The 57,671-nt window shown below is 34.6% G+C and carries 52 protein-coding genes and 1 other RNA gene (1 of these 53 only partly in view); 28 read left to right on the top strand and 25 right to left on the bottom strand.

Going from position 1 to position 57,671, the window contains the following annotated elements; translation table 11 throughout:
* The first annotated feature begins 119 nt into the window (after nt 1-119).
* An RNA gene (gene rnpB, locus MR054_RS14485) (RNase P RNA component class A) lies at nt 120-439 on the top strand.
* Between the two features lie 52 nt (nt 440-491).
* Here rnpB and MR054_RS14480 read toward each other — a convergent pair.
* The 5 genes from MR054_RS14480 to MR054_RS14460 all read right to left on the bottom strand — a co-directional run bounded on the left by MR054_RS14480 (nt 492) and on the right by MR054_RS14460 (nt 4,409).
* Complete coding sequence (locus MR054_RS14480) at nt 492-1,238, bottom strand: hypothetical protein (RefSeq protein ID WP_242158516.1); 747 nt, start codon at nt 1,236-1,238, stop codon at nt 492-494.
* A 7-nt stretch (nt 1,239-1,245) separates the two neighbouring features.
* On the bottom strand, nt 1,246-2,163 hold the full coding sequence (locus MR054_RS14475) for a nuclear transport factor 2 family protein (RefSeq protein WP_242158515.1): 918 nt from the start codon (nt 2,161-2,163) through the stop codon (nt 1,246-1,248).
* A gap of 170 nt (nt 2,164-2,333) precedes the next feature.
* Nucleotides 2,334-2,879, bottom strand: coding sequence for a 16S rRNA (guanine(966)-N(2))-methyltransferase RsmD (gene rsmD / locus MR054_RS14470; protein ID WP_242158514.1), 546 nt, complete (start codon nt 2,877-2,879; stop codon nt 2,334-2,336).
* Nucleotides 2,879-3,694 (bottom strand): DUF3822 family protein, encoded by an 816-nt coding sequence (locus MR054_RS14465; RefSeq protein ID WP_242158513.1) that lies wholly within the window; start codon nt 3,692-3,694, stop codon nt 2,879-2,881. Before MR054_RS14465 ends, rsmD begins: the two co-directional genes overlap by 1 nt.
* A complete protein-coding gene (locus MR054_RS14460; RefSeq protein ID WP_242087310.1) occupies nt 3,681-4,409 on the bottom strand; it encodes a hypothetical protein in 729 nt (242 codons plus the stop codon). The genes MR054_RS14465 and MR054_RS14460 overlap by 14 nt, the downstream gene beginning before the upstream one ends.
* A gap of 125 nt (nt 4,410-4,534) precedes the next feature.
* Here MR054_RS14460 and MR054_RS14455 point away from each other — a divergent pair, with 125 nt between their 5' ends.
* From MR054_RS14455 to MR054_RS14430, 6 genes are all read left to right on the top strand, one after another.
* A complete protein-coding gene (locus MR054_RS14455; protein ID WP_242087308.1) occupies nt 4,535-5,959 on the top strand; it encodes an ATP-dependent DNA helicase in 1,425 nt (474 codons plus the stop codon).
* 161 nt (nt 5,960-6,120) lie between these two features.
* Nucleotides 6,121-6,849, top strand: a complete 729-nt coding sequence (gene kdsB / locus MR054_RS14450) for a 3-deoxy-manno-octulosonate cytidylyltransferase (RefSeq protein WP_242158512.1) — start codon at nt 6,121-6,123, stop codon at nt 6,847-6,849.
* A gap of 33 nt (nt 6,850-6,882) precedes the next feature.
* Nucleotides 6,883-7,587, top strand: coding sequence for an HAD family hydrolase (locus MR054_RS14445; RefSeq protein WP_242158511.1), 705 nt, complete (start codon nt 6,883-6,885; stop codon nt 7,585-7,587).
* A 108-nt stretch (nt 7,588-7,695) separates the two neighbouring features.
* Complete coding sequence (locus MR054_RS14440; protein WP_242158510.1) at nt 7,696-8,781, top strand: iron-containing alcohol dehydrogenase family protein; 1,086 nt, start codon at nt 7,696-7,698, stop codon at nt 8,779-8,781.
* A gap of 1 nt (nt 8,782) precedes the next feature.
* Nucleotides 8,783-9,331, top strand: coding sequence for a 1-acyl-sn-glycerol-3-phosphate acyltransferase (locus MR054_RS14435; protein ID WP_242087301.1), 549 nt, complete (start codon nt 8,783-8,785; stop codon nt 9,329-9,331).
* A 410-nt stretch (nt 9,332-9,741) separates the two neighbouring features.
* On the top strand, nt 9,742-10,827 hold the full coding sequence (locus MR054_RS14430; RefSeq protein ID WP_242158509.1) for an amidohydrolase family protein: 1,086 nt from the start codon (nt 9,742-9,744) through the stop codon (nt 10,825-10,827).
* 47 nt (nt 10,828-10,874) lie between these two features.
* Here MR054_RS14430 and MR054_RS14425 read toward each other — a convergent pair whose 3' ends face one another.
* The 7 genes from MR054_RS14425 to MR054_RS14395 form a co-directional block, all read right to left on the bottom strand.
* A complete protein-coding gene (locus MR054_RS14425) occupies nt 10,875-11,285 on the bottom strand; it encodes a hypothetical protein (protein WP_242158508.1) in 411 nt (136 codons plus the stop codon).
* A gap of 16 nt (nt 11,286-11,301) precedes the next feature.
* On the bottom strand, nt 11,302-12,573 hold the full coding sequence (locus tag MR054_RS14420) for an NRAMP family divalent metal transporter (RefSeq protein WP_242158506.1): 1,272 nt from the start codon (nt 12,571-12,573) through the stop codon (nt 11,302-11,304).
* A gap of 64 nt (nt 12,574-12,637) precedes the next feature.
* Nucleotides 12,638-14,188 (bottom strand): acyl-CoA carboxylase subunit beta, encoded by a 1,551-nt coding sequence (locus MR054_RS14415; protein ID WP_242158505.1) that lies wholly within the window; start codon nt 14,186-14,188, stop codon nt 12,638-12,640.
* A 2-nt stretch (nt 14,189-14,190) separates the two neighbouring features.
* The gene (accC, locus tag MR054_RS14410) at nt 14,191-15,633 is read right to left on the bottom strand and encodes an acetyl-CoA carboxylase biotin carboxylase subunit (RefSeq protein WP_242087291.1); all 1,443 of its coding nucleotides are present in this window, start codon (nt 15,631-15,633) and stop codon (nt 14,191-14,193) included.
* Between the two features lie 47 nt (nt 15,634-15,680).
* On the bottom strand, nt 15,681-16,160 hold the full coding sequence (locus tag MR054_RS14405) for an acyl-CoA carboxylase biotin carboxyl carrier protein subunit (protein ID WP_242087289.1): 480 nt from the start codon (nt 16,158-16,160) through the stop codon (nt 15,681-15,683).
* Nucleotides 16,161-16,443: 283 nt separating this feature from the next.
* Nucleotides 16,444-16,995, bottom strand: coding sequence for an NUDIX hydrolase (locus tag MR054_RS14400; protein WP_242158504.1), 552 nt, complete (start codon nt 16,993-16,995; stop codon nt 16,444-16,446).
* A gap of 37 nt (nt 16,996-17,032) precedes the next feature.
* Nucleotides 17,033-18,121, bottom strand: coding sequence for a M42 family metallopeptidase (locus MR054_RS14395; RefSeq protein ID WP_242158503.1), 1,089 nt, complete (start codon nt 18,119-18,121; stop codon nt 17,033-17,035).
* 252 nt (nt 18,122-18,373) lie between these two features.
* Here MR054_RS14395 and MR054_RS14390 point away from each other — a divergent pair, with 252 nt between their 5' ends.
* Both MR054_RS14390 and MR054_RS14385 read left to right on the top strand, forming a co-directional pair.
* Nucleotides 18,374-19,060 (top strand): DUF4294 domain-containing protein, encoded by a 687-nt coding sequence (locus MR054_RS14390; protein ID WP_242087351.1) that lies wholly within the window; start codon nt 18,374-18,376, stop codon nt 19,058-19,060.
* 7 nt (nt 19,061-19,067) lie between these two features.
* Entirely contained in the window at nt 19,068-19,559 is a 492-nt protein-coding gene (locus MR054_RS14385) for a GNAT family N-acetyltransferase (RefSeq protein WP_242158502.1), read from the top strand.
* Here the strand turns inward: MR054_RS14385 and MR054_RS14380 are convergent.
* The 4 genes from MR054_RS14380 to tsaD form a co-directional block, all read right to left on the bottom strand.
* On the bottom strand, nt 19,546-20,052 hold the full coding sequence (locus MR054_RS14380) for a TrmH family RNA methyltransferase (protein ID WP_242158501.1): 507 nt from the start codon (nt 20,050-20,052) through the stop codon (nt 19,546-19,548). The genes MR054_RS14385 and MR054_RS14380 overlap by 14 nt on opposite strands.
* A gap of 65 nt (nt 20,053-20,117) precedes the next feature.
* The gene (locus MR054_RS14375; RefSeq protein WP_242158500.1) at nt 20,118-20,762 is read right to left on the bottom strand and encodes a DUF4159 domain-containing protein; all 645 of its coding nucleotides are present in this window, start codon (nt 20,760-20,762) and stop codon (nt 20,118-20,120) included.
* On the bottom strand, nt 20,763-21,467 hold the full coding sequence (locus tag MR054_RS14370) for a 16S rRNA (uracil(1498)-N(3))-methyltransferase (protein ID WP_242087277.1): 705 nt from the start codon (nt 21,465-21,467) through the stop codon (nt 20,763-20,765).
* 14 nt (nt 21,468-21,481) lie between these two features.
* A complete protein-coding gene (tsaD, locus tag MR054_RS14365; protein ID WP_242158499.1) occupies nt 21,482-22,504 on the bottom strand; it encodes a tRNA (adenosine(37)-N6)-threonylcarbamoyltransferase complex transferase subunit TsaD in 1,023 nt (340 codons plus the stop codon).
* 343 nt (nt 22,505-22,847) lie between these two features.
* Between tsaD and MR054_RS14360 the strand changes: the two genes are divergently transcribed.
* The 6 genes from MR054_RS14360 (at nt 22,848) to MR054_RS14335 (ending at nt 32,806) form a co-directional block, all read left to right on the top strand.
* Nucleotides 22,848-27,137 carry a translocation/assembly module TamB domain-containing protein gene (locus tag MR054_RS14360; RefSeq protein ID WP_242158498.1) on the top strand — a complete coding sequence of 1,430 codons (4,290 nt, stop codon included), beginning with the start codon at nt 22,848-22,850 and terminating at the stop codon, nt 27,135-27,137.
* A 156-nt stretch (nt 27,138-27,293) separates the two neighbouring features.
* The gene (gene pfkA, locus MR054_RS14355) at nt 27,294-28,280 is read left to right on the top strand and encodes a 6-phosphofructokinase (RefSeq protein WP_242158496.1); all 987 of its coding nucleotides are present in this window, start codon (nt 27,294-27,296) and stop codon (nt 28,278-28,280) included.
* A 19-nt stretch (nt 28,281-28,299) separates the two neighbouring features.
* Nucleotides 28,300-29,301, top strand: coding sequence for a type I glyceraldehyde-3-phosphate dehydrogenase (gap, locus tag MR054_RS14350; RefSeq protein ID WP_242087269.1), 1,002 nt, complete (start codon nt 28,300-28,302; stop codon nt 29,299-29,301).
* 84 nt (nt 29,302-29,385) lie between these two features.
* A complete protein-coding gene (locus tag MR054_RS14345; RefSeq protein ID WP_242087267.1) occupies nt 29,386-30,246 on the top strand; it encodes an N-acetylglucosamine kinase in 861 nt (286 codons plus the stop codon).
* A gap of 253 nt (nt 30,247-30,499) precedes the next feature.
* Complete coding sequence (locus MR054_RS14340) at nt 30,500-31,489, top strand: ATP-binding cassette domain-containing protein (RefSeq protein ID WP_242158494.1); 990 nt, start codon at nt 30,500-30,502, stop codon at nt 31,487-31,489.
* A 225-nt stretch (nt 31,490-31,714) separates the two neighbouring features.
* Nucleotides 31,715-32,806: a DUF2911 domain-containing protein gene (locus tag MR054_RS14335; protein ID WP_242158492.1), complete on the top strand. Its 1,092-nt coding sequence runs from the start codon at nt 31,715-31,717 to the stop codon at nt 32,804-32,806.
* Nucleotides 32,807-32,871: 65 nt separating this feature from the next.
* Here MR054_RS14335 and recG read toward each other — a convergent pair whose 3' ends face one another.
* Nucleotides 32,872-35,004, bottom strand: coding sequence for an ATP-dependent DNA helicase RecG (gene recG / locus MR054_RS14330; protein ID WP_242158491.1), 2,133 nt, complete (start codon nt 35,002-35,004; stop codon nt 32,872-32,874).
* A 34-nt stretch (nt 35,005-35,038) separates the two neighbouring features.
* On the opposite strand from recG, the gene MR054_RS14325 reads away from it, so the two are divergent.
* Both MR054_RS14325 and MR054_RS14320 read left to right on the top strand, forming a co-directional pair.
* Nucleotides 35,039-37,096: a M1 family metallopeptidase gene (locus MR054_RS14325; protein WP_242158490.1), complete on the top strand. Its 2,058-nt coding sequence runs from the start codon at nt 35,039-35,041 to the stop codon at nt 37,094-37,096.
* Nucleotides 37,097-38,005, top strand: coding sequence for a patatin-like phospholipase family protein (locus MR054_RS14320; protein WP_242158489.1), 909 nt, complete (start codon nt 37,097-37,099; stop codon nt 38,003-38,005). It begins immediately after the preceding gene.
* Here MR054_RS14320 and MR054_RS14315 read toward each other — a convergent pair whose 3' ends face one another.
* From MR054_RS14315 to MR054_RS14305, 3 genes are all read right to left on the bottom strand, one after another.
* A complete protein-coding gene (locus MR054_RS14315; protein ID WP_242087254.1) occupies nt 38,006-38,527 on the bottom strand; it encodes a DUF7935 family protein in 522 nt (173 codons plus the stop codon).
* 106 nt (nt 38,528-38,633) lie between these two features.
* Nucleotides 38,634-40,178 (bottom strand): FMN-binding glutamate synthase family protein, encoded by a 1,545-nt coding sequence (locus tag MR054_RS14310; protein WP_242158488.1) that lies wholly within the window; start codon nt 40,176-40,178, stop codon nt 38,634-38,636.
* A gap of 12 nt (nt 40,179-40,190) precedes the next feature.
* Entirely contained in the window at nt 40,191-41,462 is a 1,272-nt protein-coding gene (locus tag MR054_RS14305) for an amidohydrolase (protein ID WP_242158487.1), read from the bottom strand.
* A gap of 147 nt (nt 41,463-41,609) precedes the next feature.
* Here MR054_RS14305 and MR054_RS14300 point away from each other — a divergent pair, with 147 nt between their 5' ends.
* On the top strand, nt 41,610-43,940 hold the full coding sequence (locus MR054_RS14300; protein ID WP_242158486.1) for an ATP-dependent helicase: 2,331 nt from the start codon (nt 41,610-41,612) through the stop codon (nt 43,938-43,940).
* On the opposite strand, the gene MR054_RS14295 is transcribed toward MR054_RS14300, so the two are convergent.
* Nucleotides 43,937-44,905, bottom strand: coding sequence for an early set domain-containing protein (locus MR054_RS14295; protein WP_242158484.1), 969 nt, complete (start codon nt 44,903-44,905; stop codon nt 43,937-43,939). The genes MR054_RS14300 and MR054_RS14295 overlap by 4 nt on opposite strands.
* Nucleotides 44,902-45,867 (bottom strand): retropepsin-like domain-containing protein, encoded by a 966-nt coding sequence (locus tag MR054_RS14290; RefSeq protein ID WP_242158482.1) that lies wholly within the window; start codon nt 45,865-45,867, stop codon nt 44,902-44,904. The genes MR054_RS14295 and MR054_RS14290 overlap by 4 nt, the downstream gene beginning before the upstream one ends.
* A 123-nt stretch (nt 45,868-45,990) precedes the next feature.
* Between MR054_RS14290 and MR054_RS14285 the strand changes: the two genes are divergently transcribed.
* Entirely contained in the window at nt 45,991-46,611 is a 621-nt protein-coding gene (locus tag MR054_RS14285; RefSeq protein ID WP_242087242.1) for an L-threonylcarbamoyladenylate synthase, read from the top strand.
* A gap of 56 nt (nt 46,612-46,667) precedes the next feature.
* Here MR054_RS14285 and MR054_RS14280 read toward each other — a convergent pair whose 3' ends face one another.
* The 3 genes from MR054_RS14280 to MR054_RS14270 all read right to left on the bottom strand — a co-directional run bounded on the left by MR054_RS14280 (nt 46,668) and on the right by MR054_RS14270 (nt 49,036).
* Nucleotides 46,668-47,507 carry an OmpA/MotB family protein gene (locus tag MR054_RS14280; RefSeq protein WP_242087241.1) on the bottom strand — a complete coding sequence of 280 codons (840 nt, stop codon included), beginning with the start codon at nt 47,505-47,507 and terminating at the stop codon, nt 46,668-46,670.
* Nucleotides 47,508-47,603: 96 nt separating this feature from the next.
* A complete protein-coding gene (locus MR054_RS14275) occupies nt 47,604-48,593 on the bottom strand; it encodes a glycosyltransferase family 2 protein (RefSeq protein WP_242158481.1) in 990 nt (329 codons plus the stop codon).
* Entirely contained in the window at nt 48,593-49,036 is a 444-nt protein-coding gene (locus MR054_RS14270; RefSeq protein ID WP_242158531.1) for a type I restriction enzyme HsdR N-terminal domain-containing protein, read from the bottom strand. Before MR054_RS14270 ends, MR054_RS14275 begins: the two co-directional genes overlap by 1 nt.
* 141 nt (nt 49,037-49,177) lie before the next feature.
* On the opposite strand from MR054_RS14270, the gene holA reads away from it, so the two are divergent.
* The 9 genes from holA to MR054_RS14225 all read left to right on the top strand — a co-directional run.
* Complete coding sequence (gene holA, locus MR054_RS14265) at nt 49,178-50,179, top strand: DNA polymerase III subunit delta (RefSeq protein ID WP_242158480.1); 1,002 nt, start codon at nt 49,178-49,180, stop codon at nt 50,177-50,179.
* Nucleotides 50,180-50,199: 20 nt separating this feature from the next.
* Nucleotides 50,200-50,868: a uracil-DNA glycosylase gene (gene ung / locus MR054_RS14260; RefSeq protein WP_242087235.1), complete on the top strand. Its 669-nt coding sequence runs from the start codon at nt 50,200-50,202 to the stop codon at nt 50,866-50,868.
* A 680-nt stretch (nt 50,869-51,548) separates the two neighbouring features.
* The gene (locus MR054_RS14255; protein WP_242087233.1) at nt 51,549-52,388 is read left to right on the top strand and encodes a 1,4-dihydroxy-2-naphthoyl-CoA synthase; all 840 of its coding nucleotides are present in this window, start codon (nt 51,549-51,551) and stop codon (nt 52,386-52,388) included.
* A 2-nt stretch (nt 52,389-52,390) separates the two neighbouring features.
* Complete coding sequence (gene menA, locus MR054_RS14250) at nt 52,391-53,293, top strand: 1,4-dihydroxy-2-naphthoate octaprenyltransferase (RefSeq protein ID WP_242158479.1); 903 nt, start codon at nt 52,391-52,393, stop codon at nt 53,291-53,293.
* A 98-nt stretch (nt 53,294-53,391) separates the two neighbouring features.
* Nucleotides 53,392-54,069, top strand: coding sequence for a metal-dependent hydrolase (locus MR054_RS14245; protein ID WP_242087228.1), 678 nt, complete (start codon nt 53,392-53,394; stop codon nt 54,067-54,069).
* 299 nt (nt 54,070-54,368) lie between these two features.
* A complete protein-coding gene (locus tag MR054_RS14240; RefSeq protein ID WP_242158478.1) occupies nt 54,369-55,403 on the top strand; it encodes an o-succinylbenzoate synthase in 1,035 nt (344 codons plus the stop codon).
* A gap of 5 nt (nt 55,404-55,408) precedes the next feature.
* Nucleotides 55,409-56,353, top strand: coding sequence for a CPBP family intramembrane glutamic endopeptidase (locus MR054_RS14235; RefSeq protein WP_242158477.1), 945 nt, complete (start codon nt 55,409-55,411; stop codon nt 56,351-56,353).
* A 187-nt stretch (nt 56,354-56,540) separates the two neighbouring features.
* Nucleotides 56,541-57,377: an endonuclease/exonuclease/phosphatase family protein gene (locus MR054_RS14230; RefSeq protein WP_242158476.1), complete on the top strand. Its 837-nt coding sequence runs from the start codon at nt 56,541-56,543 to the stop codon at nt 57,375-57,377.
* Between the two features lie 222 nt (nt 57,378-57,599).
* Nucleotides 57,600-57,671, top strand: the start of a protein-coding gene (locus tag MR054_RS14225) for a hypothetical protein (protein WP_242158475.1). The gene runs 90 nt beyond the window's last position; 72 of the gene's 162 nt are visible here — the first part of the coding sequence; the start codon lies at nt 57,600-57,602; the stop codon falls past the right edge of the window.

Genomic DNA, 57,671 nt, shown 5'->3' with positions numbered 1-57,671 from the left:
CCTAAATTTTATTTGCCATTATTTGCATGGAATAACAAAGTTAAAAATTCAATTCAGAATTCAGAATTCTGAATTCAGAATTTCATTGGAGTTATTAACAATTTATTTACTTTTGTTGTGAGGTAAATCGCCTTGTCGCTTCTATGTTTGAAACATTTCAGCATAGGGGAGGAAAGTCCGAACACCATAGTGCACCATAGTGGTTAATAACCACCAACCGTAAGGTTAGGAATAGTGCAACAGAAAGAATGTACAGGTCATGCTGTAGTGAAATCGGGTAAACTCTATGGGGTGAAATGCCATGTAAACCAGTGCTCGAGGGTTGCACGCTCAATGCTGGAGGGTAGGCAGCTAAAGTGTTTTGGTAACAACACACTCAGATAAATGACAAGGGCTCTGCTGAAGAGAACAGAATTCGGCTTACAGATTTACCTTAAAAAACAATAGTGCGGTTTTTTACCGCACTTTGTTTTTAGTTTTCAATACCGGATCTATTTAGGAGCGTAACTTAAATCACGTCTTATTTCACCCGTAACTTCATACATTTTTGAAGCATTGTTTAACACCTTGTTAAACACTTCAAAGCGTTCAGGGCCAAGAAGTTCTTGATTTGCTTTAGATTTTTGAGCTGAATCTATATCATCTTTACTCGACATGGCTACCAAATAATAGTTATCCATAGCACCAAAGGCTGTTCGGTAAATTCTATAATAGTTTTTAGAACCTTTAGACGCGAACATGTCCTTCACTCCTTTCATGGCCTCTTTCAGGTTTTTGCTGTTCTCCGGAGTATAATGGATAAAATAATAGTTTCTGTAATCCTGTCCTTCCTGGGTCTGACTAATTCCTTCGGGCATATAGGTTAACTCTTCATCCAGAACAATGATGTAGTCTCCATGAGAGTCATAACATTTATCAAACCTATCAAAGAGTTTACCGAAATCATCGCCCATGGCTTTTGCCATATCCGCAAAGGGACGCTCATCCATTTGGGCAAAATTTTCCAAAGGAGATACATAAAGGTATTTAAAACCGTCCATGGTTGTTGTTAGCCATTGTGTTTGTACATTGTGCATTTTACACGCTTCATTAAATTCTTTGGCTACCTTTTCATATTCCAACATCATGGATGGTCTTACATTGTCCTGATGTACGCGATAAAATTTTTGTGCTATGGCTATATAACCTGTAAAGCAAATGGCAAATACCAAAATACATGTGTTTCTTAATGTTTTCATAATAAATTTAGTTTATTGTTTTTCCTAATTGCTGCATCATATTAAGTTGATCGAAATACACGTTCTCTTCGTCTATTTTGCCCTCTCCGTTAAAATGTAAACGAGATAGTCCAGATATCTTTACCTTATTTCCCGTGGCTGGACTTCCATTAAATTCTCCAGTGTTGGTTCCCGTCATTTCCCAATGTACAAAAATGGTGTTTCCGGCTAAACTGGACCTTTGTGGGTTGCTTATTTTAAAATCGGGGAATCCCGTGAAAAAAACGTTCATACTGGATACTAAATCTTCGGGACTCGCTGAATCCTTTACATCATTCATATACCGTACATAGTCCTTAGCCAATATATCAGCCAACACAGAAGAATTCTTGTTATTTAAAAATTCATTCACGAAAACATCAAGCTTAGCATTGGCCTCTTTTTCTTCAATGGGCATATAATTAACTTTCTCAATTTCTTCAAATGCATTTTGAATAGGAGCCGTGTCATAATAGGCATATTCTTGAACAATTTTACCATCAATAAACTGCAATGTGAGGTGTACGGGGATATTTATTTCCTTGTTGGTCACTTTTGTAATTCCTTTCCAATGGTTCCAATAGTTTACCCAAGTTCTACCTTTAGGATCTATGATCATTTCGATTTCGTTTATGTTGTCATTAAAACCATAGGATTCAATATTAGCAAGCATGCTTTTGAAATTTTCCATAGTTTCATCAGGAGATAACCCTTTAGTGGAGTTATGAAATATTTTGGCCGTATCAGAAAAATTAGCTTTCCAGGTTTCCCAATCTTGAGATTCATAGGCCTTTATTCCCGCTTTTACGGTTTCAATTTCAGGAGAATTTTCGAAGTAGCGTTGTGGAGCATTCTGGCAGGCAACGAATGCCAATACTGCCAGCATTAAAAAAAAGAATTTTTTCATGAGTTGTTGGTTTAGTTAATAATTGATTGCCACAGATAATTAGGAATAAAAATTAACCTACTTGAATATAACGTTCAAATAGAAATTAATTTTAGTAAGTGATAGACCTTGGGTGTGCTATCTAAAGGAGAATTCTAATGTACTGAAAAAAACGGAATTAAAAAAATAAGTTAGTCGGTAGTTTTGGTAAAAAAACTGAAAACACTACCACCATAGCTTTTAGAATATTTAAAATTTAAAGCCTTGGATAAATCGGTATGTTTAGAATGTTCTATAACTAACAATCCATGGTTGGTCAGGAGGTTATTATGGAAAACTAATTGGGGGATTTTGTTAAATTGTTGCTCATCGAACCCATATGGAGGGTCTGAAAATATAATATCATATTGAATGGAAATCGTTTCTAAAAATTTAAAAACATCACTTTTAATCGTTTCAATAGGCATATCAAATTCTTTTGCGGTTTGGGTTATAAATTTTATACATCCAAAATCTTGGTCAACACAAGTAATGGCTTGTGTGCCTCTGGAGGCAAATTCATAACTTATATTACCGGTCCCTGCAAAAAGATCTAATACTGAAATGTCGTCGAAATAATAATAGTTATTAATGATATTAAATAGAGATTCCTTTGCCATGTCTGTGGTTGGGCGCACAGGCAAGGTTTTAGGTGCTTTTATTTTCCTACTTTTATATTGTCCTGAAATAATACGCATTAAAAGCTATTTAAGATGACAAAATCCGAGTGATTTTGTGAAGGTTCTTCCGTAAACTTGTAATTATTTGGAGGTGCACCAAAATCAACATGTCTCACATATTTATAACAAATGTGATATAAGTCGCTATCTCTAGAAAGGTCTCCCAACAATAATAATTGATGCTGTTCTGGGTTTAACTCCAGTTGTTCATAAGTGAATAAAATATAGTAAATAAAATCTTCCTTGTTATGGTATTCAAAGGTGTTATAAAGTATCAGTTTTCCTTGATCAACAACGACAATTTCAAAATGGTTGAGACCGACATGCACATACACCATTGTTGATTTCCCCTTTTTTTCCATAAAGAGAATATTTTCTAAAAGGACAGTGGAAAAATGTTTGTAAGTAAAGGCACCGAAGGTATCGTAAACAAAGTTATTAATATTCACATAAGGGACATAAACATTAACCATGTCATTAATGGTGTCGTAAGCAATGAAATCTGTTTTTAATATTTTGGAATTAAATTTTAAATAATCAGCTAAAGCATTTTCATCGAATAAGTCTTTTGAAACTAATGTAGAAAGTTCATTGGTATGTAATACACAAACCGAGCCAAAGGATTGATTTAATGCCTGGTCAACCCTGAAAGTCTCTTTTAGATAATCTAAAACTTCTAAAGGATTTAGTTTTTTATCAAATTCAATTTGCTTTAATGAGGTTATGACCTTTTTATCACTATCCAGAATACAAAAAGAAAGTCCACTCAAACTTATTTGAATGGACAATTTATGATTTGTATTTTTGTGTAGCTTTTTGTTAATCGGCACCATAGGTTTTAGGCCAGTTTCCATTTGTGTTCACTTCCTCCATTGAACCCACTTTAATCGCATCTCCATTAACAGCTTCTACAGAAACTACTTGATTTTCTTGATTTACAAGATCTTTATCTTGGTCATTTAAAATTACTGCCTTTTTAACAGAAGCTTCAAAAACAGGGATTTTAATATCGTTTTGATCTAAAAATCCAGCTTTTAATTCAAATTTGGCACCATCTTGTCCAACAGGAACATTCATCATAGTTTTATAACGGTTATCACTGCCAAATAATGAGTCTTTTACAGATACAAAGCCTAAGGTGTCAATTATTACTTCATCTTTAAATGTTTCAACTCCACCAAATCGCTTTGTCATTTCAACATCCAAAACACTAGTGTCACGTCTTTGGGTAATGGTAAATTGAGCGGTATCAATAAAACTAACCAAATTGTCAAAATTATTGGCAAATCTACCGGTAACTTGCTTATGGGCTAATTGCGCATCCCTGATATCAATAAGACTTTTAATAACCTGGGCATAACGCTTATTCTTTATCTGATTGAACTGAATGGGTTTGTAAACGGACATAAATGTATTATAAGCTAAAAATCCTATAACAACCCATAAAACAATCATTACAACTGGCCTAAGTTTTGAGGGGATAAACTTATCAATTAACCATACTAACCCAATAGTAACAAGAATCGCAAGAACAATGTATAAAATCATCTCTGGAGTATTAAATTTAAATTTACGGTTTTAGCAAATCTACAATTTTTTTTTAATCGTAAAAGCCATTGCGACTAAAAATCATTTCTATCTTTGGGATATTTATTATTTGTAGCCCATTTTAAATGACCTCAACTGAGTTTTATTCACTTTTAAAAAATCAATTCCCGTTCTTACCAACTTTAAAACAGGACCTTGTATTGCAACAATTATCGGAATTTATTTTCAGTAAAGATCCAAATGGACTATATGTACTTAAGGGATATGCTGGAACTGGTAAGACAACTATAATAAGTACTGTGGTTACTCATTTATGGAAAGCCAAAAGAAGTGCAGTTTTAATGGCTCCTACAGGAAGAGCCGCCAAAGTAATTTCTAATTATTCCGGTAAGGAGGCCTTTACCATTCATAAAAAAATCTATTTTCCCAGAAAAGAAAAGGGGGGTGGTATTAAATTCGTTTTGCAACCCAACAAGTATAAAAGCACCATTTTTATAGTTGATGAAGCTTCAATGATTTCAGATACTCCAGGAGAATCCAAACTTTTTGAAAATGGATCTTTGTTGGACGATTTGATGCAGTTTGTTTATTCTGGACACCAATGCAAACTATTGCTTATCGGTGATACGGCCCAATTACCACCAGTTAAATTAGACCTTAGTCCGGCATTAAATGATAATATGCTGAGTATAAACTACAATAAAACCATTGTAAAAATGGAACTTGATGAAGTGGTTCGTCAAGAAGAAACATCAGGAATACTTGAAAACGCTACCCGCTTACGAGAAGTTTTAGAATCTTCGTTTTATGAATCTTTTAAATTTAAGTTAGGTACCCATACCGATATTGTCAGACTATTGGATGGACATGAAATAATGGATGCCATTAACGAGGCCTATAGTATTCTTGGAAATGAAGAAACCACCATCATTGTAAGAAGTAATAAACGAGCCAATTTATACAATCAACAAATAAGGAGCCGAATTCTTTTTAATGACCATGAACTCTCAACAGGGGACTATTTAATGGTCGTAAAGAATAATTATTTTTGGATAAAGCCAACATCAGAAGCTGGATTTATTGCAAATGGCGATATCATTGAAGTATTGGAAATTTTTAAAATTGAAGAACTCTATGGTTTTCGGTTTGCTGAAGTTAAAATTCGTATGGTCGATTATCCAAGAATGCGCCCTTTTGAGACCGTATTACTATTAAATACCATTGAGGCTGAAACACCTTCACTATCCTATGAGGATTCGAACAGACTCTATCAAGAAGTCATGAAGGATTTCGAAAATGAAACAAGCAATTATAAAAAGTTTTTAAAGATAAAAGGAAACAAACATTTTAATGCCTTACAAGTTAAGTTTTCATACGCCATTACTTGTCATAAATCACAGGGGGGCCAATGGAATACTGTATTTGTGGAACAACCGTATTTAATTAATGGCATAGATAAGGAATATTTGCGCTGGTTGTATACAGCAGTTACCAGAGCCCAAAATAAATTGTATCTTATTGGTTTTAATGATGATTTTTTTGAGGAATAAATAGAAGTAATTATACTATTTTTGAAGCAAAGATTAATTGTTAAAACATCAAGGGATGAAACGAAAATCATTGAAAGTTCTTTAAACCAGTCGAAATAAATAAATCATATTCTGGAATGATATAGGCAGTTAATGCCCTCAAAGTCAAAATAGTTAAACACATGAAAATAATATCAATGATACCTGCACGTTATGCTGCATCGCGTTTCCCGGGTAAACTCATGCAGGACCTAGGTGGAAAATCGGTAATACTGCGAACCTATGAGGCGACTCTTGCGACAAAATTATTCGATGATGTCTATGTCGTTACCGATAGCACCATTATTTTTAATGAAATTGTAACGCATGGAGGTAAAGCCTTAATGAGCAAAAGAGAGCACGAGTGTGGCAGTGATAGAATTGCAGAAGCAGTTGAAGATATGGATATTGATATTGTTATTAATGTTCAGGGTGATGAACCTTTTACCGAAAAGGAATCTCTGGGAAAATTAATTGATGTGTTTAAAAATGATGTGGATAGGGAGGTTGATTTAGCCTCACTTATGGTAAGGATTATTGATGTAGAGGAGATCAAAGACCCTAATACAGTTAAAGTTATTGTGGACCAAAATAATTTTGCCCTTTACTTTTCTAGAAGTGTAATACCTTATTCCAGAGATGCCAGTGCAGAAGTAAAATATTACAAACACAAAGGCGTTTATGCATTTAGAAAGGAGGCTATACTTGATTTTTATCGTCTTCCAATGTTGACCCTTGAGGCTTCAGAAAAAATTGAATGTATCCGGTATCTGGAATATGGTAAACGAATAAAAATGGTTGAAACATCTGTTCAAGGTGTGGAAATAGATACTCCGGAAGATTTAGAGCGTGCAAAAAAACTTTGGAAATAAACAAATTATTTTTTTAATGTTAAAATTTGAAGTGTGAATAAGAATTATGAGAATATAAAAGTTATTGGTTTTGATGCGGATGACACGCTTTGGGTAAATGAAACTTATTTTAGGGAAGCCGAAGCTGAATTTGCTTTATTGCTATCTGATTATGAAACTCTCAATAAAATAGACCAAGAGTTATTTAAGGTAGAAATTAAAAATCTAGAATTGTACGGTTATGGAATTAAGGCTTTTGTACTGTCCATGGTTGAAACTGCCTTAGAATTATCTAATTACAATGTTGACACAGCCACCATTCAAGCCATTTTAAGCATTGGAAAGAAAATGCTTAGCAAACCAGTGGAACTGTTGGATGGCGTCGAAGAAGTACTAAAAGTATTATCAAAAAAATACAGATTAATATTAGCAACTAAAGGGGATCTATTGGATCAAGAGCGAAAACTCATAAAATCCGGTTTAACCAATTATTTCCATCACATTGAAGTTTTAAGTGATAAAAGGGAAGCAAATTATTCAAAGCTTTTAAGCCATTTGGATATAGAACCCTCAGAATTTTTAATGATTGGGAATTCATTAAAGTCAGATATCTTACCATTGGTGAACATAAAAGCTCATGCCATACATATTCCCTTTCATACAACCTGGGCACACGAAATGGTTTCCGTTTCGGAAACCAATGGCAAAGCCTATAGGACTTTAAAAAGTTTAAAAGATGTTTTAAAGTTATTGAATTAGTACCAAGAAACAACCTAAACACAGGGGTGTTAAAAAAGTATTGACATTATTCTGATAAAAATTATATAAAAACTATTTTTACATTTTTGTAGAAAGAAACCGAATTAAATGAATTATAAAAACTTTCCAATGGTGCCAAGAGTCATTTTTGGCAGAGGTAGTTTCAATCAATTAAGTGAAATCATTTCCCCAAAACGATTAAGTAGTGCCGCACCGTTTATCTATTTGGTAGATGATGTCTTTAAAAGTAATTCATGGCTCACATCTCGCATATCGTTGTCTTATGACGACAGAATAATCTATATTTCTACAAAAGAAGAACCGAAGACATCACAGGTAGATACATTGGTCGAAGAAATTATTTTGAGTACAAAGGCGCGACCTTCGGGAATTATAGGTATAGGAGGGGGTAGTGTTTTGGATTTGGCAAAGGCTGTTTCCATTATGTTAACAAATGAAGGGGAGACTAGGTTATATCAAGGTTGGGATCTGGTTAAGAATCCGGGTTTATACCATGTGGGAATACCAACACTATCGGGTACTGGTGCCGAAGTGTCCAGAACAACAGTTCTAACAGGTCCTGATAAGAAATTAGGTATTAATTCAGATTTTACGCCTTTTGATCAGGTTGTTTTGGACCCGGAACTTACCAAAGACGTTCCCTGCGATCAATGGTTTTACACAGGAATGGACTGTTTCATTCACTCTATTGAGTCTCTTAAAGGCACGTATTTAAATGCCTTTAGTAAAACATATGGGGATATGGCCTTTAATTTGTGTCAGGAAGTATTTTTAAATAATTCGGCATTAAGTAAAGAGGAAACAGAAGACAAATTAATGATGGCTTCTTGGCATGGTGGGATGAGCATCGTATATTCACAAGTTGGTATTGCCCATGCTATGAGTTATGGATTGTCTTATGTATTGGGAACAAAGCATGGGATAGGTAATTGTGTTGTTTTTGATCATCTGGAAGAGTTTTATCCCGAAGGTGTTCAACTCTTTAAGAAAATGAAAATGAAACATAACATTGAACTACCTCAGGGAATTTGTGCTCAATTAAGTGAAGAGGAAATGAATGCTATGATAAATATTGCTTTGGGTTTAGAACCACTTTGGGAAAATGCACTTGGTAAAAATTGGAAAAAAAGAATAAGTTCGAAACAACTTAAATCATTGTATTTAAAAATGTAACATGAAATGGCTTGCCAAACTTATTTATTTTAAAATATTGGGATGGAAAGTTGTCGGTAACACAAATTTTTCAAAACATAGTGTTAAAAAAGCGGTTCTCATTGGGGCTCCTCATACCAGTTGGCACGACTTTTATATTGGAATTCTTTTAAGAGCCGTCTTAGATATTAAAGTGAATTTTATAGGTAAAAAGGAACTTTTTGTATTTCCCTTGGGATGGTTTCTAAGACGACTTGGAGGTGCGCCAATAGATAGGCAAGCCAAAGAGAATAAAGTAAAGGCCATTGCAAAGTTATTTCAGGAAACCAACGAATTTAGAATGGCTTTGGCCCCTGAAGGAACTCGAAAAAAGGTGTCAAAATGGCGTACCGGTTTTTATTACATTGCAAAAGAGGCGAAGGTTCCCATAATAATGTTTACGCTTGATTTTGAAAATAAGCAAAACCATATATCAGCACCATTTTATCCCTCAGATGATGTTGAGGCTGATTTTGAATTTATTCATAATTTTTTTAAAGGGGTTAAAGGGAAAATTCCTGAATATTCATGAAAAACTTTGTGAGGTTGGTATGGATATTGCAATATATTTATCTATAGTACATGAAACATAAAGTAAACAATATTTGTCCCTAAAAAGAAACATATACTATAAAAAAGTAAAGCTGCTTCCAAATGAAGTAGCTTTTTTTTTTGTAATTCAGGTATCTCAGTCAAAGGATAATCATTTTTTGAAATGGATGAATTCTCAAGGAGGGCAGAATTCCAGAAAATTGCGTTCGATTTCAAGAAAAGATTATAACGCCCATAACCACAATAATCTCTTTTGCAGGTTAATCAAAAACCATCACATATTTTGGCGGATATTTACTAATTTTTGAGTCACTTGTTAAACCCTTCTTAAATTGCTCTGCTTATAAATAGAGATGTTTATTTTTATGAGCAATTAAAATCACAATTGAAATGAAAATATCAAAATTATTTGTAGTTATAACCATTTTTATAACGTCATCCTTATTGGCACAGGATCTTACTTTTGTAGAATATAATCCAAAATCCACATTGGTGATCCCCGGAAAAGTTATTAATAAAGCTAAATTTCCTTTTATAGATGTACATGGGCATCAATACCAAATGGCTAACCAGGATTTAGCCCCTGTTATCGCTGCCATGGATACTTTGAATATGGCGATTATGGTAAATCTAAGTGGTCGTTCCGGTGCGGTGTTACAACAAGCGGTAAATAATATTAATAGGAATTACCCCGACAGGTTTGTTGTGTTTGCAAACATCGACTTTAATGGGGCCGGAGCACCTGGCTGGATTGAAAAAACCATTGCTCAACTAAGGGAAGATGTTAATCACGGAGCCAAAGGACTTAAGGTTTATAAAAGTTTGGGCATGTATAATAAGGATGTAGATGGGAACCGCCTGGCCATAGATGATGAACGTCTGGCTCCTATATGGGATACTTGTGGTGAGCTTGGAATTCCTGTATTAATACATGCCGCAGACCCAAAGCCATTTTGGGATGACTTCGATGCTAATAATGAGAGATGGTTAGAATTGAAAACACATCCCAGACGCAAGCGCAGTGATGATAATCCAGCACCCTGGGAACAAATTATTGCAGAGCAGCACCATTTATTCAAAAAACATCCTAAAACTACTTTTATCAATGCACATATGGGGTGGTTAGCCAACAACTTAGGAAGATTGGGTGAGTTGCTGGATGAAATTCCCAACATGAATGTTGGCATTGCTGCTATCATTGCAGAATTGGGAAGACAACCACGGTTTGCAAGAGCTTTTTTTATAAAATATCAGGATAGAATATTATTTGGTAAGGACAGTTGGAAACCTGAAGAATTTCCAACGTATTTTAGAATCTTGGAAAGTGATGATGAATATTTTCCATATCATAAAAAATATCATGCCTTCTGGGCCATGTATGGGATGAATTTACCCGATGAAGTTCTAAAAAAAGTGTACTATAAAAATGCGCTTCGTATTGTACCGGGTTTGGATAAAAGTTTATTTCCGAAGTAATTCAAAAATAAATAGTTAAGTTGCACAATGGACTAAAGAATTTACTATTAAAAGGGTTTTAAATCCGGTGTAAGGTAGTGCTCTTTAGCAATCTGGGAATTAAAAATATCGAATCCGTAATGGGATGCCACAAGTTCCTTAAAATTGGAGTTCAATCTTGGAAATTCCATGATAAAGTTCTTAAAATTATCTGAATTTGACTTGCACATAAAATGATATACCATTTTAATAGCTGCGATCGTTAAGGTGGTATTATATTTGTCTTTTTCATTTAGGGACTCAACGAAAGCTTTCAGTTGATTTATGATGTTTTGTTCGGCTTGTATTAGCCCGTAATTGCTAATATGTAGCCAAGCCAGCCGTAAATGGGCCTCATGGTTAAATAAAGAAGGATCTAAATTACACAAAGCAAATTGTTTTTCAAATTCTTGATCTGTAAGTTCAAAGTGTGATTTCATATTGCACTAATTTAACTTAGTTTTTGATAAACATAACATAAATGTAAAAAAGGGCAAAACCTGTTAGGAATATAATACCCAAATAACTTAGTAACCGCATTAATCTTCCTGGTAAAAAGGATTGGGATATATACTTTTTACCGACTAGTTTAAAGTTGGCAATGGCTACTAAGGGCGCTATTAAAAAAGAAATCGTCGTAGCTAGGTCAATAAGGATTTTAAACTGTCCAGAAAAAAAGGCATTGACCATAAAGGAGCCAATAGCCAAAATAATTAATGAAATAATATAAATTTTGCGCGAACCGTTTTCTTGGTTTTCTATGCCTCTAAATAAAATGGCGGTGGTACGATGTAAGGTTCTGGCATAGCCATCAAAAGCCCCTATACAGGTACCAAACATGATAGAAAACGATGCCGTTGCTATAATAAGATAACTCCAGTTTCCCATGGTCGAAGTGTAAAGTTGTATGACACTATCTGCAAACCCTACACTACCGGTTGGTAAGGACTTGCCTGTACCATAAATTAAATATGCGCCTAAAGTTACAAAACAAATGGACAGAAATGCCGATATCCAGTAACCTAAATTAAAATCGAGTAAAGATTCCTTGAGGCTAGGGTGATAGTTGGTCGATTTAATTTTTTCTACGGTCCATAAACTTACCCATGTTGACATATCCACCGCAATAGGCATCCATCCCATTAGTGCAATGATAAAAAGTAAACTTGAATCTTCAAAAATACCAGGTGGCTTAAAATTTGCTATAGGTTCTGTCGGCCCTTTCATTAATGTCATTACAAATACAACAAGAGTAGAAATCAACAGTGTCATACCTATGATTTTAATAAGACTATCCAATAAGTTAAATTTACCCGAGATCAAAATTCCAACGGAAACAAGAAAAACTAAGGCTACAGGAAATAACGAAAAATTATTCCAGAGACCGGATAATCCAAAAAGGTTATCCATAAAGCCAGCTGTTACCATAACCACAGCCGCACTTACAAAAAACATAGAACAAAGTGTAATAATAAAATAGAGCCAAATGGCATAATTACCTAGTTTTTTATAACCATCAATCAAGGATTGACCGGTTGCATTGGCATAACGAGCGCTAAATTCAAAAAAAGGATACTTTAAGACATTTGCGGCAATAATAAATATTAATAGACCAAATCCAAAATTAGCACCGGCTCGGGTACTTTGGATCAAATGAGAAACGCCAATTGCTGTACTGGCAAATAAGATTCCCGGACCGAGTGTTTTTTTAACTTTTTCCCAACTCATAAAAGTATATTCGTGTTTAGGTGATTATTTAGATATCTTCACTGATTAAGAAACAGGATTATTATTATAAGGGTATGTTACCATGTTTGCGATTAGGTAAATTCTCTTTTTTTGTTTTAAGTACGGCAAAAGCTTTCAATAATTTTCGTCTGGTATTTTTAGGAAGTATAACCTCATCAATAAAACCACGTTTGGCCGCCTCATAGGGGTTTGCAAATTTTTCTGCATATTCTTTTTCTTTTTCAATTATTTTGTCCTGTGGATTTTCGGCTTGGGCAATTTCATTTTTAAAAATGATTTCACTAGCACCTTTAGCACCCATAACTGCTATTTCAGCTCCTGGCCATGCAAAATTGAAATCAGCTCCAATATGTTTAGAGTTCATTACATCGTATGCACCACCATAGGCCTTTCTTGTAATGACCGTTACTCGAGGTACTGTTGCCTCACTTAGTGCATAGAGTAGTTTAGCTCCATTTACAATAATACCATTCCACTCTTGATCCGTACCTGGTAAAAACCCTGGCACATCAACTAATACTAAAAGAGGGATATTAAAGCAGTCACAAAACCGCGTGAATCGTGCAGCTTTTTTGGAACTTTTAACACCTAAAACACCAGCAAAGGAAATGGGTTGGTTTGCAATTATACCTATACTTTGTCCTCCCAGTCGGGCAAATCCAACAATAATACTCTCCCCATAGTGCTTATGGATTTCAAAGAAGGAATCTGTATCTATGATACCAGATATTACTTCATGCATATCATAAGGTTTATTCGGGTTGTCCGGAACAACATCGGATAACTCATTTCTTATTTCATCCTGTAATGTGACTTCTATGGGTAGTGCTGTTTCCGTATTGTTCTGGGGGATATAGCTTAATAATCTCTTAATGTCTTCAAGACATTCAACATCATTTGAAGATGTTAGGTGCGCCACACCAGATTTTATAGCATGGGTTTGTGCACCACCTAAGGCTTCACTGGTTACTTCTTCATTGGTAACCGTCTTAACCACATTGGGACCTGTTACAAACATGTAACTGGTGTTTTCTACCATTATTATGAAATCTGTAATTGCAGGAGAGTAAACAGCTCCACCGGCACAAGGTCCCATGATAGCCGATATTTGTGGAATGACCCCTGAAGCTTGAACATTTCTGTAAAATATATCCGCATAGCCACCAAGCGATCGAACACCTTCCTGGATACGTGCCCCTCCGGAATCGTTAAGTCCAATGATAGGAGCACCTACTTTTACTGCCATATCCATAATTTTACAAATCTTTTCAGCGTGGGTTTCCGAAAGCGATCCACCAAAAACGGTAAAATCTTGGGCATATATATAAACCAAACGCCCATGTATTGTTCCATATCCTGTAATAACGCCATCACCATAATAGATTTGATCTTGCATTCCAAAATCGGTGGTTCTGTGGGTAACCAGCAGGCCAATTTCCTCAAATGAATTTTCATCCATTAAATAATCAATGCGTTCCCTTGCTGTTAATTTTTTTTTCTCGTGCTGCTTATCAATACGACTTTGTCCACCTCCCAGCTTTGCTTGTGTAACTAATGTATTTAGTCTAGATATTTTTTTGTCCTTGGAATCCATATTTAGATATTAGGTAAACGTAAAATCTTTTGATCTTCTTTGTATAATCTGACTGCTATTAAAGCTGCTAATTTAGCTTCATTCCGAGCATTTTGCTGAAGTTGCTCCGGCAAGAAAAACTGTTGTACGAAATGAGTATCGAAATGACCTGTTTTAAAGGCCTCATGCTCACAAACAAATTTACCAAAAGGCAAAGTGGTTTCTACCCCTTCAATATGATAATTCTCTATTGCCATTAACATGATTTGAATAGCCTCTTCCCTTGTTTGTCCAAAAGTAATTAATTTTGAAAGTAAGGGATCGTAATATATTGGTATGTCCATGCCTTGTTCAAATCCATTATCCACACGAATCCCTTTACCAGTCGGTAAACTATAGGACTTCAAATGGCCAACGCTAGGTAAAAAATCATTTAGCGGATCTTCAGCATAAACGCGCAATTCGAGAGCATGGCCATTAATTTTTAAATCGTCTTGTCGTATTGGTAGTCTTTCACCCCTGGCCACTCTTATTTGGAGTTCAACCAAATCCACGCCTGAAATAAGTTCGGTAACAGGGTGTTCCACCTGTAAGCGCGTATTCATTTCTAAAAAATAAAAATTATGATCGGCATCCAAAAGAAACTCAACGGTACCTGCTCCCAAATAATTACAGGATTGAGCTACTTTAATGGCTGCTTCACCCATATTTTTTCTGAGTACGGGATTCAAAACAGAAGAGGGAGCCTCTTCAATTACTTTTTGATGTCGGCGTTGAATACTGCATTCGCGTTCAAAAAAGTGTAAAATATTCCCATGACTATCTGCCATAATTTGAATCTCAATATGGCGTGGTGAACGTACATATTTTTCTATAAAAACCGAACCATCGCCAAAAGCTGAAGTAGCCTCGCTTATGGCTCGATTCATTTGTGACTCTAAATCACTTTCCGTTTCTACAATACGCATGCCTTTACCACCCCCTCCGGCAGAGGCTTTAATTAGAACAGGATACCCAATATTATTCGCTATGTCTTTTGCCTTAGCAACATCTGTCAAGGCTTCATCTATTCCTGGAACCATTGGGATGTTATATTGTTTTACGGCTTCTTTCGCTGCAAGTTTATTACCCATAGTTTTAATGGCCTCGGATTTTGGACCTATAAAAATTATGGCATTGGCTTCACAAAGCCTGGCAAAAGAGGCATTTTCACTTAAGAATCCATAGCCGGGATGAATGGCATCCACATTTAAATTTTTAGCCACTTCAATAATCTTTTTGGCATTTAAATAGGATGATATGGATGGTGCCTCACCGACACAAACGGCTTCATCTGCAAATTTTACATGGGGCGAATTCCTATCAATAGCAGAATATATGGCAACCGTTTTAATATTCATTTTTTTGGCGGTTTGCATAATCCTAATAGCGATTTCACCTCTATTTGCTACTAATATCTTATCCATGTTGATGACTTTATTTAAGCTTTTATAACAGATTAATGAAGCATTGATTATTCGAATTCAATTAGTAATTGGTTCTTTTCAACGGAATCCCCTTTAATGGCGTTTATTGACTTTATAATGCCTTCAAATGGAGCGGTAATACTATTTTCCATTTTCATTGCCTCCAGTATCAATAGCGTGTCACCCTCTTTTACAAGTTGTCCACTTTGAGCAACTATTTCTAAAATTAAACCGGGCATAGGTGCATAGATTTTACCAACGTGAAGTTTTGAACCAATGTTGAAGCCCATTTGACTTATTAAGGCATCCAATTCATGTTTGATCTCCACCGTATACGTCGTATTATGAATAAGAATAGTATAAGTTTTAGAGAAGAAATCGGTTTTAAGGATGTGTGCACGATAAGATTTATGGTCATGGATAATATGGAGTTTATTTGGAGAAATGTATGCAACATTGAGGTTTATTGCAGCTTCCTCAGTCAATTCAAATTCCATAGAATCATTTACTTTAGTTTTGAATTCCATATGGCGCTAGTTCAATATGCTATAAATATAAGATTTAAAATGTAACCCGTACGTATCACATCTGAATTTCCCTCGTTAAATGTATATTGAAAAAAGGACCTGCTTTTTTAATAAAACACCAAACGTGGTCAATGCTTAAAAGTGTTACGTGTGAAAAGAATATTGAATATTGCACCAAAACCAAAGTGATCTAAAATGAGTGTTTTTTATCCCCTTCTTTACCAGGGACAAAACACATAATGCCTTGTTCAAAGACTATAAAAACATATGGTAAACACTGCAGTTAGTTCAGGTTTTGTTTGATTTCTTTTAACACGATTCTGTAATACTTCTTGTTTGAGGGTATAAAATGATTATTGAATGTACTGTTATCAAGAAGGGATTCAAATTCCGAAAAACTTACTAATTTAAGTTTTTCAACCTCATCCGGTTGAGGAATGAGTGCGGAGAGAGGCACCTGTAATTCGCAAATAAATGTATGATGTAATTCGTAATCTTTAATCCCATTGGGATACTCTTGAAAACATTCAAAAACACCAATTTTTTTAAGTTGTTCTTTAGTAATATGCAGACTTAATTCTTCTTGAGTTTCTCGTACAGCAGCTCTTATAACTGTTTCACCCGAATCAACATGCCCGGCAACAGAAACGTCCCATAGTAAAGGGCAAATGGTTTTTTTTGCTGAACGCTGTGATAATAATATACCATCAGGTTTCGTGTAAAACCATATATGCGCTGTATTATGGTAATATCCTTTCTGGTGGACAATAGATTTTAATTCCGATTTACCAGTTGGTATACCCTCCTTACTTACAATATCTATATATTCGTCCATTATAAATAATTTAGGTCAAATCTGGACTTGGGAATGATTATTTAAAGTAGCTGAAGGTTTCACCTTCTTTAATACTAAGCAAAGTTTCATAAATTAAACGGATGACATTTTCAACGTCATCACGGTGTACCATTTCTACTGTAGTATGCATATAGCGCAGAGGCAAAGAGATTAAGGCTGAAGCAACACCACCGTTACTGTAGGCAAAAGCATCGGTGTCTGTGCCGGTTGCGCGAGATAGAGCAGAACGTTGAAAAGGGATGTTCTTGGCTTCCGCAGTTTCAGTGATTAAATCCCGAAGTTTTTGTTGGACTGCCGGTGCATAAGCAATAACTGGGCCCTTACCAAGCTCCAAAAGACCTTCTTTTTTCTTTTCTATCATGGGCGTTGTGGTGTCGTGAGTTACATCCGTAACCAGCGCAACATTAGGTTTTATAGTTTGTGTTATCATTTCGGCTCCTCGTAAACCAATTTCCTCCTGAACGGAATTGGTAACATAAAGACCAAAGGGTAATGTTTTATTATTTTCCTTCAATAGTCTGGCGACTTCAGCAATCATGAATCCGCCCATCCGATTATCTAATGCCCGACAAACAAATTTATCCTTATTGAGAATATGGAATTCATCCGGATAGGTAATCACACAACCAACATGAACACCTAATTTTTCCACGTCTTCTTTAGTAGAACAACCGCAATCAATAAAAATATTATCCAATTTTGGAGTTTCTTCTTTAGCTTTGTCTCTTGTATGAATGGCAGGCCAGCCAAATACACCTTTAACTATACCATTTTTGGTATGAATATTTACTACTTTACTTGGTGCTATTTGATGATCGCTACCCCCATTTCTTATGACATAAATTAAACCGTTTTCAGAAATATAATTAACGTACCAGGAAATTTCATCAGCGTGACCCTCTATAACAACTTTATAGTTGGCCTTAGGGTTTATAACCCCAACAGCAGTACCATAGGTGTCAGTTATAAAATCATCTACATAAGGCTTTAAATAATCCATCCAAATTTTCTGACCGGTCCATTCATACCCTGTTGGTGCCGCGTTATTTAAATAATTTTCTAAAAATTCCAGTGATTTTTTATTAAGGACAGGCTTCTTTGTCATATTGAAAAATTTTGCACTAAAATACTAATATTAACTAGAATTAAGAGATTAGATTATAGAATTTACTCTTGTAATTTGAAAAAATTTTAAGGCTATAACTAAAGGTTTATATTTGGGGCGATAATACTTGAGAGGATATTATCATTGCCATAATTTTGAATGGCCCTTAGCAAAAGCAATAAACCTTTAAAATTGCTGTTTTGCATTTTGGAAATTGTTAATTTTGATATTGTAACAGCTCCAGATTATTTTATGAAGAATTTAATTATTATCACACTTCTTTTTCTCCCAATATTTGCTGTGGGACAGATTAGTGATGAAATTCAGGATACAACTGAGTATGAATATATTTTCATTAAAGGCGATTCCTTACCAAGAACCACTATTGATTTGGAAGAAGTTCTTCTTTTAAATAAACTAAAATTCAATAGTAGGAAAGATCGGATACGATATTTAATTCTGCGTAAAAAGACCTTAAAAGTGTATCCTTATGCTAAAATGGCTGCTGAAAGATTGGATTCCTTAAACAAGCGTTTAGAATTATTAACAAAACGAAGGGATAGAAAAAGGTACACTAAGATAATCCAAAGGTATATTGAAGGTGAATTTTCGGATGAACTGAAAAAATTGACTCGTACTGAGGGTCAGATATTGGTAAAATTGATACATCGGCAGACCGGAATGACAACTTTCGATTTGGTTAAGGAGTTGCGAAATGGTTGGCGTGCCTTCTGGTATAATACAACGGCGAGTATGTTTAATATTTCACTTAAAAAGGAATTTGACCCTTATAATGATAAGGAAGATTATCTTATTGAAGATATTTTACAGCGTAACTTTCGAAGCGGTGCCCTAGAGCCCCAGAAATCTGCTTTGAAATATGATTTTTATGAATTAACCGATAAATGGTTGTATACTGAAGCGCCGATCAACAAATAGAAGATTTATGATAAGCATTAATGAGGCGATTTCGATAGAAGATTATAATGTTATTGAACGTTTGGGAAACATTATTTGGCGTGAACATTATATTCCAATTGTAGGTGAAGCACAGATCGATTATATGCTTAAGAAATTTCAATCTGCCAATGCCATTGCTAATCAAGTTGCCAGTGGGTATTCCTATTTTTTGTTATACTATGATATGATTCCTGTGGGATATATCGCTATTCAAAAACATGTAGACACTCTATTTTTAAGTAAAATATATGTCTTAAGCAGGTATCGAGGTAAAAAAATCGGAAAAACAGCTCTAGAATTTATTGAAGTAAAAGCAAAAAATCAAAGGCTAAAAACAATTACTTTAACCGTCAACAAAAATAACTGCAACGCCATTAATGCTTATAAAAAATTGGGGTTTGACAATTTGGGATCCATAGTAACTGATATTGGTGAAGGTTTTGTCATGGATGATTATAAAATGGTCAAAACCCTCTAAGTTGTTTAGTTATTTCATAAAGTGCAATATTGGTGGCTTGAACGACATTCATACTGCTATTACTACCAAACATATCGATATGTATATTGACATCAGACCCTTTTATAATAGGTTCAGAAACTCCTAATGTTTCATCACCGACGATTAAAGCAATGGGGTTGTCATTTGAAAATTCAAATGCGTGCAATGGACGGCTCGTTGAAGTTATTTCTAATGTAATTATTAGGGCACCTTCCTTTTTTAAACGCTCTACCACAGGTAAAGTATATGGTTCCATTTTATAGTTCACTTTTTTTTCTGTGGCTCTGGATGTTTTAGTCATTTTTCTTCCCATGGAAATATTCTGGCCACAAAGAATTAAGGTTTGGACACCAAAAGCATCGGCAATTCGAAATAGGCTTCCAATATTGGGCCCATTGGAAACATTATCGCAAACTAAAGTGATTGGGAAAGTAAACGGCTTAAATTTAGTGTTGTAATGGGTAAGTTGCATATCAAATTTATTGAAAGCATCATAAATTATTAATCATTCAAAAGTAAAACATCATATCCAATATCTCAATTTTCAAAAGCATACTTTATAATATTAGCTCCCATTTTAAGGGCTTTTTCCCTTACATCTTCTGGGTCATTATGTACTGTAGGATCCTCCCATCCATCACCTAAATCACTTTCATAAGTAAACAGCAACACTAATCTTCCTTCGTGATAAATACCAAAAGCTTGTGGACGTTTTCCATCATGTTCATGAATTTTGGGAAGGCCATTTTTAAAGGGAAAAGCGATGTTAAAAATAATGTGATTAGCCGGGAGCTCCACAAGATCCTTATTGGGGAACACCTTTTTTAATTCTCTCGTGATAAACGGTTCCATACCGTAATTATCGTCAATATGTAAAAAGCCACCAGAAATTAAATAGTTACGCAAGTTTTCCGCATCTTCAACACTAAAATATACGTTACCATGGCCCGTCATATGAACCAAGGGATATTGGAAAATATCACTACTCCCAACTTCTACAGTTTCAGGTTTTACATTTAATTTTGTATTTATACGTTCATTGCAAAAGGAAATTAAATTAGGCAATGACGTAGGATTACTATACCAATCACCACCACCACTATATTTTAATACAGCCACCTCCTGTGCATTGAAATTTAAAAGTATGAAATTAAATAAAAGAATTAAGGCAATGCGTCTCATTTATTGATTTATAAAAGCGATTGAATGACAAGCTACAATGGCAGCCGTTTCCGTACGTAATCTGGATGATCCCAAAGTTACGGGAATAAAATTATTTTCGATGGCCATTTGAATTTCTTTTGCACTAAAGTCACCTTCGGGACCAATTAAAATAGTTGTTTTGTTTTTTGGGGTTATTTCCTGCTTTAAACGCTTACGTTCAGTTGCTTCACAGTGGGCTATCAACAATGTACCTTCAAAGCTTTGTGCCATAAAATCTCTGAATGAAATAGGATCATTTAGTTCAGGTAAATAGCTGTGGAGTGACTGTTTCATGGCCGACTGCAATATCTTTTCATAACGTTCAGTTTTAATGACTTTACGTTCGCTATGGTCACAAATTATTGGAGTTATGATATCTACGCCTATTTCCGTTGCTTTTTCTAAAAACCATTCGTATCGCTCATTTATTTTGGTAGGTGCAACGGCCATATGTAGCGTGTATGGCCTCTTATTTTGTAAAGTTTTATCTATAACTTGAGCTTTACATTTTTTTACATCTGATAATAAAATTTGGGCCGTAAATAACCAACCATTTCCATTAGTGATTTGTAAATGGTCTCCAGTATTTTTTCGCAAGACTTTTGTAATATGCCTGCTTTCAACTTTATCGAAATAAAACTCATTTGTGTCTTCGACTATGTCAGGATGATAGAAAAGTTGCATATGATTCAACAAGTTTATATTTTCAATCTGGCCGAAGCCGTAGTGTCTTGTGCGGAAAAATCTCCTTCCAGAAATTTCAAATAGCCTACAATGGCTATCATGGCAGCATTATCTGTGGTGAACTCAAATTTAGGCACATACGTTGTCCAACCAAATTTTTGCTCCCCATCTTTCAAAGCTTGTCGTATGCCTGAGTTTGCCGATACGCCCCCACCAATGGCAATATGTTTAATTCCAGTTTGCTTGGAGGCCAATTTCAGCTTATCAATCAGAATTCTGATAATGGTATATTGAATGGAAGCACATATATCATTAATGTTTTCTTTGATAAAATCAGGATTAATCTTAGTTTCTTTTTGTACAAAATATAGAATCGCTGTTTTTAATCCTGAAAAACTAAAATTTAAACCGTCAACCTTGGGTTTAGTGAACTTAAAGGCTTTCGGGTTCCCTAGTTTTGCCAGTTTGTCGATTTCAGGCCCTGCGGGATAGCCCAGACCTAAAATTTTCCCACTTTTATCAAACGCTTCTCCCACTGCATCATCAATAGTCTCACCAATTACCGTCATTTCAAAATAATGGTCAACTTCCACTATTTGAGTATGTCCACCAGATATGGTCATGGCCAAAAATGGAAAAGGAGGTTTACTATAATTTTCTTCCTCAATGTAATGTGCTAAAATATGGGCTTGCATATGGTTGACTTCTATCAATGGAATATCTAACCCATACGCTAAAGACTTTGCAAAGGACGTACCTACCAGTAAGGATCCCATTAAACCTGGACCACGTGTAAATGCTATTGCATTAAGATCATTTTTGGAAATTTTAGCCCGATTAAGGGCCTGGTCAACTACCGGAACTATGTTTTGTTGATGTGCCCTTGAGGCCAGCTCGGGAACGACACCACCATAGGCTTCATGAATTTTTTGATTGGCAATGACATTGCTCAACATTTTTCCATTATGAATCACAGCAGCCGCAGTATCATCGCATGAAGACTCTATTCCTAAGATGTAAATATTTTGTTCAGCCATTACTAAATTTTAGGCACAATAATTGTTAATTTTGAAAAAACAAATTCTGGTTTATTTAAATTTTTTACAAAACTAGTCTTTTTTTATTTTTTATACATTGAATAATGAGATCCTCTAAAATCTGGATCAGACATAACTTCTAGTGTACTTGTAAATAAATAATTTAACTTTGTAGAACATCAAAAAAATACTTAAAATAGCAACAAAATTAGCAGTAGTCATACTGTTACTCTTCATTATTTTGGTGTTGATTTTATCCATTCCTTCAGTTCAAACTAATTTAGGGAAGTATGTTACTAATAGATTGAACCAAGATTTCAAAACAAATATTAATGTTGGACGGGTGAGTCTACAATTTAATGGAGACGTCGAACTCAAAGACATCTATATTGAAGATTACAAGGAGGATACCTTGATTAGTATTCTAGAATTAAATACCTCAGTGCTAAGTTTAACCAATCTATATAATGGTAAATTGGTATTTGGCGATATCGATATTGAGGGTCTGGTTTTTAATATTACAAAATATAAAGGTGAAGCAGATACCAATTTAGATATTTTTGTTAAAAAGCTTGAAAGTGATAATCCTAGGAAAGAAAGAAGTCGTTTTTTGCTTTCCTCAAGTGATGTGTCCATTTATGATGGTATTTTCAAGCTGTACAATGAAAATAAAACGAACAAGCAAATACTTGACTTTAGTCACTTATATATAAATGCAACCAATTTTTTAATTAGTGGCAGCGACGTTAGTGCTCGTATTAATACTTTGGCTCTGGATGAAAGTAGGGGAGTAACCATAAAAAATATGATGACCAATTTTAAATATACCCTTACTGATATGACATTTGATGCTTTAGAGATAAAAACAGAAAAGTCTGTATTAAAAGGAGATTTAAAGTTTATGTACCAGCGTGAAGACTTACAGTTTTTTACCGATAAAGTAACTGTTAATGCCTCTTTCAGTGATTCCGATGTCCTGCTGGATGAATTAAATACATTTTATAATGAGTTTGGCACCAATCAACGCGCAAGATTTAATGTCGATATTTCAGGCACGCTTAATAATTTATATGTAAAAAATTTGGAGTTGAATACCAATAGAAGTACAAGAGTTTATGGAGACATTAACTTTAAAAATTTGTTCAATAAAGCGCCTAATAATTTTTACATGGCGGGAAAATTTAAAAATTTATCGTCAACCTATATTGATTTAAATGGAATGCTTCCCAATGTTTTAGGTGCGGCCATACCTTCGTCGTTTGAAAGATTGGGATACTTCACGATCGTTGGAACTTCAGAAGTTACATCTTCCAACGTCAAGGCAGATATAAAAATTGATACAGAACTGGGAATGATTAGGACCAATTTAGATGTATCTAAGGTAAATAGTATTGATAATGCAAAGTATATCGGAAAAATGAGCCTTGAAGAATTTGATTTAGGAAGTTTTGTTGAAGCACTGAAAATTGGAACAGTTTCTTTAAATTTTGATGTTAATGGTAAGGGATTTCTAACTGAAACTATAAATACAGAAGTTAAAGGCGATATTTTTAGTGCGATTTATAATGGATACGCTTATAAGAATACCAAAGTGGCAGGGACCATAAGAAATAAAATTTTCGATGGTAACTTAGTTACAAATGATAGAAATCTGGTATTTAATTTTAATGGTTTAGTCGATTTTTCTGAAGACATACGTAAATATGATTTTCAAGCAAAAGTTGATTATGCTAATTTAAAAGCTTTGAATTTTGTTAAGAATGATAGTATTTCACTTTTTGAAAGCGCAGTTAAAATGAATGTGAACGGCAGTAGTTTTGATGATGCCTATGGGAATATAGTGTTTACTAATACGACTTATAAAAATGAATATAACACCTATTTTTTTGATCGGTTTGAAACAAGTTCGAGATTTGTTGAAGGGGTTAGATATATTGATATCCACTCTCCTGATATCATTAGTGGCAGTATGATTGGTAAATTCCAGTTTAATGATCTTAAAAAACTTTTCGAAAATTCATTAGGAAATATATATACCAATTACATCCCCAATATGGTTAAAGACAATCAGCATATAGATTTTAACTTCACCATTTACAATAAAATTCTTGAAGTTTTTTTACCGGATATTCAGGTCGGAAAAAATACATTTATCAAAGGAACAGTAGAAAGTGATGCCAGGGAATTTAAATTATTGTTTAAATCCCCAGAAATTAAATTAGCTGAAAATTTGGTGCGCAATATAGAACTTCAGGTAGACAATGAAAACCCACTTTTTAACACCTACATCGAATTGGACAGTTTAAGTACAAAATATTATAATGTGTCGGATTTTCGTTTAATAAATGCTACACTGAATGATACCCTTTTCATGAGATCAGAATTTAATGGAGGTAAACGAAACAGCGATATTTACAACCTGAATTTTTATCATACTATAAACGAAGAAAATGAATCCGTAATTGGGTTTAAAAAGTCAGATGTAACCATTAAAAACAACAAATGGTTTATAAACGAAGAGAAAGATAGATTTAATAAAATATCCTTCAACAAAGCACTAACAACGTTTAATATTGATCAGTTAAAGGTTAACCACAATGATGAAGCCATAACATTATCCGGATTTGTACAAGATTCAACCCAAAAAGATATTAAGCTAAATTTTAAGAATGTAGACTTAGCTAAAATTACTCCGGATATAGATAGTCTATCACTGGCAGGCAATGTTAATGGCAAGCTGGATATTTTACAAAAGAACGGCAGTTATTTACCGAATTCAACAATAGTTATTGACGATCTAAAAATTAATAATTTTTTATTGGGTTCCTTCGATGCTTTAATTAAAGGGAACGAAACATTAACTAATTACAACATAAATGCGACAATAAAAAATGATGCATTTCAATCATTTAATGCTAATGGTGACATAAATGTAATAGGTAAGCAATCTTATATTGATCTTCATCTTGATTTTAATACATTCAATTTGATACCGCTAAATCCTCTTTTGCAAGGTGTTTTATCGGATATAAGGGGGGAGATTTCAGGAAGGGCAAATATAAAAGGGAACCTTAAAAGACCAGATGTAGAGGGTAAATTAGCGCTTAACAATGGAGGTTTAGGAATTCCTTATCTCAATGTAGACTATAAATTTAATAACAATGTTCAGGTCGCGTTAAAAGACCAAAGTTTTAATTTTCAAAAAATAAAACTTACCGATACGAAATACAATTCCAAAGGCGAGTTAAGTGGTTCATTAAGTCATGTTAATTTATCCGATTGGCGCTTGGATTTAAATATTGAGACACCACGCTTGTTGGTTCTGGATACTCAAGAGTCTGATGAATCTTTATATTTCGGAACAGGATTTGTTGGAGGGTCTGCCAATATTTATGGACCAACAGACCAGTTGACTATCAATGTTATTGGAGAAACTAAATCCGGAACTGTATTTAAAATACCCATTAAGGATACGGAGTCCTTTGGAGACAATACGTATATCCGATTTGTGACGAGGGAGGAAAAAGAAGCTAGAAAAAAAGGAGAATCCGTAACCTATAAACAAATTAAAGGTTTGGAGTTAGATTTCGATTTGGATGTTACTGAAGATGCTGAGGTAGAGATCATTATCGATAAGAATACGGGTCATTCATTAAAGGGAAGTGGAGTAGGAGGACTGTTGGTTGAAATAAATACAAATGGAAAATTTAATATGTGGGGAGATTTTTCGGTATTCAGAGGCGTTTATAATTTTGCCTATGGCGGTTTGGTTCAAAAAGAATTTATTGTTCAACCCGGTGGCACAATCGCCTGGGAGGGCGAACCATTGGATGCCATTATAAATATGGAGGCCATTTATAAGACGCAAGCGAATCCATCACCATTACTGGACAACCCTATTAATAGAAGTATCCCGGTTGAATTGATAATTAAATTGGATGGTGATTTAACACAACCCGATCCTGATTTTACATTTGATTTTCCAAATGTTAACTCTACGATAAAATCTGAACTTCAATATCGATTGGAATCTCAAGACGATAGACAAAACCAAGCCCTGTATTTACTCTCTACTGGGTCCTTTTCCAGAGGACTCAACCAGTTAAATTTTTCTGGAACAATAGCCGAGAGACTCAATGGGATTATCAATGGTATTTTTTCAAGCGGGGATAGTAAGTTCAATTTAGGATTAAATTATGAAGCTGGTCAAAATAGACCAGATTACCAAACCAATGATAGAGTCGGTGTAACTTTACAGACTCAAATTAGTGACAGAGTATTAATAAATGGAAAAGTAGGTGTGCCTATAGGAGGAGCCAGTGCCACAGAAACTGTAATTGCTGGAGATGTTGAAATAGACTTTTTATTAAATGAAGAAGGCACCTTAACCGCTAAAGTATTCAATAGAGAAAACAGTATACAGAATTTTGGAGAAGCCATCGGATATACGCAAGGTATAGGGGTTTCTTATAATGTGGATTTTAATACGTTTAAAGAACTCATTGAAAACTTATTTAAAACCTCAAAAAGCGCTGAAAAAAAAGAAATCTTCGAAGAAGAATCTGTTACTGAGTCCGATGCCCCATTACCGGAGTTTATAGAATTAAAATCCAATGACAAGGCTGAAAAATAGATTTTTTTGATTCGCATTCAACTATTTAATATTAACTATATTTGTTTTTCCGTAACTAAAACGTTATAGTTTTGAATAGTATTAAAATACTATAAATGCAGTAAATATATAATTTTAGTTTAGTAATTTTACGATCCAAAATTTAGAAATAGTTTAATGCCTAATAAAATTAAGAAACTAGCTGTTTTAACTTCGGGTGGAGATTCCCCTGGTATGAACGCTGCTATTCGTTCTGTTGTTAGAACTTGTGCTTATCATGAAATTCAATGTATAGGGGTTTACAGAGGCTATGAAGGTCTCATTGAAGGGGATTTTAAACCTATGGGGGCACGCAGTGTAAGAGGTATAATAAACAAGGGTGGTACTATATTAAAATCAGCGCGATCAAAAGAGTTTAGAACACCAGAAGGACGTCAAAAAGCGTATCAAAATTTAGTTGATCATGAAGTTGATGGATTGGTTGTAATTGGGGGTGATGGATCCTTTACCGGGGCGCTTATTTTCAATCAAGAATTTGGCTTTCCTGTAATGGGTATTCCCGGAACTATTGATAATGATATTTTTGGCACCTCTCATACCTTAGGTTTTGATACGGCATTAAATACGGTAGTCGATGCCATTGATAAAATTCGAGATACAGCAAGTTCACATAACCGGTTATTTTTTATTGAGGTTATGGGACGAGATGTTGGTCATATTGCATTGAATACTGGTATTGCAGGAGGAGCTGAAGAAATTTTAATTCCAGAAGAAGATTTGGGATTGGATCGTTTAGTGGATTCATTAAATAAAAGTCGTAAATCTGGTAAAACATCGAGCATTGTCATTGTTGCTGAAGGTGATAAAATAGGAAAGAATATTTTTGAACTCAAAGAATTTGTGGATGAAAACATGGAAGGATATGATGTCAGGGTTTCCGTGCTAGGGCATATGCAAAGAGGAGGTTCTCCCTCTTGTTTCGATCGTGTTTTAGCCAGTAGAATGGGAGTTAAGGCTGTTGAAACCTTATTAGAAGGGAAAACCAATTACATGGTTGGGCTATTAGCCAATAAAATGGAATTGACTCATTTGGATAAGGCCATTAAAGGAAAAACAAAAATAAATTTAGAATTACTGCGTGTCTCGGATATAATGAGCACCTAAATATTAATAAACAAAGCATATGTCAAAATTAAAAATTGGAATTAACGGATTTGGAAGAATTGGTAGAATCGCATTTAGGGTAGCGGCTTCTAGACCAGATATTGAAGTGGTAGGAATAAATGATTTGCTTGATGTGGAGCATTTAGCATACCTGCTAAAATACGATTCTGTACATGGTAGATTTAATGGTACAGTCGATATTAACAATGGAAATTTGGTGGTTAATGGTAATGAAATTAGAATTACCGCCGAAAGAAACCCGGAGGATTTGAAATGGGATGCTATTGGAGCTGAGGTTGTATTGGATTGTACAGGGATATTTACAACTCTAGATAAAGCACAAGCACATATTAAGGCAGGTGCAAAAAAAGTTGCTATTTCTGCACCATCAGCTGATGCGCCAATGTTTGTAATGGGTGTTAACCATGATAAAATCACAGCAGAACATACAATTGTATCGAATGCATCATGCACGACTAATTGCTTAGCACCATTAGCTAAAGTAATCAATGATAACTTTGGGATAGTAGAAGGTTTAATGACTACTGTACATGCTACAACAGCGACTCAAATGACCGTAGATGGACCGTCTAGAAAAGATTGGAGAGGTGGTAGGAGTGCATTAGCCAATATCATTCCTTCATCTACAGGAGCAGCAAAAGCTGTGGGGAAAGTTATTCCGGAGTTAAATGGAAAATTAACAGGGATGGCTTTTAGAGTCCCAACTCCTGATGTGTCAGTTGTAGATTTGACCGTAAGAACAGAAAAATCGGCCTCTTGGGATGAGGTAAAGGCGGCATTAAAAAAAGCTTCAGAGAACGAGTTAAAAGGTGTTTTAGGGTATACTGAAGAGGCTGTTGTTTCTCAGGATTTTGTTTCAGAAACGCAAACTAGTGTCTTTGATGCTGATGCAAGTATTGCTTTAAACGATAATTTCTTTAAATTAGTCTCATGGTATGACAATGAGTTTGGTTATTCAACGAAACTCGTCGATTTGGCCCAACACATTGCATCCATTTAGTTTTTAGAGTATTAATATATAATAACTCCACAGAGTTATTGTGTAATGCACACAGTAGTCTGTGGAGTTTTTAACTTACGCCTTATGATTTTAATTGTTGATAGCGGGTCTACAAAATCAGATTGGATTGCTGTAGATAATAATGGTAATAAATTGCTTGAAAAGATTCGTACTAAAGGATTAAACCCTGCAATTTTACCCGAAAAAAAGCTAAAAAAAATAATTAAAAATAACGAGGATTTAAAAAACAACAGGGATAATGTGACCCATGTTTTTTTCTATGGTGCGGGTTGTGGAACAGTAAAACCGGTTGAGACCTTAAAAGGGGTGCTTCAGAGTTTCTTTAAAAATGCTCATGTTGAAGTTAGTGAAGACACTATGGCTGCTGTTTATTCTTGCATTAGTAGCCCAGACCAGGCGGCGGTCGTTTGTATATTAGGTACCGGATCGAATTGCAGTTACTATGATGGCGAAAAGCTTCACCAAAAAGTCATTTCTTTGGGCTATACCCTTATGGATGACGCATCAGGAAATTACTATGGGAAACAATTAATCAGGGATTACTATTTTAACCATATGCCCGAAAATGTTAAAGTAGCTTTTGGAAGTAAGTACAATATGGACGCCGATTATATCAAATATAATCTCTATAAACAACCTAATCCCAATGCCTACCTGGCTAATTTTGCAGAGTTCATGTTCTTGCATAAAGATTCTGAATATACCTTGAACTTGATTAAAAATGGAATTAGGCTTTTTGCTAAAAACATGATCATGCAATTCAAGGATAAACTGAACACGGTACCTGTACATTTTGCAGGTTCAATTGCCTTTTTTGCACAAGATGAAATAAAGGAAGTTGCAGAGGAAATGGGTTTTAAAACAGGTAATTTTGTAAGAAGACCAATTGATGGATTGATTCCCTTTCACACCCAGGATTTATAAGCAGATTAAATTTTTATTTATTAACCACGTAGCCGTTTATATCTCCAATAAAGATGATAAGCAAAAGCTTATTAAACGTATTCAATATGATGAAGGGCTGTTAGGTGATTTAACAAATTTAAATGGCGCCCTTTTCTCCGAGATAACCCTGAATAAGTTTATCAGAGAAGAAAGGATACATGGTCATTTTGATGTTCAAACCAGTACTAAAAACAGTCTGGAACATTCTTCACAAGGGGAGCGCAAAAGCGCTTTGCTTAATTATATTATTTCAAGAAAACCCGAATATATTATTGTAGATAATGTTTTTGGGAATTTGGATATTGAGGCTCGGAAGGAAGTGACCTCTAGATTAACCGCTTTAAGCCTTAAGACTCTAATTATTCAAATATTAAATAGGGAAGAAGATATTCTTCCTTTTATAGACAGTGTTTACCGTTTAGAAGAAAACGACTTGATTGAATTTAATTTAGAATTCAATAAGAAAGTCACTCAAAAGAAGTTATTTCTTGAGGATTTGCCAAAACCTTACCAGCCAATTTCAGAATTGGTAAACCCAATTGTAAAATTCACTAATGTTTCCATAGACTATAGAGACCGTCCGATTTTAAATTTGATTAATTGGGAAATTAAAAAAGGAGAATTCTGGCAACTTATGGGGCCTAATGGTTCAGGCAAAAGTACCATTTTAAGTATGATTTATGGTGATAATCCAAAAGCCTACGGACAAGATATAGTATTGTTTGGTGTTAAAAAGGGCAGTGGTGAAAGCGTTTGGGAGGTTAAACAAAAAATCGGCTATTTTTCATCGGAGATGCTTCGTAGTTTTACACGACTGGATTCTGTTGGCAATATGATTGTCTCAGGTTTTTTTGATACCATTGGCTTATATAAAAAGCCAACTAACGAGCAGGTAAAAATTGCCCGGCATTGGTTACAGGTTTTAAACATGTTTGATTTTAGAAAATCTGATTTTTTATCCTTGTCCAGAGGGCATCAAAGTTTGGTAATGATTGCACGCGCCATGATAAAGCATCCGCCATTACTTATTTTAGATGAACCCACCAATGGCTTGGACGATAACGATGTAAAACTTTTTACAGCATTGATTAATAAGATAGCTTTAGAAACTGAAACCGCTATTTTGTATGTATCACACAGAAAAGAAAAGGGCCTGAACCCGAGTTTTGTGTATCGATTAACTCCAAACCCGACAGGTTCTACTGGAACTGTAGTCCAATAACATATTGGATAGTGGTCCCGATACAACGTTCTTCAATAAGTCTGGTGACCATTTTTTGGCTTTTTTATGAGCAATATCATTTTGTGTATATATAATTTACAATCATTTGGTCCTTTCTTAAATTTAAGTTAATTAACAGTGCAGAAGATTCCTTTAACAAAACGATAACATCCGGAAGGTCTTTTTCTACATACATTTAGGACTACTAAATCAAAATCAATCAAAATGAAAACGAACAACATTTCAAATTTAGTTTTATGTCTGGTATTGACCTTTAGCGTTAATACCTTTGCGCAATTGAACTTTCCTCGAGGAAGCCAGCAAGCCAAAATTTCACAGCGAGTAGGGATTACCGATATTACGATTGCCTATTCCAGACCTAGTGTTAATGGACGTGAAATATGGGGGAAACTTGTTCCCTATGGTATGAATAATCTAGGATTTGGTACTGCAGAGAAATCACCGTGGCGCGCTGGAGCCGACGAAAACACCACCATTAAATTTACTGATGATGTAACAATAGAAGGTCAACCCCTAAAAGCTGGTAAATATGGATTTCATGTCATTGTAAATCCTGATGATACCGCAACTTTAATTTTTTCCAAAAATCATACCTCTTGGGGTAGTTTCTTTTACAAACCAGAGGAAGATGCCTTACGTGTCCATATTAAAACCAAAACAATTCCTCATACGGAGTTGTTGACCTATGCGTTTGATGCCGTGGATGCAAGTTCTACTACAGCCTCGTTAAACTGGGAGAAAAAAGGGTTTCCGTTCAACATAGAGGTTGATGTTCCCACAATTGTTCTAAATGATTTTCGTGCAAAATTTGATGGAAGGGATGGATTCCAACGTCAAAATTGGGAGCGTGCAGCCAATTATGCTTTAAACAATGGAGGCGATTTAAATGAAGCACTAAGTTGGATAAATAATGCAATATCAGGTCAATTCTACAGTCAAAAAACATTTAACAATCTGTCCATTAAGGCTCAAATTCTTAATAAAATGGGGGAACCCGACGCCTACGGCGCTTTAATGGATGAAGCAGCAGGAATGGCAAATAAAAATCAGTTGAATACCTTAGGATATCAAATGTTGATCGCAAAAGATTATGAACGTGCTTTAAAATATTTCAAGCAAAATGTTGCTAATTTTCCAACGGATGCAAACTCCTATGATAGCTTGGGTGAATGTTATAAGACAATGGGGGATAAAAAAAATGCGATAAAAAATTTAAAGAAATCGTTATCGTTAAATCCTCCAGCTAATGTAAAAGCAAATTCAGAAAAACTTCTGGCCGAACTAGACGCAATATAAGAAACATCATCAATCAAACTACAACAGTTTTTTTATTAAAAGTCCGACATGAATATGTTGGACTTTTAACTTATATAATTCCAGATATTCTTGTATTTGCCAATGGATTTATACGTTTTTAAAACAACGGCATTATGTGATTTTGACAGCGAAGGATCGTCTTTTAGTATGTTTTTGGCATAATACCTTGCAACACTTAGAATATCCTTATCTTTAATAATATCGGCAATTCTAAGATTTAAAACACCGCTTTGCTGGGTACCCATTAAATCCCCGGGTCCGCGAAGCTTTAAATCGACTTCGGCTATCTCAAATCCATCATTGGTTTTAACCATAGTTTCAAGTCTTGTTTTACTATCGTTACTCAATTTATGTCCGGTCATAAGAATGCAATAACTTTGCTCTGCACCACGTCCCACACGACCGCGAAGTTGATGTAATTGTGATAAACCAAAACGTTCTGCACTTTCAATAATCATTACGGTAGCATTAGGCACATTAACCCCAACTTCAATAACTGTTGTAGACACCATAATTTGTGTCTCACCCTTAATAAAACGTTTCATTTCGAAATCTTTGTCAGCAGGTTTCATTTGTCCATGTAAAATGGATATCTGGTAATGGGGAGGTGGAAAATCTCTAACAATACTTTCGTAACCATCCATTAAATCTTTATAATCTAGTGCTTCACTTTCTTGAATTAATGGATAGACAATATATATTTGTCTGCCTTTAGCAATTTCATCTTTAATAAATCGGAATACATTAAGTCGATTTTTATCGAAGCGATGTACTGTTTTTACAGGCTTTCTTCCTGGTGGTAGTTCATCAATAACGGAAATGTCCAGGTCCCCATAAACCGACATGGCCAGAGTACGAGGAATAGGGGTGGCAGACATCACTAAAATATGAGGAGGGAAGACCCTGTTTGGTTCCTTTTCAGAAGAAGGACCTTTCTTCCAAAGTTTACTTCTTTGAGCGACACCAAACCGATGTTGTTCATCAATAATGGCGAGTCCTAAATTCTTAAATTTAACTTTTTCTTCAAGTAGGGCATGGGTCCCTATTAATATTTGCAAATCTCCATTTTCAAGAGAGTCATGAATTTCCTTTCTTTCTGAAGTATTAGTTGAACCTGTTAATAGTTTTATGCTGATATTTAGAATGTTACACTGTTCCATTAGATTGTTATAATGCTGAACTGACAAAATTTCAGTTGGGGCCATGAGACAAGTTTGAAAACCATTGTCAAGTGCGATGAGCATTGACATGAGGGCCACTACAGTCTTCCCGGATCCAACGTCACCTTGTAAAAGACGATTCATTTGTGCATTACTACCTAAATCCGATCGAATTTCTTTTAAAACCCGTTTCTGGGCATGGGTTAATTCATAGCTTAAACAAGTCTTGTAAAAGGTGTTGAAGTAGGTTCCAACCTGTTTAAAAGGGTAGCCCTTGATTTTAGACTTGTGTATTAAATTTTTTAAAATTAATTGCAATTGTATATAGAAGAATTCTTCAAACTTTAACCGATATTGTGCCTTGGACAATAGCTCTTGATTCTTCGGAAAATGGATGTTAAAAATGGCTTCACTTTTGTTAATCAATCTCAGTTCAGACAATAGTTTTTCTGGTAAGGTTTCAATAAAACGTCCTTTTGTTTCAATAAATAGCTCTTGTATTATTTTATTGATTACCCGATTGGTAATTCCCTTTTTGGTTAATTTTTCCGTTGAAGGATATATGGGTTGCATGGAGGACCTTAAGTTTTTTTTGTGTTCCACCAAAAGTTCTAGTTCAGGATGAGGCATATTAAATTTTCCATTAAACCAACTGGCTTTTCCAAAGGCTACATAAGGCGTATTGAGTTTTAAGCTTTCGCGAATCCATTTTAATCCTCGAAACCAGATCAGCTCTATGGTGCCTGTCTCATCTTGAAAGGTGGCCACCAATCGTTTACCTCGATGCATACCTGTTTCCTTAAAACCTGTAATGTTTCCAATAACTTGTATTTCAGAATTATTTCTTTGTAACTCATTTATCTTATAATATTTTGTGCGATCCAAATACCTATTGGGGAAAAGGTTAATTAAATCCTGATAAGTATGTATACCAAGTTCCTTCCGAAGTAAATCTGCCCTATTTGGGCCGACACCTTTTAAATAATCTATAGGGGTTTGAAGATTAGTGGTATTCATAAAACGAAAATAATTCTTTTGAATAAATTATCGTATGGCATTTTGGATTAAAGTTTGCTATATTCGAAGTATGAAGGTATTGCTCCAATTATGTTTTTGTTTTATTTCCTTGTTTTGTTTTTCCCAACAGGCAAAGGATGTAGATTTTAAATCTGCTAAGGTCCATGTAGAAATTCAACCAACAATTAAGAAAGTAAAAGGACAAGTCGCATATACCCTGGATATATTGAAAGCTGTCGATTCGCTTTATATCGACGCTGTAAATATGAACATTAAAAATATAGAGCTAATCCAAATACATCAACAAGGAGATCCTGAATTTCTTAATTTCGAATGTAAGAATAATACAAAACAGCTCATCATTTATTATGCGTTTAAACAAGATGAACGCTACGAATTACGTATGGAATATGTCGCGCATCCCAGGAAGGCCATGTATTTTGTGGATTGGGTTGATGGTGTGGATACGGTTCCTATTGAGAACAATATAAAGGAAATAGACTTGAGAAAACAGGTCTGGACGCAAGGTCAAGGGAAGTATACGAGTAATTGGTTGCCGTCCATTGATGATATGAATGATAAGATTGAATTTGATTTATCCATAACTTTTAAAAAAGGTTTTGACGTTATTACCAACGGAAGGCTAACTCATAAAGAAACTCAAGATTCTACAATAACCTGGCATTATGATATGGAGCAATCGATGTCGAGTTATTTGGTGGCCTTAGTTATAGGCAAGTATGATAAAAAAATTAAGCATTCCAAATCTGGCATTCCATTAGAAATGTATTATTACCCGGAAGATTCATTAAAGTATGAGCCCACTTACAGATATACAAAGGGCATCTTTGATTTTTTTGAGGAAGAAATTGGAGTGCCTTACCCTTGGCAAAACTATAAACAGATACCGGTGAAGGATTTTTTATATGCAGGTATGGAAAACACGGGTACCACTATATTCTCTGATAGCTTTGTCATTGATTCCATTGCTTTTGTTGATAAAAACTATGTTAATGTGAATGCACATGAACTGGCACATCAGTGGTTTGGTGATTTGGTCACTGAAACTTCAGGAACACACCATTGGTTACAGGAAGGATTTGCAACCTATTATGCCCTTTTAGCCGAAGCCTTTTTTTTCGGCGATGATTATTACTATTGGAATTTATACCAATATGTTCAGGAATTATTGGTTCAGGAAAAATCTGGACAAAGCAGCTCATTGTTAGATCCAAAATCAAGTAGCACCACATTTTATAAAAAAGGAGCCTTGGTGTTACATTTGTTAAGAGAAAAGATTGGAAACAGTGCCTTTAGGGAAACCGTTAAAAACTATTTGTTAGAATATAGTTTTAAAAACGTAAGAACAGAAGATTTTATTAATGAAGCAGAGAATTTGAGTGGTAAAGATTTAAGTGGGTTTGTAGACCGGTGGTTAAAGGATAAAACCTTCTATATTGATGACGCCATGGAAAGTCTGGAAAAATCTACTTTTATTCAAGAATATCTCATGGTGGATTGCGAGATTGCCTCATCAAAATGCATCACCTACTTAAACTCCGGGATTTCAGATGAATCCAAGGAGAAGGTCATCACTCAAAATGCTAATCTCATTAAAAAAGAACATTTTAAAAACAGTGTTAAAGTACGTCAGGCTATTGCTCGCTACCTCGTAGAAATCCCTAAGGAGTTAAAAATTGAATACGAATCCCTGTTAAACGATAAGTCATATTTGACTGTCGAATTCGCTCTGTACAACCTATGGACGAATTTTCCGGAAAGTAGAGGTGCCTATTTAAGACAGACAAAAGGAATGGTTGGTTTTAGGGATAAAAATATAAGAACACTATGGTTGACTTTAGCTCTATTGACATCCAATTTTGAACCCGAAAATAGTCAACAATATTATAAAGAACTCAGAGATTATACCAATTCAAGATACGATTTCAATATAAGGATGAATGCATTTAAATATCTTAGCATGATTAAAGCTTGTGATCAACCTTGTAAAAACAATTTAAAACAGGCCAGTACACATCATGTTTGGCAATTTTCAAAATTTGCCAGGCAATTATTAAAAGAATTTAACTAAATGAAAGCATTAGTAATTTCTGGGGGTGGAAGTAAGGGTGCATATGCCGGAGGTGTTGCACAATACCTTATACAGGAAATGGGGTTTGATTACGATATATTTCTAGGGACATCTACAGGTAGTCTATTGGTACCCCATTTGGCAATTGGTAAAATCGATAAGCTGTATGAGATTTATACGAATGTACAGCAACACAATATTTTTAGCGTTAATCCATTTATTTTGCGTAAAAAGGGAAATCGAGAATTCGTTTCCATTGACTTTATCAATACACTTTGGCAATTCATTAAAATGAAGCGTACATTTGGTGAAAGTAGGGCTTTAAGACGTCATATTAAAAAACATTTTACCGTTGAAGAGTATAATTTTATTAAAGAAATTAAACATGATGTAGTGGTAACGGTCTCTAACTTATCTAAAAATAGGGTGGAATATAAGTCTATAAAAGACTATTCTTATAATGAGTTTTGTGATTGGATTTGGATTTCCTGCAATTATATTCCATTTATGTCTTTAGTTAAGAAAAACGGATTTGAATATGCCGATGGTGGCTTGGGCTGTGTTGTCCCTATTCGTGAAGCCATTTTAAGAGGTGCTACTGAAGTTGACGCTATAGTTTTAGAGTCTGAATCCATGGAATACAATAAGATATTGGGTAAAAACCCATTTTCACTATTAATAAATCTTTTTGGTCATTTGTCCGATCAAATTGAGCGCAATGATATTACAATTGGAAAATTGGCTGCTAAATCCAAAGATGTGAGACTCAACTTATATTACACGCCATCAAAACTTACCGAGAACTCACTAATTTTCAATAAAAAATTAATGACATCATGGTGGCAACAAGGTTTTGACTACGCAAAAAACAAGCTGTCACAAGCAAAATCCAATGAATTAAGACTTTAATTAAAACAGTTCACCTATCTCTTCTTTTATAAAGGATAAGGCTGCATCACTCGGGGCACGACGTTCCATCATCTCGGTTAGAATAACCTCCCGAAGTTTTTCAGCATTCTCTGTTTTTTTTAGCAAACTAGCTTTTCTTATTAACTGAATTGTTGCATTTTTTGCTGCGGATATTATGTTCCAGCATTTTTCACTAATATATATTTGCTGGGCTAAATTATGCTCCAATTCTTGCTCAATATTTTGAATGAGTAAAGCTTCGTATTCTTCCTTATTTGCAGATGTCGGTGGTACTCTAATAAGCAATTTACTAGGTGAAATTCGTTCCAGGTATAAAGCCATCCTTTCATAGGCTTGCAGTCGAATTGGCAAGGCGGTAACTTCTAAATCTTTTTTTAGCATATAACGTCTGCGTCCGTCTTCGTTCTTGGTATGTTCCTTAAAAAAATAATATGCCAAAATTCCAACTACAAGTGATGGAATCATAAACATGAATAAGTCTACTATACGATCCGCATTCATAATTTTTATTTTTAATTAATAGATAACAAATTAATAGTCATCCGAGTTCTTTCAGAATATTTGTACTTTAAGATTATTGATTTTGAAAGCAATATTTTGAATGGCTTTAGTTTTTCCCACCCAAATATACACAATCTTTTAGGTTTTGCATACCAAAGAAAGGGACTGGAGTTTTCTCATAAGCATACGTTTTATTTAATGCTTTAGCTAAATTATGGTCATCGACATTCATCTCAATATCGGACATTTTAAACTGACAAGGGTGTTCATAGCCTGCGGCATGAGTAATTTCAACAAGTTCCTTCTTAAATGTTTTAAAGTATTGGGCCAGACGAAAGGATTTTAATTTGGGGTCAATCCCATTTTGCAACCATTTACTCTGGGTTGCTACACCAGTCGGACAACGGTTTGTATGGCATATTTGGGCTTGGATACATCCAATACTCATCATCGCCTCTCGGGCAACATTAATGCAATCTGCGCCCATTGCAAAAGCCATTGCTGCTTTAGCAGGGAAACCTAATTTACCACTTCCAATAAAGACGATTCGTTCGGTTAGAGCTTTATTTAAAAAGACTTTATATAAGTCGCTAAAACCATATACCCATGGCAGGGAAACGTGGTCCGCGAAACTTGGAGGTGCTGCACCAGTACCGCCTTCACCACCATCTATGGTTATGAAATCCGGACCTTTACCTGTTTCCAACATGATCTCGGCTAAAGTTTCCCATTGTTCCAGGTTACCAATGGCTGCCTTAATTCCAACTGGTAACCCAGTTTCTTCCGCAATGGCTTCAATAAAATTAACCATACCTTCCACATTTGTAAATGCACTATGATTAGGGGGGGATATAACATCTTTACCTAATTCAACCCCTCTTATTTTCGCAATTTGTTTTGATATTTTTGCACCTGGCAATACACCTCCCTTTCCCGGTTTTGCTCCTTGGGACAATTTTAGTTCAATGGCACGAATAAAAGAATGGTCATCTACAAGTTCCTTTAATTTCTTCATAGAAAAACTACCATCTTTAGAACGCACTCCAAAGTAACCAGTACCAAATTGAAACATGATATCAGCACCATATGTATGGTATGGTGATAACCCCCCCTCTCCGGTATTATGATAGGCACCGGCCATTTTAACGCCTTTATTTAAGGATTCAATAGCTTTTGCAGAAAGGGAACCAAAACTCATGGCTGAAACGTTAATAACGGAGGCCGGCCTATACGGTTTTTTGCGTTTGTTAAACTCACCCATTATTTTAGCACATGGCAAAAAGGTTTTATCAATACTATTGGGGTGATTGGCATCAATACTAAAAGGGATCATGGCATTGTTAACAAAAATATGATGGTGGGCATAAATATCCCTCTCAGTTCCAAAGCCTTCATAGTTATTTTCTTTTTTGGCAGAAGCATAAATCCAACTGCGTTCAATTCTATTGAAAGGCAGTTCCTCTCTATTATTGGCAACCAGGTATTGTCGTAATTCAGGACCAATTTTTTCCAGTAAATACCGTAAATGGCCAATTATAGGATAATTATGAGTTATGGTATGTTTTCGCTGCAAAAAGACATCTCGAATGGCTATAAGTACCAAAACGATTAGAATCCATAACCACCAAGGTATATGTAATAGAAATTCCATGATATCTTAAATTTATTGCTTTAAATAATCAAACGTAATTTGGGTCAATGCCTTAACACCTAAAAGTAATCCACTTTCATCAATATAAAAATCTGGGGTGTGATGCGGGAATGCTACAGTATTCCCTTTGGTCATGCCACCCAAATAAAAATAAAACCCTGGTACAAGCTCCTGAAAATAGGAAAAATCTTCTCCAACGGTCTCAGCCTTGATTTGCTTTACATGAGTTGCCCCGGCCACTTTAATTAATGACGGTAACATTTGGGAGACCAATTGCTCATCATTATAGGTAATAGCGGTTTCATTAGTGAACGATATGGTAGCGGAACCCCCATAGGCCGTGGCAATAGTTTCGGTCATTTCTGTCATGCGCCTTAAAATGTGTTCTTTCATATCAGGGTCTAAAGTTCTAACAGTCCCTATTAGCTCTGCAGATTCAGGAATGATATTAAAACGAACCCCACTGGTAATTTTACCAATAGATATAACAGCCGCTTCATTTATCAATTCACTTTCTCTACTTATTATGGTTTGAAAACCATCAATAATTTTTGCAGAAATTAGAATGGGATCAATACCGTTCCATGGCTCTGAACCATGAGTTTGCTTCCCTTTTACCTTAATCACAAAACGCTCTACTGCCGCCATGGCACCACCAGGTTTGTAATGTAATTCATCTACAGGAACACCGGATCGAATGTGCAAACCAAAAATGGCATTTACTTTAGGGTTTTCTAAAACGCCTTCCTTTATCATAAGCCTCGAGCCTCCTTCTTCACCTGGAGGAGGTGTTTCTTCAGCTGGTTGAAAAATGAATTTTACAGTTCCGCTAATCTTATCCTTGTATTTTGTTAAAATTTCGGCAACACCCATTAGAATAGCCGTATGGGCATCATGCCCACAAGCATGCATAACCCCTGTTTCAGTCCCTAAAAATGTTGTAGTAACTGTAGATTTAAATGGCAAATCGTTTCTTTCGGTTACCGGTAAGGCGTCAATATCAGCGCGCAAGGCAATAACTTTTCCCGGAAACTTTCCTTTCAAAAGACCAACGACCCCCGTATGTGCAACTCCGGTTTGGACTTCCAGACCTAATGATTTTAAGTGAAGAGCAATTTTTTCACTAGTTTTAAACTCCCTATTCGATAGTTCAGGATTTTCATGAAAATGGCGACGCCATTCAATAACTTTTGGTTCAATATCCTGAAATTGCTTTTCCAAATTAATTTGACTGTAGCTATACATGAATGATACTAGCAAAAAGAAGGGGAGAATTTGTCTCATAATTTAAAACGCGTTATTTTAATTATGCTTAAAGATATTCAAAAAATTACAATAGAATAAATAAGAACAATTGTTTATAATTATTGATAATTAGGATCATTTTAAAGCATAACATTAATTATTTTCACCGTTTAAAATGAAAAGGATTTGGAGAAGTATTTAAATCAGTTAAATGACGCACAGTTAGCACCAACATTACAAATTGATGGTCCTATGATTGTAATCGCCGGAGCTGGTTCGGGAAAAACAAGGGTTTTAACATACCGGATCGCTTACTTGATGAGCAAGAATATTGATCCCTTTAATATATTGGCGTTGACTTTTACAAACAAAGCAGCCCGTGAGATGAAAAATCGAATTGCTGATATTGTTGGGGCTAGCGAGGCTAAGAATTTGTGGATGGGTACCTTTCATTCCGTGTTTGCAAAAATATTGAGAATTGAGGCTGAAAGGTTAGGGTATCCAAGTAATTTCACTATCTATGATACTCAAGATTCCGATCGACTAATTGCGTCGATCATTAAGGAAATGAATTTGGACAAGGATATTTATAAACACAAACAAATACGTTCTCGGATCTCGTCTTACAAAAACAGTTTAATTACAGTACGTGCTTATTTTCAAAATCCTGAGCTCATAGAAGCAGATACTATGGCACGACGGCCAAAGTTAGGCGATATTTATAAAGCCTATGTAGAGCGTTGCTTTAAAGCAGGTGCTATGGATTTTGATGATTTATTATTGAAAACAAATGAACTTCTTACACGGTTCCCAGAAGTCTTAGCGAAATATCAGAATCGGTTTAAATACATTTTAGTCGATGAGTATCAAGATACTAATCATTCGCAATATTTAATTGTTCGGGCATTATCCGATAAATTTCAAAATATTTGTGTGGTAGGTGATGATGCCCAAAGTATATATGCATTCCGCGGTGCAAATATCAATAACATAATGAATTTTCAAAAAGATTATGAAGATGTAAGTGTTTATAGGTTGGAGCAAAATTATCGATCTACTAAAAACATTGTAAACGCAGCAAATTCAATTATCGATAAAAACCAAACCAAATTAGATAAGATTGTTTGGACAGCCAATGAGGAAGGGGCTAAAATAAAAGTGAATCGTTCATTGACCGATAGCGATGAAGGTCGCTACGTTGCCAGCACTATTTTTGAAAACAAGATGGAGCATCAATTAAAGAATAGTGATTTTGCAGTATTATATAGAACTAATGCACAGTCTCGAGCTATTGAAGATGCATTGAGAAAGCGTGATATTTCATATCGGATTTATGGCGGTTTATCGTTTTATCAGCGTAAAGAGATTAAAGATGTTTTATCCTATTTGCGTTTAATAATTAATCCCGCTGATGAAGAGGCCTTAAAGCGCGTGATTAATTTTCCGCCAAGAGGTATCGGTCAAACTACTGTTGATAAGCTAATCGTTGCTGCCAATGGTTATGACAAAACCATTTTTGAGGTCATGGAAAATATTAATGTCATTGACGTAAGCGTAAATAGGGGAACAAAAACTAAACTACAGGATTTTGTCACTTTAATTAAGAGCTATCAAGTGATGAACCAGACGGCAGACGTTTTTGAATTGGCTGAACATGTTACCAGGTCCAGTGGACTGATAAGGGAGTTTAATAAGGATGGTACGCCAGAGGGTGTTACACGAATGGAAAATATTGAAGAACTTTTAAATGGTATGAAAGATTTTGTTGAAGGACAAAAGGAGTTGGTAGATTCTACAGGTTCGTTAGCAGAGTTCTTAGAAGATGTGGCTTTAGCAACAGATTTGGATAGTGATAAAGGGGATGCAGACAGTGTTGCCTTAATGACCATTCATTTAGCTAAAGGATTGGAATTTCCATATGTTTATATCGTTGGTCTGGAGGAAGATTTATTTCCTAGTGCTATGAGTATGAATACCCGAAGCGAACTAGAAGAGGAGCGTCGTTTATTTTATGTTGCCTTAACCCGTGCTGAAAAGCAAGCCTATTTAACCTATGCCTTATCCAGATATCGTTGGGGAAAATTGATTGACGCCGAGCCCAGTCGATTTATAGAAGAAATAGACGAAAAATATTTAGATATTGTCACGCCTATTGAAGAACGTCGTTTTAATCCGATGCTAAGTGCCGATATTTTTGGTGATGTAGAACCCAAAAAAATTAGATATAAGCCCGCCAAGCAACCGACATTCAGTAAAAAAAAATCTAAAAAGGAAACTCAAAAATTTCATGTCAACGCACCAAAAAATTTAAAACCTGTTTCGAAGGTAAGTGAAAACACAAATTTATTTGATAATACATTGGCGGTTGGAAATGTTGTTGAACATATTCGCTTTGGAACGGGGGAAGTTTTGAAAATTGAAGGTGCAGGAGCTGACACCAAAGCAGAGATTAAGTTTAGCCATGGCGGCGTTAAAAAGTTATTACTGCGCTTTGCAAAGTTGAAGGTTATTGGTTAGCGTACCATATAAACAGAATTAATATGTCCGTCGCCATCATATTCCATAACAGGATTTTCCGGGTCAACAACCCATTCTCCGTCAACAATAAATTTGTAATGGTGTTTTCCGCCAGATAGCCTTATGGTATATTGCCAACCTGTATTGATCTTGGTCATTTTAAGTTCATCTTCAGACCAATGATTAAAGGAACCGGATAATATGACCTGACGCGCTTTTAAATGGTTTGGGAAATAAAATGTAATAGGTTTTTTAATGTCGATGACTGAATTATATTCACCAAATTCATTTTCAACCCTTTTATTGTTATGTGGGTCTTCAATCCATTTGCCATCGACAATAAATCTATAGTCATATACTCCGGGTTTAATTTTTAAGGTGAGTTCCCAGCCATCATTTGCCTTTTGCATTTTAAACAATGTTTCATTCCATTTATTAAAACTACCGGCAACGATCACTTTTTTTGCATTATTAAATCCGTTAAGTTTAAAATGAGCATTACCATGTTTATCGGGGTAGGCCAGGTACATTTTTAAATTGTAAATGCCTCTTAACCGATAACCATTTTTTGTGGCTTTGGCAATATTCGGATCATATTTTGAAGGTTCGGCCCAATAGGCATTATTGATGACATATTTAAACTCCCAGGAAAATGCATCAGAAAAATCGTTTAAATGTTTCCTAAGCTCATATATGTTATTGTCAATTTTGGTCATACGCCATTGTTTCATAGACCAATTGTTGAACTCTCCAGAAACAACAACATTCTCAATGTCTAAATCTTTAAAATCAAGTAATTGGCCAGAATTTTCATGGGTTATTTTTTCGTAATCACGCCTGTCAAAAGTAAAGACCACATCTTCATCTTCAAGTCTGTAACCTTTCAAAGGCATTTCCTGAGAAAGAATAATTGACGGGACAATTAAAAAAACTAAAATAATTCTATGTAAACCTGTTCTTTTCAAAATCGCTGTGTGGGATGTTTTATAAAATATAATTTCTTCTTTTTATAGTTTATTATAGTTCTTTTCTGTTTAAAAAATTCATAACCAAGAACACCGTCCAAATGGGTTCCATAAGCTTGATTCATTTGGTCTAAGTTAGTTAAAACCGTATCCATTGGCCCAAAATAAATGGTATTACTTAATTTTACGCGGTGCAATTTTCCTGCAAGAACCTCAATTTCTTTGTTACCAGCACCCACAAGGGTTAAACGTTTCGTTGGAATAAAATATTTAAGAGCTTTGCGGTTTATGCTTTTGTTAATTTGATTAAATTCTGCAGCGGTATCTAAACCTAATGCTACTTTATGGTCATTTATTCGTCCATTGAGTACAACAGTATGCCTTTTCAATGTAAAAGTTATGCTATCCGTTATTTTTTCCAAATACACCGTTTTAGATAATTTATTTCCTGACGGGTCTATCTCAGTAAGTGTAATTTGGTTGAGATATAAATCTATAAAAACTTCATAATCTTTTAAAATACTATAACCAATAATTCCTAATAACTTTATTTTTTTTGCATTTTCAATGTGTGATAAATCAATAACATCAGAGGTTTTATCTTGAAGTTTAAAATGATTTAAAAAGAATTCCTTAATCTGCTTTTCATAAGGATTGTCAATGGTATGAATTACCCCCGATGTTTTGTCCTTCTTTTTTTGGTGCTCATAAATATTAGAAAAATGAACTTTATTGAGAATCATATTCTCCGATCCGGTATCAATAATAAAATGACCCCTTTTATTTAGCAATTGCCCTTCAATGATGAGCAATTGGTCTATAATTTTAAAAGGAATTCTTGTAGTGTGCTCATTTATTATTTCCGCTTCAGTAAGATGTATGGGAAACTTATTTTTATTATTTGAAAACGATAAACTGCAGCAAAAACAAAGTAAGGATATATGAAATAATGGTCGGTTCATACACTTAAGACTAAAATTAATTCGAAATGTTACAAACCTAACCGGTAAAAGGGTTTATTATAAAAACCTAAAGTTGTTTAAAAAAATAGTCCTTAATTTGCAAGCGCATAGCATTTTAGTCATATGGCTGCATTTTATAAAATTTATAAGGAGAACCCTAACCCAAGAGAAATAGCAAAGGTGGTCTCTATTCTTAAATCAGGAGGTTTAATTATCTATCCAACTGATACGGTTTACGGCCTGGGCTGTGACATTACCAATTTAAAAGCTTTGGAACGCATTGCAAGAATCAAGGGAATTAAATTGGATAAAGCCAATTTTTCCTTTGTATGCTACGATTTAAGTAATCTCAGTGATTATGTTAAGCAAATAGATTCTACGACTTTTAAGGTGTTAAAGCGTGCTTTACCGGGACCTTATACATTTATTCTTCCCGGAGCTCGAACCTTGCCTAATCCATTCAAAAAGAAAAAAACAGTGGGTATTCGTATCCCAAATAATGCTATTGCTTTAGAGATTGTAAGGCAATTGGGAAATCCCATAGTTTCTACTTCTATTAGAGATGAAGATGAAGTATTGGAATATACAACCGACCCGGAACTTATTCTGGAAAAGTGGGGAGATATTGTGGATTGTGTTGTTGATGGAGGTTATGGCGATAATGAACCATCTACTATTATTGATTTATCGGATATTGAGCCTTTGGTGATTCGAGAAGGTAAAGGTGATTTAGATATTTTTTAAAACAAAAAGTCCGACTATATAGTCGGACTTTATAATTATAAATAGTTTAATAGTGCTTAATTTCCTCCAGCAGCTAAATTTTTCATTTCCTTTTCAATCATATCGTAAAATTGATCTATTTTCGGAAGGATAACAATGCGTGTACGTCTGTTCTTAGCTCTGTTTTCGGCCGTATCATTATCAACCAGTGGCACATAGAAACTGCGCCCTGCAGCAATAAGCTGACTCGATTTTACACCTAATTCCTCCAAGACCCTAATAATTGAAGTGGAACGTTTCACACTTAAATCCCAGTTGTCCAATAATGGTTCTTTTCTATAGGGTACATTGTCTGTATGACCTTCAACCATACATTCGAAATCTGGTTTACTGTTTACAACCTTAGCCACTTTAGCAAGGACATCTTTTGCTTGGGATGTTACAATGTAACTACCACTTTTAAATAATAACTTATCCGCAATGGAGATAAAGACTACTCCCTTTTCAACATTTACTTCAATGTCTGGGTCATTAATACCTACTTCGCGTTTTAAACTAGTAACCAAGGCAAGTGTCACACTATCCTTTTTGGTTATTGCATCTTGTAATCGAGATATTTTTAAATCTTTCTCCTTAATGCTTTCTAAAGTTTTTTCAACATTGCTAGCGCCTTTGGCAGAAAGCATTTGTAAATTATCATTGCTCTTTCGTAAATCAGCAACTTGCTCTTCTAATGCTGTAGCTCTTGCTGTTGCAGCAGCTCTGTCTTCTAAACAGGCATTTAATTTAACTGTTGCTGAATTGAGTAAATCTTGGGTTTCTTTTTGTTTTTCTTGTAGTGCCATGTATTCTTTTTTAGAAACACATGAACCTAAAAAAATCATGGATAATAAGCTAAATAATACAATTTTTTTCATAATTGTTTTTTCGGATTAATTTTAAAATTTTAATTGCAACAAAAGTAGGTAAAAATCAGTTGTTTTTAGCATTTTAACAAAACTTTTGCTAACTAATTACAAACTTTTATAGTATTTTTTTCTTTTTATAAAATAGTCAATAACTATGGATGGTCGTTTGTAGTATTTTATTTGAGTATGGCTATTTCTTCGTTGTCTCATTAATTGCTTAAGTCTGACATAAAATGTGAAATGGGCCTTTATTATAGCAAAGGTATGTTTTGGTTTTAATTCAAGTAAAAATTTTAAACCTGCCATACCATCTAAAAGGAGTCTGGGAAATATCAGACAAATTAGGGTTCCTTTGGCATTTTTGGCAAGAGCATATAAGCTATTGCGAAAATTAAGAAAGGTTTTTTTTGGGTCTAAATTATTTAAGGTTGCCCCGCCAACATGATATACTACGGAACTACTACAATATGTTATATCATGGCCAGAATTTTGGATGCGCCAACATAAATCTATTTCTTCCATATGAGCAAAGAACGATTCATCAAATCCGCCAAGAGATTTAAAAGTAGCGCTTCGAATAAAAAAGCAAGCCCCTGAAGCCCAAAAAATAGGTGATGTGTCGTTGTATTGCCCCAGATCTTTTTCTATAGTATTAAAAATTCGTCCACGACAGTAAGGATATCCATATTTATCAATAAAGCCACCGGCTGCCCCTGCATATTCAAAATAATCCTTTTTATGATAATTCAGAATTTTGGGTTGGATAACAACTGTTTTAGAATTTGAACGAAATAGACTAATAATTGGATTTAACCAACCTTCTGACACTTCAACATCATTATTCAATAAACAAAAAATATCTGCATTAATTTGCTTTAGTGCGTCGTTATAACCTTTGGCAAAACCACTATTTTTTTTGTTTCTAATAATGTTGACTGAAGGAAAGTGATTTTTTATGAATTTTACAGAATCGTCAGTGGAGGCATTGTCCACCACATAAATATCAGCCTCATGCGAATTGGCGATAACCGAAGGTAAAAAATGTTCAAGGAGAGCCTTTCCATTCCAATTTAATATAACAACTGCTATTTCCATTAATGATAGTTTGGGATCTCTTTTAAAAACTTATAACATTCTTTATTAAAATCAATAAGACAATAATAATGATTTATACCATTTGTCACCATTAAGTAGGTGGCGTTTAAGGATAAATTGTATTTAGCAATTTGGTCAAAAGTATCTTGATTTATAGTAACATGTGGTGCTTTACACTCAACTATGAGGTGAATACTGCCATCTGGTTTAAATACAACTATATCGCAACGTTTCCTTAAGTTATTAATTTTTAATTCCTTTTCAACATTAATTAAAGACTCAGGGAACCCCTTTTCATTTATTAGAAATTGTATGCAGTGTTGTCGAACCCATTCTTCTGGTTGTAAAATCACAAATTTTTTACGAATATGGTCAAAAATAGAAATTTTATTTTCGCTATTTTTGAATCGGAACGAGTACTTTGGAAAGTTAAGCGTTTGCAATATATTGTTTTTATGATTTTTCAAAGTTAATTTTCTAAACTAGAAATTACAATATTCAATAGACAAATTCCAACAAACTCCGAAGCATATAATTTAGTAATTAAAAATGGAGTATTTAAACCGAATAAAGCAATATTCAATTTGGACGAAGTAAAACAATTAGTACAAGACATTAATAATAGAAATATAAAACCCATTTATTTTTTAATGGGTGATGAACCTTATTATATCGATAAGATTTCAGATTTTATACAAGACACTGTTTTATCGGAAGAAGAGCGTGGTTTTAATCAGGTTGTGCTTTACGGTCGAGATATCACGATTGAAGATATTGTAAGTAATGCGAAACGTTATCCTATGATGGCAGAATATCAAGTAGTCATAATAAAAGAGGCTCAAGATTTATCCCGTACTATTGAAAAACTTTCTACTTATGTCGAAAACCCACAGCCGACAACAGTTTTAGTCATTAACTATAAATATAAAAAAATAGATAAACGAAAAACTTTGTATAAAGCAATTAACAAAGTGGGGGTTGTTTACGAAAGCAAAAAACTTTACGAAAATCAAGTTAATGATTGGATTCGCCGTGTATTATTATCAAAAGATTATACCATTACACCCAAAGCTGCACAAATGCTCGTTGAATTTTTAGGAACCGATTTAAGTAAAATCAATAATGAGCTGGAAAAACTTCAAATTATTTTACCTAAAGGTAGTCAAATCACTCCTGAAGCCATTGAAGCGAACATAGGTATAAGTAAAGACTATAACAATTTTGAATTGCGCAAGGCCATTGGGGAGCGCAATGTTGTAAAGGCACATCAAATAATTAATTATTTTTCTGAAAACCCCAAAGATAATCCTATAGTGGTGACCGTTTCCTTACTTTTTAATTTTTTTTCTCAGTTGTTGCATTTTCACGGGTTAAATGATAAATCACCAAGGCATGTAGCTTCGGTATTAAGAATCAATCCATATTTTGTAAATGAATATATAACGGCTGCTAGAAATTATCCCATGAAAAAAGTGAGTACTGTGGTTGGCATTTTAAGGGAATTTGATGTAAAAAGTAAAGGTGTAGGGGCTAATTCTGTACCCCAAAGCGATTTGCTTAAAGAATTGTTGGTCAGGATTTTATAATTTAAATTTAGACTTCATACATGAATGTTGATATACACGAGAGTTGGAAAAATTATTTAGAACCGGAATTCAATAAACCTTATTTTAACCAATTAGTAGATTTTGTTAAACAAGAGTACAAAAATCATACATGTTACCCCCCTGGCGGCCTCATTTTTAACGCATTTAACCAGTGCTCCTTTGATGATATGAAGGTCATAATTATTGGACAAGATCCTTATCATGGGGAAGGTCAGGCTAATGGAATGTGTTTTTCTGTTAATGATGGTGTACCTCATCCACCTTCTTTAATAAATATTTTTAAAGAAATTGAATCAGATTTAGGAAACCATTATCCTAAAAGCGGCAATTTATTACGTTGGGCTAATCAAGGTGTATTGTTGTTGAATGCCACTCTAACCGTTAGGAGAAACCAAGCGGGAAGTCATCAGAACAAAGGTTGGGAAACATTTACGGATGCCGTTATAAAATTAATTAGTGCAAAAAAGGATAAAAGTATGGTGTTTTTGCTTTGGGGAGGGTATGCCAAGAAAAAATCATCTTTGATAAATAAAAGCAAACATCATGTACTGACATCAGGACATCCATCACCACTCAGTGCTAACAGAGGGTATTGGTTTGGAAATAAACATTTCAGCAAGACTAACTCCCTGTTGGAGCAAGCGGCTCTTCCGACAATACTTTGGTAAGGTTTGGTTTAATAACAACAGGCTGTTTAGATGAAGGTTTTTTGACTCTCGTTGTTTTAGAACAACTAAAAATGAGTAACAAAAAATTAATAGCAACTAAACATAAAATACAGAGGGTAATGGTTAGTAACATAGGCATTTGGGTTTAAATAATCGGTAAAATACATAAAAATCCGATATTATACAAATAACTGATGAAATCATGTATTTTAGTTTAAAAATAATAAATAATATATTTATGACTGACTAAATGGAGAGAAAAACATTAACAATGATAAATTTTTTTAGGCATTAATAAATGTTCCAGGGGAATGTATCATATTAGTTAATGGTATTTACAATGGTCAATCATATTATTTATGATCCCAATTTTTAAGAGGTAAGGTCATGTTTTTTAACAGAGTAATTCTATCCTAATTTACGCTATGTGTTTTGGATATTTACATTTATTCTTACCAATTCCAGTCTAAATGGAGTTAGTAATAAAAATGTATTGAAAAGTGCAAATGGAATGTGTTTATTGTATAAAATTTCCTCAGCAAAAAGGGTAAAAGCTTTATTTTTAATTAGATGTAAAACTTATAATGTATAACACCATAGAAAGAGTAGCTAATGATTATTTTTGTTACAGAATAAAGGTATTTGTGAAATAAAATTTATTTTTGGCTAAAATATGAACTATGGAGTCAGCTAATTGGGTTACTGCCAAGAAATATAAAGATATTACTTATAAAAAAAGTGATGGTGTTGCTAGAATCGCATTTAACAGACCAAATGTGCGTAACGCTTTCAGACCTAAAACAACCAGCGAATTATATGATGCTTTTTATGATGCCAATGAAGACGTAAACATTGGTGTTGTGTTGCTTTCTGCCGAAGGACCTTCAACCAAAGATGGTATTTACTCGTTTTGCAGTGGGGGAGATCAAAAATCCAGGGGACATCAAGGTTACATTGGTGAGGATGGATACCATCGTCTTAACATCTTGGAAGTTCAACGTTTAATTCGCTTCATGCCAAAGGTAGTCATAGCAGTTGTGCCGGGTTGGGCTGTTGGTGGAGGTCACAGTTTACATGTGGTTTGTGATTTAACATTAGCGAGCAAGGAACATGCTATTTTTAAGCAAACGGATGCGGATGTCACAAGTTTTGATGGTGGTTATGGGTCGGCGTATCTTGCTAAAATGGTAGGTCAAAAAAAAGCACGTGAAATATTTTTCTTAGGGCGTAATTATTCTGCACAAGAAGCGTTTGACATGGGTATGGTTAATGCCGTAATTCCTCACGCTGAATTGGAAAATGAAGCTTACAAGTGGGCACAGGAAATATTGGCAAAATCCCCTACTTCGATTAAAATGTTGAAATTTGCAATGAATTTAACTGATGATGGCATGGTAGGGCAACAAGTATTTGCCGGTGAAGCAACACGGTTGGCATATATGACAGAGGAGGCCGTTGAAGGTAGAAATGCTTTTTTAGAAAAGCGGCAACCCAACTTTGAAAAGAAATGGATTCCATAAATATGAAGAAAAGTTTATTATGGATATCAACCATGCGGCTAAGGACCTTGCCACTTTCAGTTTCAGGTATTATTTTGGCGACTTGCATGGCTGTTTACAATGGATATTTTGAATGGACTATTTTTATTCTAGCCATATTAACTACTTTGAGTTTTCAGATATTATCTAATCTTGCGAACGACTACGGAGATGGTGTTAAAGGAACTGATAACGAAGATCGAATTGGTCCTGTGCGTGCCATACAAAGTGGTAAAATAACACCGGATGAAATGTTTAATGCCATTAGAATAAATATATTGATATCAATTGGACTTTCCTTTTTATTAATTTTTACTGCTTTTGGTGTAAAGTATTTTTTTCTTACCATTTTATTTTTCTTTTTAGGTATAGCTTCAATTGTGGCAGCCCTAAGGTATACTATTGGAAATAGAGCCTATGGATATAGAGCTTTAGGTGATTTTTTTGTATTTATATTTTTTGGACTAACTAGTGTTATAGGTTGTTATGTTTTATATGCCAAAACTCTGGATCATGTTGTTTTCCTACCTGCCTGTACCATTGGGCTATTGAGTGTGGCAGTCTTAAATTTAAATAACATGAGGGATTTGAGTTCAGATGAACAGGCTGGTAAAATAACTATGGCTGTTAAATTAGGGGCAAATAAAGTTAAGGCCTATCATTATATATTAATAATTTTGGCTATTGTTTTTTCTGGATTATTCGGAATTTTGTATTATACCAGTATTTTAAATTTAATCTTTGTAGTGGCATATATTCCCTTAATAATTCATCTTAAAACAGTAAGAAAAACAAGAGATTTACAATTGCTGGATCCTGAACTTAAGAAGTTAGCGCTATCTACATTTTTATTGGCTTTACTCATGGGAATTGGTCATTTATTATAATTGTGGATATTGTGAAGAAGTATTAAATAATTTTATCTTAAAAATCAATTTTTGATTTTAAAGTAAAATCAGTAATTTTCTCAATAAAATATTTCACAATGAAAATTACTTATTACGGTCACGCTAGTTTAGGAATAGAGGTTAATCATGTAACTATTTTAGTGGACCCGTTTATTTCTGGAAACCCTAAAGCTTCACATATTGATATAAATACCCTGGAAGCAGATTATATTTTAATTACACATGCACATCAAGACCATGTACTGGATGTTGAAGCCATTGCCAAGCGAACGGATGCTGTACTTATTTCTAACTTTGAAATCATTTCACATTTTGAAAGGTTGGGTTTGGAAGGACATCCCATGAACCATGGAGGCCAATGGGATTTTGAATTTGGCAATGTGAAATATGTCAATGCCATACATACGTCTTCTTTTCCGGATGGCAGTTATGGCGGTCAACCTGGAGGTTTCGTTATAGAGGGAGAGCATAAAAACATTTATATTGCAGGTGATACTGCATTGACTTTTGATATGAAATTAATTCCTCTACAAACTAAATTGGATTTAGCCATCTTACCTATAGGGGACAATTTTACCATGGGAATAGACGATGCCATCATAGCAAGTGACTTTATAGATTGTGATAAGGTTTTGGGATATCATTATGATACTTTTGGTTATATTGAAATTGATCACGAAGAGGCTAAACGAAAGTTTTTTGATAAAGATAAAGACTTAATGCTCTTGGATATTGGATCCAGCATAGAATTATAGTGTCGCTTTTGTAACCATTCCTATCGCAAATCGAATTTATTCTACCCGTAACATCATGTTTCTGACCAGGAATTGTTATTCAATTTAGGCACCTTTACTTAACTGAATTGTGTCTGTAAAAGCATTTTTTTCGTCCTACCCTTTAAAGGGTTTTTGTTGATTCCTTAAAATATCATACAGGTCAATCAAGATGGCAGTTTTAAAAAATGGCATAAAATCCAACATCAGGAAATGCCGTCACGTATAATGGAATTAACGCCCCTAAAATACAAAAATAAATGACTATTTTTGGCGTCTAGATGACAGCTGAATTCCATAAATACACCCTTGAATTTAAAGTGCCTGGTGGGACCTCAAGAGGCATTTTACAGATCAAAGAAACCTATTTCCTTATATTGCGGGAAGGAGAATCTTATGGAATTGGGGAATGCGGACTTTTTAAAGGACTTTCCTTTGATGATAGACCTGATTATGAAAATAAACTACAATGGTTATGTGAAAATATACATTTGGGCTTGGATGTTCTTATGAGTTTCCTCAACGAATTCCCTAGCATTCAAATAGGCCTTGAAATGGCATTTAAATCTATTGAATCTAAGAACCCATTTGTACTGTTTCCTTCGGAGTTTACAAAAGGTACAGATGGGATTCCTATTAATGGTTTGATCTGGATGGGTACCAAAGACGTTATGAAGCGTCAGATCAAAGAAAAAATTGATGCCGGTTACAAGTGTATAAAAATGAAAATTGGAGCCATCGATTTTCAGACTGAATTAAATCTTATAAAATCCATAAGAAAAGAGTTCACTTCAAAGGATTTAGAGTTGCGGGTAGATGCTAATGGGGCCTTTTCAACTTCAGAGGCATTGGAAATATTAAAGTGGCTTTCGGATTTTAATTTGCATTCCATTGAGCAACCTATAAAACAAGGACAATGGGATGAAATGGCTGAACTTTGTGAGCAATCCCCTCTGCCTATTGCCTTAGATGAAGAATTAATTGGGGTGTTTTCTGTAACTAAACAGAGGGAGTTACTACAAACTATAAAACCGCAGTATATTATTTTAAAACCTTCTCTCATTGGTGGGTTTAGCGGAAGTGATTTATGGATAAATCTGGCAGAAAAACAAGGTATAGGCTGGTGGATTACCAGTGCGCTGGAGAGTAATATAGGGTTAAATGCTATTGCCCAATATACTTATGGTAAAGGGCCTGAATTACCTCAGGGTCTTGGTACTGGTGGGCTTTTTAAGAATAATTTTAAGAGTCCCTTACAAGTAAAAAGAGGTAATTTAAATTATAATACTGAATTAAACTGGAATTTTAAAATTTAGATTTTATGTATATAACACAGGCATTTACCGCATTACACGAATGGTGGCGTTATTTATTAGGGGTATTTATTGTGATCGGTGCTGTTTTGGTTGGGCAATTACCTTTCACTATTGCAGTATTGTTTCAAGCATATAAAAATGGGGATGGTTTGAAGGGTTTAAACGAAGCAAAAATGATGCAGCTTTTAGAGCCCAATTTAAATTTATTTTTAATGTTGCTTTCCTTTGCAGTTGGCCTTGTAGCTATTCTCTTGGTTAATAAATATCTTCATAAACAATCCTTTATACATTTAACCACGAGTAGACCCAAAATAGATTGGGGCCGGTTTTGGTTTGTGTTTTTACTTTGGGGTATTGTGTCGAGTGGTTTGGTACTGTTAGATTATTTCATTTTTAACCCGGGGAATTATGTCGTAAACTTTGAACTTGTTCCGTTTTTAATATTGTTACTCATTGCTATTTTACTTGTACCCTTGCAAACCAGTTTTGAGGAGTATTTATTTCGGGGATATTTAATGCAGGGAATAGGGGTGATAGTCAAGAATAAATGGATACCACTTATTGTAACCTCTTTGATTTTTGGTTTGTTGCACATTGCTAACCCAGAGGTGGATAAATTGGGTCATGTCATAATGATTTACTATATAGGAACAGGTCTGTTTTTAGGAATTATTACACTAATGGACGAAGGACTGGAATTGGCGTTGGGATTTCATGCAGCAAATAACTTGTTTACCGCACTCCTTGTGACTGCCGATTGGACAGCCTTCCAGACACATTCCATTTTAAAAGATATGAGTAATCCTGAAACTATGGGAATTGGAGAAATATTTGTGCCCGTTTTTATTGTATTTCCAATTCTTTTATTTGTTTTTTCAAAAAAATATAACTGGTCCAATTGGAAGGATAAGCTTTTGGGAAAAGTAGAAACCCCGCAAAAAAACAATTAAGAAATTAAAGATTGATAAGTAGGCCGTTTATAAAATTTTCGAATAATTGAATAAAGTGGAGCTGGGTCCCCTTTATTTTTAACCCGGACTAATAAACAATATGTGGCGTAGTATCTGTACCATTTATTTTTTTCTGCTGTTATTGGTTGGTTGTAAAAGCAACTCAGATCCATTAAGGTTTAAAGTTATGGTATGGAATATATTGCATGGAGCTAATGATATACCTGATGGAATAGAGCATGCCATTGAAATAATAAAGACCATAAACCCCGATGTGATTCTCATGATAGAAACCTATGGGTCTGGTAAAAAAATAGCTGATGCTTTAGGATATAATTTTCATTTAATTGCTCCAGAAGGGACTTTACTCGATAATAAAGAAATTAATCTCTCCATTTTTTCAAAATTTCCATTTGGTGATCGTATTGATACGGATTATCCCTTTTATCTTGGGGGTAGAGAAATTATTATTGCCGATCAAAGAATTCGCTTTTGCACAAATTGGTTTCATTATTTACCATGGAATAATTCTCCTGAAACAATGGGTCTTACATCAGAAGAATTACTCGATTGGGAAAAAACAGGACCTAGATTTGAAATGATACAAAAAGTCCTGCCATATGTAAAGCATTACGCATCACAAACTGATAGTATCCCTCTGATTGTGGGAGGAGATTTTAATTCACCTTCGCATTTAGATTGGGGTTTAGAAACTAAATCCAGACATAATAAATTGATTGTTCCATGGTATTCAACAAGACTTTTGGAAGATTTAGGGATGATGGATTCTTACAGGACTGTTCATCCCAATCCATTAACACATCCCGGGATAACATGGGATACCAAAGAGCAAAAAGACGAACACAGAATAGATTACATCTACTTTAAAGGAAATAGTCTTAAAGCCTTAAAATCAGATTCTTACAAAACATTTTTAGGAGATAGCTTGACTATTAATAATCGTAAAATACCATATCCCTCCGATCACGGAATTGTAGTGACTACATTTCAACTCGAAAAATAAAATCGGTATTATTTAATGAGAAATAAAATATCGTTTTTTTATAAAGGAAGTTTGATCCAACCAAACGGTAATACTAAAACATATCTCGTAATTTTATTTCCGCTATAAAATTTGCTAATTTCGGAATCCGGAATATTGCGAGTTCTCAGACTTATTATTGGTTGCAAAAGGAAATTGTTTTTTACTTAATGGGTTGATAAAAGTATTAAATTAACCATTGCAATGGGCTTAATAATCTTTTCCGGGTATGGACAATGCAGAATCCCAATATCACCTTTAAAGCATTACATTGAA

It is taken from the genome of Aestuariivivens sediminis, from assembly GCF_022662105.1.
Lineage (GTDB): Bacteria > Bacteroidota > Bacteroidia > Flavobacteriales > Flavobacteriaceae > Aestuariivivens > Aestuariivivens sediminis.
Note: the sequence above shows the minus strand (reverse complement) of the source record. Positions and strands in the feature narration are given on the sequence as shown.

What these genes read in the sequence shown, in the direction of transcription:
- MR054_RS14480 (WP_242158516.1), bottom strand. Translation starts at nt 1,238, where the DNA reads ATGAAAACATTAAGAAACACATGTATTTTGGTATTTGCCATTTGCTTT.
- MR054_RS14475 (WP_242158515.1), bottom strand. Translation starts at nt 2,163, where the DNA reads ATGAAAAAATTCTTTTTTTTAATGCTGGCAGTATTGGCATTCGTTGCC.
- rsmD (WP_242158514.1), bottom strand. Translation starts at nt 2,879, where the DNA reads ATGCGTATTATTTCAGGACAATATAAAAGTAGGAAAATAAAAGCACCT.
- MR054_RS14465 (WP_242158513.1), bottom strand. Translation starts at nt 3,694, where the DNA reads ATGGTGCCGATTAACAAAAAGCTACACAAAAATACAAATCATAAATTG.
- MR054_RS14460 (WP_242087310.1), bottom strand. Translation starts at nt 4,409, where the DNA reads ATGATTTTATACATTGTTCTTGCGATTCTTGTTACTATTGGGTTAGTA.
- MR054_RS14455 (WP_242087308.1), top strand. Translation starts at nt 4,535, where the DNA reads ATGACCTCAACTGAGTTTTATTCACTTTTAAAAAATCAATTCCCGTTC.
- kdsB (WP_242158512.1), top strand. Translation starts at nt 6,121, where the DNA reads ATGAAAATAATATCAATGATACCTGCACGTTATGCTGCATCGCGTTTC.
- MR054_RS14440 (WP_242158510.1), top strand. Translation starts at nt 7,696, where the DNA reads ATGAATTATAAAAACTTTCCAATGGTGCCAAGAGTCATTTTTGGCAGA.
- MR054_RS14435 (WP_242087301.1), top strand. Translation starts at nt 8,783, where the DNA reads ATGAAATGGCTTGCCAAACTTATTTATTTTAAAATATTGGGATGGAAA.
- MR054_RS14430 (WP_242158509.1), top strand. Translation starts at nt 9,742, where the DNA reads ATGAAAATATCAAAATTATTTGTAGTTATAACCATTTTTATAACGTCA.
- MR054_RS14425 (WP_242158508.1), bottom strand. Translation starts at nt 11,285, where the DNA reads ATGAAATCACACTTTGAACTTACAGATCAAGAATTTGAAAAACAATTT.
- MR054_RS14420 (WP_242158506.1), bottom strand. Translation starts at nt 12,573, where the DNA reads ATGAGTTGGGAAAAAGTTAAAAAAACACTCGGTCCGGGAATCTTATTT.
- MR054_RS14415 (WP_242158505.1), bottom strand. Translation starts at nt 14,188, where the DNA reads ATGGATTCCAAGGACAAAAAAATATCTAGACTAAATACATTAGTTACA.
- accC (WP_242087291.1), bottom strand. Translation starts at nt 15,633, where the DNA reads ATGGATAAGATATTAGTAGCAAATAGAGGTGAAATCGCTATTAGGATT.
- MR054_RS14405 (WP_242087289.1), bottom strand. Translation starts at nt 16,160, where the DNA reads ATGGAATTCAAAACTAAAGTAAATGATTCTATGGAATTTGAATTGACT.
- MR054_RS14400 (WP_242158504.1), bottom strand. Translation starts at nt 16,995, where the DNA reads ATGGACGAATATATAGATATTGTAAGTAAGGAGGGTATACCAACTGGT.
- MR054_RS14395 (WP_242158503.1), bottom strand. Translation starts at nt 18,121, where the DNA reads ATGACAAAGAAGCCTGTCCTTAATAAAAAATCACTGGAATTTTTAGAA.
- MR054_RS14390 (WP_242087351.1), top strand. Translation starts at nt 18,374, where the DNA reads ATGAAGAATTTAATTATTATCACACTTCTTTTTCTCCCAATATTTGCT.
- MR054_RS14385 (WP_242158502.1), top strand. Translation starts at nt 19,068, where the DNA reads ATGATAAGCATTAATGAGGCGATTTCGATAGAAGATTATAATGTTATT.
- MR054_RS14380 (WP_242158501.1), bottom strand. Translation starts at nt 20,052, where the DNA reads ATGCAACTTACCCATTACAACACTAAATTTAAGCCGTTTACTTTCCCA.
- MR054_RS14375 (WP_242158500.1), bottom strand. Translation starts at nt 20,762, where the DNA reads ATGAGACGCATTGCCTTAATTCTTTTATTTAATTTCATACTTTTAAAT.
- MR054_RS14370 (WP_242087277.1), bottom strand. Translation starts at nt 21,467, where the DNA reads ATGCAACTTTTCTATCATCCTGACATAGTCGAAGACACAAATGAGTTT.
- tsaD (WP_242158499.1), bottom strand. Translation starts at nt 22,504, where the DNA reads ATGGCTGAACAAAATATTTACATCTTAGGAATAGAGTCTTCATGCGAT.
- pfkA (WP_242158496.1), top strand. Translation starts at nt 27,294, where the DNA reads ATGCCTAATAAAATTAAGAAACTAGCTGTTTTAACTTCGGGTGGAGAT.
- gap (WP_242087269.1), top strand. Translation starts at nt 28,300, where the DNA reads ATGTCAAAATTAAAAATTGGAATTAACGGATTTGGAAGAATTGGTAGA.
- MR054_RS14345 (WP_242087267.1), top strand. Translation starts at nt 29,386, where the DNA reads ATGATTTTAATTGTTGATAGCGGGTCTACAAAATCAGATTGGATTGCT.
- MR054_RS14335 (WP_242158492.1), top strand. Translation starts at nt 31,715, where the DNA reads ATGAAAACGAACAACATTTCAAATTTAGTTTTATGTCTGGTATTGACC.
- recG (WP_242158491.1), bottom strand. Translation starts at nt 35,004, where the DNA reads ATGAATACCACTAATCTTCAAACCCCTATAGATTATTTAAAAGGTGTC.
- MR054_RS14325 (WP_242158490.1), top strand. Translation starts at nt 35,039, where the DNA reads ATGGCATTTTGGATTAAAGTTTGCTATATTCGAAGTATGAAGGTATTG.
- MR054_RS14320 (WP_242158489.1), top strand. Translation starts at nt 37,097, where the DNA reads ATGAAAGCATTAGTAATTTCTGGGGGTGGAAGTAAGGGTGCATATGCC.
- MR054_RS14315 (WP_242087254.1), bottom strand. Translation starts at nt 38,527, where the DNA reads ATGAATGCGGATCGTATAGTAGACTTATTCATGTTTATGATTCCATCA.
- MR054_RS14310 (WP_242158488.1), bottom strand. Translation starts at nt 40,178, where the DNA reads ATGGAATTTCTATTACATATACCTTGGTGGTTATGGATTCTAATCGTT.
- MR054_RS14305 (WP_242158487.1), bottom strand. Translation starts at nt 41,462, where the DNA reads ATGAGACAAATTCTCCCCTTCTTTTTGCTAGTATCATTCATGTATAGC.
- MR054_RS14290 (WP_242158482.1), bottom strand. Translation starts at nt 45,867, where the DNA reads ATGAACCGACCATTATTTCATATATCCTTACTTTGTTTTTGCTGCAGT.
- MR054_RS14285 (WP_242087242.1), top strand. Translation starts at nt 45,991, where the DNA reads ATGGCTGCATTTTATAAAATTTATAAGGAGAACCCTAACCCAAGAGAA.
- MR054_RS14280 (WP_242087241.1), bottom strand. Translation starts at nt 47,507, where the DNA reads ATGAAAAAAATTGTATTATTTAGCTTATTATCCATGATTTTTTTAGGT.
- MR054_RS14275 (WP_242158481.1), bottom strand. Translation starts at nt 48,593, where the DNA reads ATGGAAATAGCAGTTGTTATATTAAATTGGAATGGAAAGGCTCTCCTT.
- ung (WP_242087235.1), top strand. Translation starts at nt 50,200, where the DNA reads ATGAATGTTGATATACACGAGAGTTGGAAAAATTATTTAGAACCGGAA.
- MR054_RS14255 (WP_242087233.1), top strand. Translation starts at nt 51,549, where the DNA reads ATGGAGTCAGCTAATTGGGTTACTGCCAAGAAATATAAAGATATTACT.
- menA (WP_242158479.1), top strand. Translation starts at nt 52,391, where the DNA reads ATGAAGAAAAGTTTATTATGGATATCAACCATGCGGCTAAGGACCTTG.
- MR054_RS14245 (WP_242087228.1), top strand. Translation starts at nt 53,392, where the DNA reads ATGAAAATTACTTATTACGGTCACGCTAGTTTAGGAATAGAGGTTAAT.
- MR054_RS14240 (WP_242158478.1), top strand. Translation starts at nt 54,369, where the DNA reads ATGACAGCTGAATTCCATAAATACACCCTTGAATTTAAAGTGCCTGGT.
- MR054_RS14235 (WP_242158477.1), top strand. Translation starts at nt 55,409, where the DNA reads ATGTATATAACACAGGCATTTACCGCATTACACGAATGGTGGCGTTAT.
- MR054_RS14230 (WP_242158476.1), top strand. Translation starts at nt 56,541, where the DNA reads ATGGTATGGAATATATTGCATGGAGCTAATGATATACCTGATGGAATA.